Origin of the sequence: Bizionia myxarmorum, assembly GCF_008086205.1 — a bacterium.
GTDB lineage: Bacteria > Bacteroidota > Bacteroidia > Flavobacteriales > Flavobacteriaceae > Algorimicrobium > Algorimicrobium myxarmorum.
In genome coordinates this window covers 980,413-1,038,083 of the sequence record NZ_VSKK01000001.1, presented here as the reverse complement: position 1 = coordinate 1,038,083, position 57,671 = coordinate 980,413, and the positions used below count along the sequence as shown (strand labels likewise).

The following is a 57,671-nucleotide window of genomic DNA, read 5'->3' as shown; positions in this document are numbered from 1 at the left end:
AATAATTTGGATATTCTGCGTCAAGCAAAAATTAACATAGCCCTAAACTAAAAAAGGTTTGCCATAACAGCAAACCTTTTCTATTTTATCTTTTTGAATCGAAACTAGAGTCAATTTTCTAGCTTCTAAAAAAATCTATAAAAGTGCGTCAATAGCATCTGTGTAAGCACTTTTTTGTGCAACACCAACTTGACGACCAACTACTTCACCGTTTTGAAAAACCAATACTGTAGGAATGTTACGTACACCGTATTTAGCAGCAAATTCTTGATTTGCATCAACATCTACCTTACCAACAACGGCTTTACCTTCGTATTCTTTGCCAATTTCATCAATGATTGGTCCAACCATACGACATGGTCCACACCAAGCAGCCCAAAAATCAACCATTACAGGTTTGTCACTCTTTAATACTGTTTCTTCAAACGTTGCATCTGTAATTTCTAATGCCATAATATTCTAGTTTAATGTGTTATACTTCAAATTCAACTGCCTGTTACCAGACATCTATGCAATATTAGTCAAAAATTTTGCCAAAGCTTACAACCTGACAATTTGTTTTGTTTATTGCCACATTGCCTGTCACTATACTAAGTAATTGTAAATAACACTTTTCAAAATAAAACCAATACATCAAGCTTTCAAAGGTATCCAAAGTTGTACTAATAGTTTGCAGTGACGTAATTATAGAAACGTTGTTTTGGTACTTTCTATTATATATTAAAAAAAAGAAAACGCTTTCAATGATGGCGTTTTCTTAAAACGTGACTGAATTATAAATTTATCTATTATTAGATTTCTCTAATTTCTTAATTGCAGATGGTGATAATGAAATTGACTCCATTTTTCTTCCAGTTCTGGAAGCGCGAGATCCATCCTCTAAAATTTCAAAAGAGAAAACAGGCGCTATGTCATTTGCAATATCAGATCCACCGCTATTGCTAGGAAAACCTACGGGAAAATTACCTGCAAATGGATTTTGCGTTGACGTTGGAATTTCTACACCATTTAAATAAACCGATGCTACGAAGTTAGTGGCTACGTCAGCATTACAATTTTCATACATATCTACATATACATAATAGATACCGGCTTCTAAAGTAGCATCGTCTGAGTAAAATATATTCTCATTGTTAATCCCATCAATAGAACAAGCTGGGTTTGAGTCTAAATCTAAAAAGCCACCATTGGCACTATTCATATTACCGTAGTAAATATGATCGCCATTGGGTTCAATAAGGTGTAAATCCACATCTTTATCATTATCAAATGAGAGACTCACTTGCAAGGCTCCTGTGCCAACTGTGGTTACAAGCAAATCGGCATAGACTGGTTGACTTACATGGTTGTTGTCATCCAAATAAGCCAGAATAACAGAAAAACGATTCTCTGTAATTAACTGATTTATTTTTAAAATAAAATTTTGATTTAGATCGGCATTATTTTCAGGTAGCATTTCATAATAACCCATTCTATCTATAGCACCAATTAATAATTTGCGCGCTGGCGTGCTCGTTTGAATGGTGGCATAAGAAGTTCCTCCAGGAATAACATTGGCGTTTATACTTAAAATTTCCAAACTCATATCTGAATTGGCTGCTGGAAACGGATTGGTTTGTAATGTGGCGTCTTGCACATTAAATAAGCCGTTAACAGATGGAATAACAACTTCTACCTGATCATCATCGCTGCTACAAGAGAAAATTACTACGGATACTAAAGCTAATGATAAGCTTCTTAAAAAATTTAGTTTCATGTTTATATGTTTTAAATTAAACTGTGGTTATTTCTTTTAATAGAAATTAATTCAAAAGGTTAACATTGAGGATATAAAAATTTTATTATTTTTTTCGAAATAAAACTATAAAGCGAAACAAAATGGCTGCGGATTAAAAATAAAAAAACCTATCAAAAATTGATAGGCCTTGCCTTTATGGGATCAGCTTTGAGGAATCGTCGCTTTCCTTAATTAATTAAAAATGGATTAGTTCAACTTATAAAAAACATCATTTTCCTCCAGCTCCAACAATAACTCCTGTGAAATTTGCACTTTTTGTTTTCTACTTGGCATGCTTAATTTAATCTGTTCTTCATTATCATAAACAATAAAATTCAGCATATGATCGCCAGCATGAAGTTTTAATAACTGTTGCAATTCTGTTATTTTCGATTCTTCCAAATCGGCAATATTCAATTGAATAGATAATTTTTTGGCATAGGTTTCCATCACGTCATGCAACAACTGAAAACTATTAAATTGAATCCGTGGATCACTCCGAACGCCGGTTTCTTTATTAATCCAACCTTCACGAACAAATACCTTTATATGAACAAAGGAATTCTTTAACAAGAAGTGTCTGAACTTTAAATATTCTTCGCCAAAAATTCGAAATTCAAAACTATTGGTATAATCATCAACAGTGAAAATAGCCCAGCCTTTTCCTTGTTTACTCACACGATGTTGCACATCGGTAACCACACATCCAAAAGTCATTTCCCGATTTACATAAGGCTCTAAATTCTCTAATAAGGCTAAATGCGAATTACAGAACGTTTTCATTTCAATTCTAAAATCATCCAACGGGTGACCAGAAATATAAATACCCACTACTTCTTTCTCTTGAGCAAGTTTCTCCATGGTTCCCCATTCTTCACATGGTGGTACTTCAGGCTCCGCAATTTGAACATCACTGGCTTCACCAAACAGACTTACCTGTGCGGAATTTTCATTTTCTTGATGCTTGGCGCCATATTTTATGGCTTTTTCTAAAAAGGTAATCCCGTCACCATCATCATGGAAATATTGTGCGCGGTGTGTGCTTGAAAAACCATCAAAACCACCGGCTAAAGCTAAATTTTCAAAAGCTCGTTTATTGGCTGCGCGTAAATCAATCCGTTTAGCAAAATCGAAAATAGATTTAAACGGTCCGCCTTCATCTCTGTTTTCCACAATGGTCATAACCGCACCATGGCCAACACCTTTAATGGCGCCCATTCCAAAACGAACGGCATAATCTTGGTTAACGGAAAACTTATAATAACTTTCATTAATATCCGGACCTAAAACAGGCAACTTCATACGTTTGCATTCTTCCATAAAAAAGGAAACCTGCTTGATATCATTCATATTATTTGAAAGTACAGCCGCCATATATTCCGCTGGATAATGCGCTTTTAAATAGGCCGTTTGGTAAGCAATCCAAGCATAACAAGTGGAATGCGACTTGTTAAACGCATAACTAGCAAACGCTTCCCAATCCTTCCAAATCTTCTCTAATTTTTTGGCATCATGTCCATTAGCTTCGGCTTGCTCGATAAATTTTGGTTTCATTTTATCCAAAACGGCAATTTGCTTTTTACCCATGGCTTTACGCAACACATCGGCTTCACCTTTTGTAAAGTTGGCAAGTTTTTGCGAAAGCAACATTACCTGCTCTTGATATACCGTAATGCCATACGTTTCCTTCAAGTACTCTTCCATGGCTGGCAAATCATACTCAATATCTTCTTTTCCATGTTTACGTCTGGTAAAACTAGGAATATACTCCATAGGACCCGGACGATACAAGGCGTTCATAGCAATTAAATCTTCAAAAACAGTTGGTTTTAATTCCTTTAAGTGCTTTTGCATGCCAGGCGATTCATACTGGAAAACCCCAACAGTTTCCCCACGCTGAAATAATTCATAGGTCTTTTCATCATCCAATGGAAAGGTATCGGGATCTAATAAAATATCGTGCTTGGCTTTTACAATTTTAACGGTATCCTTAATTAAGGTTAGCGTTTTTAGGCCCAAGAAATCCATTTTTAATAAACCAGCATCTTCTACAACCGAGTTATCAAATTGGGTGACATATAAATATGAATCTTTAGCCGTGGCAACGGGAACGAATTTGGTAATATCATCTGGTGTAATAATAACGCCACAAGCGTGAATTCCTGTATTTCTAACCGAACCTTCCAAAGTTCGCGCTAAATTTACCGTTTCGGCTTGTAAATCCGAACCTTCTGAAATATTTAAAAGCTCGTTTACTTTTTCTAAATCTTCTGATCGGAATTTAGAACTCAACTCCTTTTCACTCATGCCAAAAATCTTCCCTAACTTAGACATAGTTGGGATTAATTTGGCAATCCTATCCGCATCAAACAACGGTAAATCTAATACACGTGCTGTATCACGAATAGACGACTTGGCCGCCATGGTACCATAAGTAATAATTTGAGCTACTTGATTGCTTCCATATTTATTGATAACATAATCCATCACACGACTTCGGCCTTCATCATCAAAATCGATATCAATATCGGGCATACTCACACGATCTGGATTTAAGAAACGCTCAAAAAGCAAGTCATACTTTAAAGGATCAATATTAGTAATCCACAAGCAATACGCTACTACAGAACCCGCCGCAGATCCACGACCTGGCCCAACGGAAACATCCATGTTTCTGGCTTCGCGAATAAAATCTTCAACAATCAGGAAATAACCTGGATATCCTGTATTTTCAATAACACTTAATTCGAAATCTAAGCGTTCGACAATTTCGTCCGTTAATTCTTCACCATAGCGTTTTTTGGCACCCACATAGGTTAAATGCCGCAAAAATGCATTCTCACCACGCTTGCCTTTATCAGCAACATCGGCCGCTTCTTTAAATTCTTCAGGAATATCAAAAGCGGGCAATAATACATTACGCGCTAACTCATAAGCTTCCACTTTATCAACGACTTCTTGAATGTTGCTAATGGCTTCCGGAACATCTTTAAAAAGTTCCTTCATGGCATCCGAAGACTTGAAATAGTATTCTTGATTGGGCATTCCAAAACGATAACCACGACCACGACCAATAGGCGTTGCTTGCTTTTCACCATCTTTTACACAGAGTAAAATATCGTGTGCATTGGCGTCTTCTTTTTTAGCGTAATAGGTATTGTTAGAAGCGACTAATTTTATATTATGCTTTCTAGAAAATTCGATTAACACTGGGTTCACGCGGTTTTCATCTTCCTGATTATGACGCATAATTTCAATATACAGATCATCACCAAACTCCTGTTTCCACCATAACAAGGCTTCTTCCGCTTGGTTTTCACCCATATTTAAAACTTTACTAGGCACTTCGCCGTATAAGTTTCCGGTGAGAACGATTAAATCTTCCTTATACTGTTGAATCAATTTTTTATCAATTCTAGGTAAGTAGTAAAAACCATCCACAAACGCATGAGATGATAATTTGGCCAAATTGTGATAGCCTTTTTTAGTTTTAGCTAGAAAAACAATTTGATAGCCATTGTCTTTTCTAGATTTATCGGTGTGATCTTCACAAACAAAAAACTCACATCCTAAAATGGGTTTTATAATCTGTAAAGTCGGCGTTTCACCGCGTTCTGTGGCTTCTTTATTTTTAGCCTGAACATTTCTATTGTGACTTCCAACAGCATTAACAAAATGGAAAGCACCCATCATGTTGGCATGATCGGTTAAGGCTACGGCTGGCATATTATGCTCGGCTGCAGAAGCCACTAATTTGGGAATGCTGATGGTAGATTGTAAAATAGAAAACTGCGAATGGTTGTGTAAATGCACAAAATCCGCCGCTTTCAATTCCGAAATATTCTCTTTTATTTCTTGAGCTGAAAGTCCATCATCTTGCGTTTTTAAAATGCGCTCTCGGATTTTTGCACTCGCCTGCTTTAAATTGATATGCTTTAAGCCAATCAGTTTAATTTCCTGCGGATTTGCTTTGGAGAATCTTTCGAAATAATCCGGTTCTACATCTAATTGTTCTAGGCTATATTCTTCACGCCTTAACAATTCTAAAAAACAACGCGTAGTTGCTTCCACATCGGCTGTGGCATTATGTGCTTCGGAAAATGGCTTGTTAAATAAAAACTGGTGTAATTCTGTTAGTGTTGGCAATTTAAACTTTCCGTAACGACCGCCAGGTAGCTGGCATAAACTAGCCGTATGTTCGGTACAGGTATCTAAAACCGGTAATTCTTGCAAATTATTGGCCATGTTGCCACGAACAAATTCAGCACCCATAATATTCAAGTCGAATTTTACATTCTGACCCACCACAAATTTGGTTTTATTTAAAGCGTCATTAAATTTTTCTAAAACGTCTTGCAAAGGAATGCCTTGTTCTTGCGCTAAATCTGTAGAAATACCGTGAATTTTCTCGGCATCATAAGGAATGTTAAAACCTTCAGGTTTTACTAAATAATCCTGATGCTCGATACAGTTTCCCATATCGTCATGCAATTGCCATGCAATTTGAATACATCTTGGCCAATTATCGGTATCGGTAATAGGTGCATCCCAACGTTTTGGTAAGCCGGTTGTTTCTGTATCGAAAATTAAGTACATCTGCTATGGGGTTGAATTCTGTTTGTCGCTTAATTGAACTAAAACTAGCTCAAATACCGAAATAATTTATGAATTTGTTCAAAAAAACAAGACTATAAAATTACGGAGAATTAATGCTTTATTAAAATGAAGTTATAAACATTTAAATATAAAAAGCGCAACTGTTTCCAGTTGCGCTTTTCTAATGTAATTTAGATATTTTTCTAGGAGACTAGTTCTTCATGAACTTTCTCCGTGTTAATGGCGCCTTGAATCGCATTTTTGTGCTTAATCAACAAGGCATCAATACTTGGCGGTAAGGTTCTATCTTTTAGGAAGTCTTTATACTCCTCTAAACTCGCTTTTTCACCACGAATGGCTTCTTCTAAAATAGCTTCCGTATCGTTGGATGAAAAGGTTGATTTCAGTGACATCCAATTTCTATGCAGCGTGCCTTTAAAACTACCAGAATCCTCTGGAATTTCTCCGTATTGCAATATTTCTGTTCGCAATTCTTTGGCAAACTGACTACGCTCGGAAGCGCGGCGTTTGAAAAACATTTTTAATTCGGAGTCATCTACGTTATTCATGGCATTTATGTAGCCTTTTTCAGCGTCATAATTTTTTACTAATAATTCGTTTAATTTGTTTGAAATTTCTTCTGTGAACTTCATCATAATATCGCTTTCATTTAAATTTCAATAGGTTCTTTATAGATGCGTATTGTTTCACATCTACTTTTAAGATACAGCTTTTAAGCCCTAATGCCAGGTATAGCGGCATAAACCTGAAAAACTTTGGCTCTTTTTAACACCAAACGCAGCCTTTTAGCTGCGTTTGTTAATTTTTTTGTGAGTATTGGCTAGTTATTATCCAAATAGTCTGGAATACCGTCTCCATCTGTATCGTCATTGGTAACATCACCATCACTATTGGCGTCTTCATTGATAGTAAGAATGCCGTCTCCGTCATCATCATTATCTAAATAGTTTGGAACGCCATCGCCATCTGTGTCATCATCCGTAACATCGCCGTTGGCATTTACATCTTCATTTACAGTTAATAAAGAATCGTTGTCGTCATCATCATCTAAATAATTTGCAAAACCATCTCCATCTGTATTATCATTGGTAGGATCGCCATCTTCATCTAAATCTTCATTTATAGAAAGTATTCCATCGCCATCATCATCATTACAGAATAAGGTATCTATAATAGCTTGAATGCTTCCATCTGTATCAACACAGGCATTCTGCTTATTTATAAGGGCCTGTTTGTAAGCATTACAATTGGCTGAATAGTCCAAAGATGTTGTGGGTGTGCTTGCATAAAGTGCTTCTGCAATAACCTCTTGGGCTTCCGCATCATCACAGGACATAACATTTGGACCAGCGCCAATAGGCAAAGGAATATCAAAAAAGACGCCTTCACTAAAATTAACCGTTTTTAAACCATCATTAGAATAGGCGCTATAATAAAATTCACCTGAAACCGTATTATTTCCCGTATCATATCTAGAAATAGTAATTAAACCATTGGGCGGATAGAAATTAAAATCGGGGTCAGGTTCATTATTTGTTGAATAGCTAATATCTTGGGTATCTAAAAATTCAGCATAACTGTTTTTTCCAATTCCTAAAGGATAATCGCCAATTGCTAAGGCGGAAATATGCAAGGAAACAGTTTCAAAATTATCACCTCCCGTAATCACCAATTTACCAACCTCATTATAGGTTGCTCGGAAAACTACAGCTTTCCAACGATTCCCATCTTTTTTCCCTTGCAGTGCAGGAGAATTAAATTCAATTTCATCGCCACAACTAAAAAGAGTAACAAAAGCTAGGGCTATAACAAATAATTTTTTCATGATTTTGTGTTTATTCGACTATAAAGTAGTCTCAAAAATAGAATAAAAAAAACAAGTAATAGAATTTTACATAACTATTTAAGTTTCAAAAAAATATAGTATCTTTGCGGACTTATTAATAATAGAGGTCGCGAACCTCACAAATTAATTTTTTATGGCAGTTAAAATTAGATTACAAAGACACGGTAAAAAAGGAAAACCTTATTACTGGATCGTAGCAGCCGATGCACGAGCAAAAAGAGATGGTAAATACCTAGAAAAAATAGGTTCTTACAATCCAAACACAAACCCAGCAACTATTGAATTAGATATTGATGGTGCCGTTAAATGGTTACAGAATGGTGCACAACCAACTGAAACTGCTAAAGGTATTTTATCTTACAAAGGTGCTATGTTAAAAAATCACCTTGCAGGTGGTGTTAGAAAAGGTGCTTTAACAGAAGAGCAAGCTGAAGCGAAATTCACAGCTTGGTTAGATGAAAAAGCTGGTAAGGTAGATGCTAAATCGCAAGGTTTAACAGTTGCTCAAGCCGAAGCAAAAGCAAAAGCATTAGAAGCTGAAAAAGCAACTAATGAAGCGCGTATTGCAGCCAACACACCAGTAGTAGAAGAAGTTGCGGAAGAAGTAGCGGAAGATGCTCCTGTAGATGAAGCAGATGCTTCAAAAGAAGAAGAATAAAAAACAAAATTTTTTATACTTTTGAACCCAGACTGATTCAGTCTGGGTTTTTTATATCTAGAAATGTCACATCGAGCGCCGTCAAGATGTATGTAACTTGACATTTTAAAGTTCTCGACTGCGCTCGAACAGACAACAATAGCATGAAAAAGGAAGATTGTTTTTATTTAGGAAAAATAGTGTCAAAATACAGTTTTAAGGGTGAATTACTAATAAAACTGGATACGGACGAACCGGATTTATATGAAAATCTAGATGCCATGTTTGTAGATTTACGTAATAATTTGGTGCCTTTCTTCATAGAATCGTCCCAACTGCATAAATCAGATTTGTTGCGTGTGCGTTTTGAAGATGTTGAAACGGAGGCTGATGCGGACTCCCTTATAAAATGTGATGTCTATTTACCTTTGGACCTTTTACCTAAATTAGAGGGCGATAAGTTCTACTTCCATGAAATAATTGGCTATAAAGTAACGGATGTGAATTTCGGACATGTGGGCATTTTAGCATCCATAAATGATTCGACACCTCAAGCGCTTTTTGAAATAGACCGCGATGGAACTGAAATATTAATTCCCATGAATGATGCATTCATTGTGAAAGTTGACAAAACCAACAACGAAATTATTTTAGATACACCAGAAGGTTTAATTGATTTGTATTTGGATTAATTATCCGATCGTTTTAGATTAAAAGCGAAGATACTTCCACCATTTTCTGGAGCGGTTACTTGAATCTTTCCTCCCATACTTTCAACTAGTTTTTTAACGGTGGTTAAGCCTATTCCGGTACCTTTATTTTTGTGTTTATCTTCCCCTAAAACCGCAAACAAGTCGAAGATAAATTCCAATTTATCAGCAGGAATACCAGGACCATTGTCGCTTACCTCAAAGAAATAATCGGTTTCATCTTGAGAAAAATTAACCGAAATATGCGTTTCCTCTTTGTCATTATACTTAATAGCATTGGTAATGAGATTTACCAAAATCTGTGATAAAGCCGATTTATTTACAAACACCTCACCTACTTCTGGTGTAAAGGTAAAAACAACATCTTCGGTGTTTTTGAAACATAAATTCTCAATATGTTCCATAAAATCATCAAACTGCAAATGCTCTTTATTGCTTTCTATCAATTCCACATTACTATAAAACACCAATAAGCCATCAATATAATCGCGTAATGAATTAGAAGAACTCTTTAAATATTGTAAATATTCTAAAGATTCTGGAGAGGTTTTACCATCCTCATCTTGCTCCACTAAATCAATTAAAGCCGTAATATTTGCTAAAGGCGATTTTAAATCGTGACTCACGACATTCGCAAATTTCTTTAAATTTTCATTTCGAAGTAGTAACTCTTCTTTAAGTTTTTCCAATTTTAAATTTACTAAACGTTGCTCAAATAAAACTACCACTTGATTGGCTAAAACCTTTAAAATGCTAATTTGTTTTTCATTTAAAGAATTGGGTTTGGTATCAAAAATGCACAGCGTTCCCAATCTTAATCCTTGAGGATTTACTAATGGGACACCCGCATAAAAAATGGCATTTTGCTCAAGTACTAATGGATTATCGTGAAAACGTTCATCTGCTCGAGCATCTGGAATAATAGTAATAGGATCATTTGAAACAATGGCGTGACCACAAAAAGACAAATCTCTAGGTGCTTCATTAAAAGGAATGCCAAAGTGCGATTTGAAAAAGTTTCTATCTTTATCCAAAAGCGTTATTAAAGAAATTGGGGCATCCGTAATATAAGAAGCTAAAGCCGTTATTTCATTATAACTGGCTTCTGGCAGCGAGTCTAATAATTGGTATTGCTCAACAGCAAGCTGTCTTTGCTTTTCATTTTCCGGGGTAGATGGGGCTATCATAAGTGAAAATATTCTGCTTCAAATTTACACATTAATATTCCTCTTATTGGGTAATTAAGAATAATTTAGCAACCGCAAAACCTTATAAAATATAAATATGTCCGCATTTAAATTCAAACAATTTACTATTAAGCAGGATCGTTGTGCCATGAAAATTGGAACAGACGGTGTGTTGCTTGGTGCTTGGACTTCTGTGGCGCAGCAGCCCTTTTCTATTTTAGATATTGGCGCTGGAACAGGCGTTCTATCTTTAATGTTAGCGCAACGAAGCACAGCAGAGGTAATCGACGCTCTTGAAATTGACGATGCTGCTTATGAGCAATGTGTGGATAATTTCGAGCATTCAGTTTGGGCAGATAGACTATTTTGTTACCACGCCTCTTTAGAAGAATTTACAGATGAAATTGAAGACCAGTACGACCTGATTGTTTCCAATCCGCCTTTTTATAACGCCGTGTCTTCTATCACTTCCTCTGAAGACAAAAAAGAATCAGCGTCTTCAAGAGAAACAGCACGCTTTCAGGATGCCATGCCTTTCGGGCAATTGCTTGATAGCGTTTCTAAATTACTTTCGGAAACAGGAGAATTTTCGGTTATTATTCCGTTTCTAGAAGAAGCTACTTTTATCAGCTTAGCTGAAACTTTTAATTTGTTTCCTTTCAGACTCACCCATGTTCAAGGGAATCCGCAAACCGAAATCAAGCGCAGTTTAATCGCTTTTAAACGCACAAAAGAAGTTGTAGAAAAATCCCATCTGATTATAGAAACCGATAGGCATCAATACACCGATGCTTACGTGGCACTTACTAAAGATTTTTACCTTAAAATGTAATTTATAATTGCTAACTGAAACGAATTTCGTTATTTTTACACATTACTTAAAAAAAAATACATGAAGCCAGATTTATTTGAAGCTCCAGATTATTATAACCTTGATGAGCTATTAACAGACGAACATAAATTAGTACGTGATGCAGCCCGTGAATGGGTAAAACGTGACGTATCCCCTATTATTGAAGACTATGCACAGCGTGCTGAATTTCCGGAGCAAATTATTGGCGGTTTAGCTGAAATTGGTGCTTTCGGACCTTATATACCGGAAGAATATGGTGGTGCGGGATTAGATCAAATTTCTTATGGTTTAATTATGCAAGAAATAGAACGTGGCGATTCTGGCGTTCGTAGCACCGCTTCTGTACAATCGTCTTTAGTTATGTATCCCATTTGGAAATACGGGAACGAAGAACAACGTAAAAAATACTTACCTAAATTAGCTTCAGGTGAATGGATGGGTTCTTTTGGTTTAACAGAACCAGATCATGGTTCTAATCCAGGAGGCATGACCACTAACTTTAAAGATATGGGCGACCATTATCTTTTAAACGGTGCTAAAATGTGGATTTCTAATGCGCCTTTCTGTCAAATTGCGGTGGTTTGGGCTAAAAATGAAGAAGGTCGTATTCACGGATTAATTGTGGAACGCGGTATGGAAGGGTTTACAACACCCGAAACTCATAATAAATGGTCTTTACGCGCATCTTCTACAGGTGAGCTTATTTTTGATAATGTGAAAGTTCCCAAAGAAAACTTATTACCTAACAAATCTGGATTAGGCGCGCCATTAGGCTGCTTGGATTCGGCGCGTTTTGGTATTGCTTGGGGCGCTATTGGTGCTGCTATGGATTGCTATGATACGGCTTTACGTTACAGTAAAGAGCGTATGCAATTTGGCAAGCCAATTGGACAGTTTCAATTGCAACAAAAGAAATTAGCTGAAATGATTACAGAAATCACCAAAGCACAATTATTAGCATGGAGATTAGGCGTAATGCGTGAAAACGGTACAGCTACGTCTGCACAGATTTCTATGGCTAAACGTAATAATGTGGATATGGCTATTAATATAGCCCGTGAAGCCCGCCAAATGTTAGGTGGAATGGGTATTACTGGAGAATATTCTATTATGCGTCATTCCATGAACTTGGAAAGCGTAATTACTTATGAAGGAACTCACGATATTCACTTGTTAATTACTGGAATGGATGTTACAGGTTTAAATGCTTTTAAATAGTATATTATTTAATAAGTAAACTCCCACTATAAAAAACAAAATGCTCTTCTAAATGGAAGAGCATTTTTTTATGATTAAAAGTTGTTATAGAAGTCTAAAAACCCTGACTTCGCAGGAATTGTATATACAAGGGTTTAGAAACGCTGTGTTGGTCTCCAAATAAGACCTAAAGAGTATTTATAGAAATTGCCAACTTCAGATACGTTCGACGTTAAATCGAAATTAGCTTTTGCCGTTAGGTTAACACCAAAATTATCGGCAAACCAATAGTTAAATCCTAAACCTGGGTTAACGGTAATGCCTGTGCCGCCAAAAGCTTTATAAGCGCCACCTCCTACAATACCGTAAAAGTCAATAAAACTTCTAGCCGTATTAGAAACTATATAATAATTAACGTCCGCATTCACACCAAAGAAATTGGATTCCACACCTAACTCTTTTAATTTATTGAAAGACGCATTGGCACCAAAACTCCAGGAACTATTTATCTGATAATCTGCACCCACATAAAGCGGTGTATTAAAAGCAACATCATCAATTCCCCATGGAGCTTGAGAAGTGCTGTTACTATTATCAATAGCGTTTAGACCGAGAACGATTTTAAAATGAGGTTCTTCTTGTGCTGATATTTGTAAAGCAAAAAGACTTAAAAAGGCAACAAGGATAAAGGATTTTCTAAAATTCATTGATTAATTGTTTTTAAAGTAAGAATAAGTAGGTATCTATTAATTAATTACTTTTTATGAATAGCGTGCACACCGCAGTATTTTTCATCCGCAATGTTCTTATGTACTATATGAATTAGCACCACAGGAAACACCGTAAAAGATTTTATAAAAGTATAAAACGAATTGATTACCTATTTATTTTAAAATTGAGGAGTTTTTTAGGCCGTTACCTCCAAAATTGATACCAAGCCTTATTAGGCATTTCAGCTGAATAACCATAACCATAACCGTAGTTATAACCATAACCATAAGAGCCTCTGTAATCAATATCGTTTACCACATAGCCCATATCACCTAATTTATTCTCATCCACTAGTTTTTTAGAGTAATCAACAAGTTGTTTTTTAGTAACGCCCGAACGCAATACGTAAAGGGTGAAATCTAGTTTATTCGCAAACGTCAGTGTATCCGATACGAGCAAGGTTGGCGCCGTATCAATAATTATGTAATCATATTTGGTTCTAGCTTCTTTAATAAACTTCTCAAAACGCGGGTTTGATAACAAAACAGTAGGCATAGGTGGTATGGCGCCAGAAAGCAGCACATCAAAACGGTTTGCACCTTCATTGATATTTAGTACGTAATCCTCCCAATTGGAATCCGATTCACTTAAATAATTAGATAGTCCAGCCTTATCTTTAGTTTCATTAATATAAGGATGCAACTGTGGATTTCTTAAATCTGCGCCTACTATCAACACATTCTTTTTCAACTGAAAATACGTTTGTGCCACCTTAAAGGATACCGTTGTTTTACCTTCACCTTTTACTGAAGATGTAATGCCAATAACATGACCACCAACGTGGGAATTTTTAACCTGCATAAAATTTAAATTATGCGCTAAAGTTCTAAAGGCTTCTTCAGCTTGTGGATTATCTGAAGAGTTTTGCATGAGGTCTTTGGGATTGGTAATAACTGGGATTTCGCCTAAAATAGGTGCATTTGGATTAATAGCCTCAACATCTTTACCCGTGTATATTTTATTATTTAGTAAAAACTTCAAGTAAATAATCCCTACAGGAATTAAAATTCCCATAAGAAGGGCTCCTAAATATATTATTTTGCGTTTGGGTGCAACCGGAATAGAGTTTGTTATGGCGTAATCAATAATCTTAATATTGGCAGACGTTATGGCCATATTAATAGCGGCCTCTTCCCGTTTCTGAAGTAATAACAGGTATAAGTTTTCCTTTAAAAGCTGTTGGCGTTCAATACTACGCAAAATCTTTTCCTTGTTAGGTAAGGTGCTAAAAGATTGTTGTACCTGGTTTTGAGCGCGTTGGTTTTTCTTTAAAGATTCTTCCAACTGACTTTTGTAGCCCGATAAAGAGCTGCTTATATTGGCGTTTAAATCTAGAATAGTTTGTTTTAGTATTTTAACTTTAGGATTGCTATCACCAGCTCCAGTTTTCCATTTATTATATTCTAAAACGGCTAAATTATAATCGCTTATTAAATCATTGATAGCACCACTACTCAAACCAATATTAGCTGGCAAGAGTTGCAGATCCTTTGTGTTACTCATGCTTTTTTCCAAAACATTAGCAAGCATCAATTGGGTTTCTGCTTCAAAAAGTTGTTCATCTTTAACCGTACGTTTTTGAATGACGGTGGCGGCATCCACTTCAAAAACACTTAAATTGTTGTTTTGCTTGTAGTTCCCTTTGGCTAATTCAATAGAATCTAACTCGACAGAAAGAAAAAGAAACCGCTCATCGATGAACGAAATAGTTCGTTTAGAAACTTGTTGCCGGTCTAATATACCGTCTTCCGAATAGACTTCAATTAAGGTATTTAAAATGTCTTGCGACTGATCTTTGTTAGTCCCATCTAAACTTAATATGAGAATATCACTATTTTTTCCATCGGGTGTTATTTTAATACTTTGCAGTAAGCTTTGAGTAGCCCGGCTTTCGCTGGCAATTGTTACTGTATACACAGGGTTTTCACCTGGTACAATTGTTCCTGCCTCACGCGGTTCCAAAGTAAATGGGAATTGATCTGTTGGGGTATTATAGTAGTAATTATCAACATCCAAAGTCGTTCCAGTGTTTACATTACGTAAATTGTAACCTCTAGGTAAAATAGTAATCTCAAATTCTAAACCTGTATTAGTAACATCTGCTTCGGGAGCATATTTCGCCATAAATGGTGCCGAATAAACTTTTCTTTGGTTTACACGTCCTGTTTGAAAATAGGTAGTCTGTAAATTAAGTTGTCCTACTACTTGGCGGTTTAGGCGGAAGGAGTTTAAAACAGCACGTTCATTTTCCAGATTCACATTACTCTTCCCTAATATCTTGTCTAAATCCAAAGAAATGTCCGTAGCCTCTTTATCACTAAGAATCTTAACTTTGGCAACCGTATTATAACTATCTGGTGTATATCTTAAATATAAAACAGCACATAGAATGGCTATAATAATACTGACAATGATCCACGGCCAATAATTAAGGTAACGAAATAATATTCCTTGAATATCGACCTGGTCGTTTTCAGGTTCTTTTTCCATTTGGTTATACATACTTATTTATATCTTATCGTGTAATTAATATAGTGGCACTTAATACTAAAGAAGCAATAGCAACTATAGTAGATACATTACCCACATAGCCCGCGGTTTTCACTTTAGCCTTATTAGGTTGAACAACTAAAACATCGTTTGGTTTAATGGTGTATTTAGGATTAGACATCCAGTCGGCAGTGGTAAGATCAATATGTGTTATACTACGTACACCATCTAACTCACGAATCAATAAAACATCATCTCTACGGCCATTGATTGTTAGGTCACCAGCATACCCTAAAGCTTGAGGTACGGTTAAATATTGCTCTGTAAAATTAAAAGTTCCAGACTGTTTAACTTCTCCCAAAACAGTCACTTTCGCATTCAGCAATCGCACCGTTACAGTCGGATCAACTAAATGCCCTCCTGTTTCTAAAAGGTTGGAAATTTCGGTTTCTAAATCCGAACTTGTTCGTTTTTTAACCAATACTTTTCCTAAAACCGGAATGGAAATAAAGCCTTCTGGATTCACCAAATACCCTTGTAATTTCATCACCTCTAAATTATTGTTATTTACAACGGCATTGGAACCTGTATTCCGGTTGTATGGAATAGCAGTTTCTGGAATAGCAGCACTAATAGTTACCGATAAGATATCGTTTGGTTGGATACTATTTTCTCTGTAGCTTATAGCTGTTTCCTTGAAAGCATCCGCATCTTGGAAGTATAAAATTTCCTTATTGCTAACGCAACTGCTAATAAGCAAACTAGCTATAGCAATTATAAAAAGTTGAATCGTTTGTTTTTTAATCATGAATTATGTTTCTTTATCACACTTTTAAAATAGTTTGCAAGAAATTTATAATCCCCATTTGGTCGTATGGATTTCTTTGATACTATTTATTTCTATATCCACTATTATAATTATCTTTAGCCCGAAAATCATTCTTATAATACCTTTATAAGAATAGAATGCAGACCCCTAATATTAAAACTTGGGCAAAAATAATAACAAAATAGTAGATTACAACCGTAAATGCTATTAAATGTTGGTTTTTAGGTGTTGATTGGAGGAATTTAAGCTATCTCGGCATTATTTTATTAACCCACTTATCTTTTCATTTTCGAGTAAAAACAAGCTTACTATATACAGGAAATCTCTATAATAGGAGTCATCGCTGCGAAGCCGTTATTTCTTTTTGGAGAGTCTACATAAATTGCAAATGGACAATAACTCTTCGTAGCTACCTCATTTATTTTCTAATAAAAATAAAAAAAAAGACCAAAACAGAGGATAAACCTTGTATTTCTTTCTTTACCGCTTTATGAATTCCTTTTACAACACTAATTAGATTAATTTGAGAAATGTAGATATCTGGTAATTTAGGCCTAGTTAAGGATTTGAATTGTTTTCTATTTTCTTAAAAATGAATAATATAATCCGGGATTTAGAGGTGTCTGCGCTTTTTCCATCGGTTATGGGTGTCCAATCTTAAAATTATTCCATCCAAAAACAGTCTAACCCATGAAAAAAATAAAAATACAAACCCCTAAAAGACTCAAAACAAGACATATAGATCTTTCCATTTTGAATCCGTATAATTTAAAATAACTTGTAATTTAGGTTTTATTTTTAACATTAAGTGACGTATCTTTGCAAAAGAATTTAAAAAATAAATATTCGAGTATGAAAAGGATAACATTACTTTCGCTGAGCTTGCTTTTTACAACAGCTATTATAGCTCAAGAAAATTACAACCGTTGGTCTGTAGAGGCTGGAGCTAATATGACTAGAGCTTTTAAAGGCTACAGCAATTCATCTTATAATAACGCTATGGCCGAATCTATTGGAGGTGAGTTCACGGCACGTTATATGATTAACAACAAGTTTGGTTTTCAAGTAGGCGGATTTTTTGGTGAATTAAACACAACAAGTAGATCATTGCCATTTAAAACGGAATATTACGGTGGTCAAATTGAGGCCGTAGCCAATTTAGGAAACCTTTTAGGTTTTAGAGAATGGACACAACGTTTAAATGTATTAGCTCACGCTGGTGGAGGTATTAGCATTCTTAATCCAGTAAGTGACCCAAACGAAATGCCTATGCCTTTTTACGGAAATGGTAGCGCAGATCACACTCCAACTTTAGTGGCTGGTCTTACACCACAATTGCGTTTAAGCGATCGTGTATCTTTATTTGGAGATGTGAGTTTCCATGCTAACTGGAAGCAGGATTATGCTTGGGATACAAACTCTAAAATAGGTGGTCGTTTTATTGAATCTGGATTGGCTACGGTTTCTGCAGGTATTCAAGTGTATTTAGGGAAAAACAAGAAACATGCTGACTGGGTAGATACGAATGTATACCAAGAAGATCTTGTAGCATTAGATAGCCGTATTATGGTTGTTGAATCTCAAATAAAAGATCTTCAAGACGAGTTAATAGAAACGCAAACGACTATTGCTGAATCACAAACTACAAACTTTGTTGATAAAAACAACAATGGTATTGATGATGCTATTGAGAATTACGTAGATACACGTATGGCAGATAACGCAACAGCTGCCGCAACAGCTAAAAGCTTATTAAATAACGGTTATGTAAACGTTTACTTTAAATTTAATAGCGCCGAACCAGAAACCTATTCTTTAGAGTCTATAAACTATTTAGTTAAGTATATGCAAAACAATCCTTCATCTACAGCTGAATTAATTGGCTATAGCGATGAAATTGGTAATGCTGCTTACAATAAAGCCTTATCAGAAAAGCGTGCTAAAAAAGTATATGATGTTATTGTAGCTACTGGTATATCAGCAGACCGTTTATCTTACGAAGGTGGTGGTGTAGATGATTCAGTAGATAAAGCATCTCCAAATGCACGTCAGTTAGTACGTCGTGTTACTTTTAAATTGAAATAAAACAAATACTGTAGGTCATTTTTAAATAACCTATGTTCATATTAAAAAAGGGTCGTCTTTATATAAAGACGACCCTTTTTTTGTTTGGGATATATTCGTGTTTTATGTGGTAACTAGTCGCAGTTTTCAGTCGCAGACAGAGTCGCAGTCGCAGTTTTCAGTCGCAGTAGCAGACTAATTAACGATTGGGTAATTGATGATTAATGATTGGAGATTAACGCTTGCTGATTTTTGATAAACGATTGGAGATTAACGCTTGCTGATTTTTGATTCATAATTTAAAGTTCGATTTCCATATGCTTTGAGTTTAATTAAAGCTTAAAAACAGGACAGCAATCAAAAGTTACTTTATAAATCGTTATGATTTTCCTTAAGTTCCCATTTCTGGATGAATCTTCCACTTACTTCCCCTATGTTCCCTTTTTGTCCACTTTAGGATAAAAACTTCCACTTTTTTCCTGTTTAAGGCTAAAAGTTCCTGTTTGTTACTCTTTTTTCACCTTTCTGTTTTTCATAGGTCTACCATAGGGTATCCATAGGGTATCCATAGGATTACTATAGAGTAAGGATTTGTGATTAGGCCTATTTAGTGAAAAGTGAGTAACGGAAAATGATTAATGATTGGGGATTAAAGATTAACGATTGGAGATTTTTGATTAACGATTTTTGAACACTGAATTTTGAATATGGAATATGGAATATGGAATATAAAATACCAAACCTCAACTCTAAACCTCACTTGTTAACACGGCAACAATGCGCTGTGCCGTTTTCCCATCCCACATAGGAATAGAACTTCCCGTCTTCCAGTCGCCAGCAAATAGGCGTTGTAAATACGGTTTGATATTTTCGGGATTGGTGCCTACTAATTCGTTTGTCCCCAAAGAAATGGTTTCTGGTCGTTCGGTATTATCACGTAGTGTTAAACACGGTACGTTCATTATCGACGCTTCTTCAGTTATGCCTCCGGAATCGGTTATGACAGCTTTGGCATTTTCTACTAAATAATTAAATTCTAAATAACTTAAAGGTTCAATCATATGTAAGCGTTCGTCACGCACTTGTAAACCTTCCAATATTTTCGCAGTTCGTGGATGCACCGGGAAAACTAAAGGTAAATTTTCCGTATTAGTTATAATTTCATCTAACATGGCTTTTAGCTGCGACGCTTCATCCACATTGGCTGGGCGATGTAAGGTTAAAACGATGTAGTTTTGTTTGGATAAATTTAAATCGGTCCAAATTGGTGGTGCTTTAAAATTAGGACGCTGTTTTAATAAGGTATCAATCATGGTATTTCCTACGAAGTGAATGCGTGCGTTAGGAATACCCACTTGACGTAAATTTTCGTTCGCCAATTCAGACGTTGTAAAAAACAAATCCGTAATCGCATCGGTTACCATGCGGTTAATTTCTTCAGGCATGGATAGATCGCCAGAGCGAATTCCCGCTTCCACATGAGCCACCGTAATATTCATTTTCTTGGCTGTTATACTGCAGGCCATTGTCGAGTTCACATCGCCCACTACCAGAACTAAATCTGCAGGATTAACTATTAACTCTTGCTCAAAGCGCACCATAATATTCCCCGTTTGCTCGGCTTGCGTGCCACCGCCCGCTTCTAAATTCACATGAGGCTCGGGAATTTCTAATTGCTCGAAAAAGCTTCCCGACATTTTCTTGTCGTAATGCTGTCCCGTGTGGACTAATCGGTATGAGATATCAGCGCCTTGATTTTGAGCTTCGTGAATAGCGTGGATAATGGGTGCTATTTTCATGAAGTTTGGTCTGGCGCCTGCTATTAGGGTTATTTTTTTCATGTTTTGTAGTGATTTAGGTAGTATTTACGTCCTAGATGTTAATTATAGACTTACGTCCTCGTTATGTTAATCCAGGACTTACGTCCTAGATTATTATGTCTCGTCCTTTCAGGACTTGATTAGATAATCGTGAAAATAATATATATTCCTGCTAAGTCCCGAAAGGACGACACCTATTAATCCCATATATACCGCTCGTCATAATCCATATTATAGGTCTTTAGAAATGTCAAATATTCCTCTTTAAAAGTTTTTTGTGCATGGTGTTCGTGTTGGTTTTTGATGTAATTAAACACGACATCTGTTTCACTAGGCTTTACCGAAAAGGCACCATAACCATTCTGCCAACAGAAATCGCCTAAACTTGTATCCTGATCTTTCATCCATCGTGATGCATTTGCTTTCACTTTTTGAACTAATGTCATTAATGCTATCTTTTTAGAGAGCATGCATAAAATATGAATATGATCGGTATAACCACCTACTATTAACACATGGCATTCCAGGTTATTACATACTCCTGCTATATAGGCATGAAGTTTTTCCTCATGCGGTGGGTGAATCCATTTACTTCTATACTTCGTACTGAATATGATATGTACATAGTTTTTAACTAGTGACTGGCTCATGTTTATGTTTTATAAACATGAAGTTACATATAAAACACGACATGCACATATATGTATCGTCCTTTCAGGACTCGGTTACGTACGTGTACTATTAGTTTAGGACTCACGTCCTCATCAATGTTTATTAGCGTCCTTTCAGGACTTGATTAGCTCGTCGTGAAAATAATAGATATTCCTATTAAGTCCCAACGGGACGGAACATATAAGAACCGAAGGCGATAGCCTTTGGTTAAAACACGTCTTACATATAAAAGTCCCAACGGGACGGAACATCTCCTAGCTAAAAACGTAAGTTTTTAGCGAAACGCGTCCTACATATAAGAGTCCTGAAGGGACGGCATAATACTCCATAATTCATGTGTTTATGTATCATCCTTTCAGGATTCGATTAGATAGTTTTAATAATTATAGATATTCCCATTAAGTCCCATTGGGACTTAACATATAAGAACCGAAGGCGTTAGCCTTTGGTTAAAAGCACGTCTTAAATATAAAAGTCCCGAAGGGACGGAACATCTACTAGCTAAAAACGTAAGTTTTTAGCGAAACACGTCATATAGATAAGAGTCCTGAAGGGACGGTATAACTTCATAACATATATGTATCGTCCTTTCAGGACTCGGTTTCATATGCTTTAACTATTAGTTAAGGACTCACGCACTTGCCTATGTAATCTAGGACTTACGTCCTAAATTATTATGTATCGTCCTTTCAGGACTTGTTTAGATTGTTCTGTAAGGCCGGCATCGGAGGTTCTAAAAAGGGCGTTTGGGTAAATCTCTAAACCAACTGTAAACGATTTCGCTGGTAGGGTTTAGGATAACCCATGCCGTGATGATGATTATTTTAATATCTACTAAAAATGATTCATGGGCTTGATACCATTTTTCCACTTCCCCTTTAAAGGGATAAATTTTATTGGCGTAAAATTCCCAAGGGTCTTGACCGCTATTTTTTACTTGTGTTATAAGCTCTTCTTCATCTCTAAAAATAATAGAACCAATTCCCGTAAGTCCAGGTTTGACATTATAAATTACGGCTTGAACATCTTGTGGATAGGCTTCAAAACTCTTCTGCATCACCGGTCGAGGTCCCACCACACTCATATCGCCCTTAAAAATATTAATTAACTGCGGTAATTCGTTGATCTTGCTCTTTCGTAAAAAACCACCCATAGGTGTAATTCGCGGATCTTTTTTGGTGGTCATAATACCGCCTTTCATATTGGGACTGTTAAGAAGCATAGTAGCAAATTTCCATATTAAAAAGGGCTGATTCTTATAGCCCACACGTTCTTGCTTATACCAGATATAACCTTCGCCTGTCAGTTTTAAGCCAATCATGATCGGAATTAATAAGGGCGCTAAAATCAATAAGGCCATACCAGACACCATAATATCGGCCAGTCTTTTAAATACTAAATACATAGGTTACATTTTTTGGTCTAAACTTTTTCCGGTTTCAATATGTTCGAAATCGGGAAGATGTTTTTTTAATAAATTAACGATGGCTGTTTTATCATAATCGCCTGAATCCATTAAGGCTTTTAATTCTAAAATAGTTTTATTAATGGCTTCTTGCGATAGTTTTCTAGCATTTTTAATAACCCCCAAGCTTGAATAGGTTTCTTGATCTACCACATCGGTAGCGGTGAAAAACTCTTCATACAATTTTTCACCCGAGGTATCGGTATCAAAAAAATACACCGGATATGGATCGCCTTCTTTGGTGGTTAATGCTTTTTGCTTGGCCTCCTCTTCTGACGCACATTCGAAAATTGGTCGGTTGGATGCTTTAAAGAAATCGATGGTAATAGCTTTAAAATAGGCCATTTGTTCCGCTGCTAGTTTCGGAAAGAAAATTTCTCCTGAATTTCCTAGCATACATGCCAACATACAAATCTGACCACTTTCTTCGGGCGATACAAAAAAGCGTTGCACATCAGACGGACATGAAATCGGCTGATTTTGAAACAAGCGCTCAATATAGCCCGCCAATAGCGAACCGTTTGAAAAAGCCACATTGGCAAAACGTGCCGTGGTAATTTGCAAATCGCTGCTATACGCCATAATCACTTCTTCCATCAGTTTCTTACTGGCGCCCATAACATTCACCGGATTCGCTGCTTTATCGGTAGACACACAAAAGAAATGTTCTGGCTTTTTGGTGACTAATAAATCTAAAAACGCTTGGGCTTTAAACACGTTATTATCAATCATGGCTTCGATGGAATACTTATCCTTTTCACTACGCACATGTTTATGCGCGGCAAAATTCGCTACAATATGAAAGGTGTCTTCTGCCAAAAACATTTTCTTAAATACTGGATCGCCAAAATTCATGGGATAGGTTTTAAAATCGTCCGGCACATACATATTCGCATCCGATCGCAATTGACGTGTTAACTCCGTTAATCCGTTTTCATTGGTATCGACCACATATAATTTTCTAGGCTTAAATTTCAAAATGGCTTTGATATAGGACGAACCAATGGTTCCAGCACCCCCAATAACCAAAACCGATTTGCCTGCAATTTTTTGAGATAGGGTTTCTTTATGGGCTTCAATATCGTTTTCAAAGAGACTCGTTTCTCGTTTGGTTATGTAGTTGTTAATGAAATTTGGTATGTCTATTAGGTTCATAGTATTAGTTGTATCGTCCTTTCAGGACTAGATTGTTTTTACGTTTAACGTTTAGGACTCACGTCTTAATTTATAATAATTTTAGAACTCACGTTCTATACTTTGGTTATACGTTCCTTTCAGGATTCGAATTTCAGGATTCACGTCCTAAATTATAATAATGGCTTCCTTTCAGGACTAGATTACGTCGGTTTTAGTTTTAATAATTATAGATATTATCTTTAAGCACTCGCCATATCTAAAAGCGTAAGCCTTTGGTAAAAGTCATAAAGGGACGGCACACATTAGCATGGAGCGTTAGTTCCATTCTAATATTGTATTATGTTATCCTAGTCCTGAAGGGACGACACCTATTAACTATGGTGTGATTTTTATTAATAATGTACCGTCCTTTCAGGACTTGATTTTATATAATTACACGTTTATCGTTAAGACTCACGTCCTTTCCTATTCTTGGTGTCGTCCTTTCAGGACTCGTTACGTGTGATTACGCATTCATGGATCAAGGACTACATCCTTGATTAATATATACCGTGCTTTCTGTCTAGCACTCACGTCCTAAACGATGGTAATACCGTCCTATCAGGATTCGAATTTCAGGACTCACGTCCTAAATTATAATAATGGCGTCCTTTCAGGACTAAGTTACGTCGGTTTTAGTTTTAATAATTTTAGATATTCTCCGCACACGCCATATCTAAAAGCGCAAGCCTTTGATAAAAGTCCCAACGGGACTAAACATACGAGAACCGAAGACGTAAGTCTTTAGGTTAAAACACGTCACACCTATAATAGTCCCAACGGGACGAAACATATAAGAACCGAAAACGTAAGTTTTAGGTTAAAATACATCCCTTATATAAGAGTCCTTAAAGGACGACACATTTAGTCCTTTCTATCCTCTATCCTATATTTTCAAAAACGCCCCTCTCAACTCTCACTCCTCATAAAACGCCTTAATCGTCCGCACCACCGTCTCCAACTGCTCCTGCGTTATCCCCGCTGAACTCGGAATACTAATACTCGTTTCGTAAACTGAAGCAGATACATCATTTTTTGTGATATAGATATCGTGTTTGAACATCTCCAACTGATTCATGGGCATCCAAAAAGGACGCGACTGTACGCCGTTTTCATTGAGGTAGGCTAATAATTCACGCATACGCGACGTACTAAAGGTAAACAACCAGCCGTTGGGTTGGGCGCCTTCTGGAATGGCTTGAAACGCAATATCGCCTACACCCTGTAAATGCTCACGGTAATAGACGTCCATAGCGCGTTTATCTTTTAAAATGCCAGGGAACTGCTCCATTTGTGCCACGCCAATCGCGGCCAATACATTTACGAGGCGGTAATTAAAACCGATTTCGTCATGAATGTAATCCATCGCGCTGACTTTGGCTTGCGTGGTTAAGTGTCGTGCTTTATTGGCGAGTGCTTCATCATCGGTCACGATAACACCTCCACCACCGGTAGAAATAATTTTATTTCCATTAAAACTAAAAACACCTATACTACCAAAAGTTCCCGCATGTTTGTTTTTAAAGGTACTGCCAAGCGCTTCGGTGCTATCTTCAATAATATCTAAATGATAGGTTTTGGCTAGTTGAACCATACGTTCCATATCGCCAATATTCCCTAATACATGCACGGGCATAATGGCACGCACACGTTTGTTGGTGGATTTATCCACCCGACATGTTTCAGTATCTCGAGTTTGGGTTTCGGTTTGCGTTTCTAAATACTGCTCTAGCAAATCTAAATCCATTTGCCAATTATTGGCATCCACATCTATTAAAATGGGTTGTGCTCCCGTATATTTTATGGCATTTAAGGTAGCAATAAAGGTAATATTAGGCGCAATAACATGATCGTTCTCTGTTACGCCCAATAAAATTTGGGCTATATGCAATCCTGCCGTACCATTCATACATGCCACGCCATATTTAGCTCCCGCATATTTGGCAACCATGTCTTCAAATTGGTTGACATAACTTCCGGCCGAAGAAATCCAACCTGTGTTTAAACAGTCTTGGACATATTTCCACTCGTTACCGTTTAGTTTTGGAATTGATAAAGGAATCATAAATTTTGTTTTATTTTTTAAGGGGTTTTGCTGGAATACCAATATAAACACCTGGTTCGGTGATATCTCTTGTTACAATGGCGCCCATTCCAATGGTAACATTTTCTATTATGGAAACGCCTTGTTTAATACTAGACGCTGTTCCAAAATAAACATGATTACCAAACGTACAATTCCCACTAATATTAACATTTGGCGCTGTCGTGAAAAAGTCTCCTATTACACAATCATGACCAATGGTTGTATTCAGATTTAATTGAACGTGTTTACCTATCTTAATATCACAAGTAATAATAGTCCCGGCACATACAACTGAACCTTCTCCTAGTGTTACCCATTCAGAAACTACGGCAGTAGGGTGAATTAACGTAATGAACTCGACACCTTTTGGAAGTTGCGTAATGGCTCGTTCTCTAATAATCGAGTCGCCAATAGCTATGGAAACCAGATGTTTTTCAGGATCTACTTGCGAATACGGCAAAATAGGTTTTCCCATAATTTGATCTGGTAAATCCCCTTTTTCAATTATAAAGTCTGGTTCTATAAAACCAAGAACATCATCATACCTACCTAAATCTGTAATTAAGCATAATACTTCTTTTGAAAAGCCTCCTGTACCAGCGATAAGAATTTGTTTTTTCATTTTGATTGTTTTATTGCTAAATTATTTTTTTCCAACTTCTAACAAATAACCTAAATAGGTTTTAGCTAACGTTTCTCTATCAAAATGTTGCTTCGCATAGTGGTAACCACTTTCTCCCATTTCAATAAGCTTTTCAGGTTGATTATAAATCGCTTTAAGTTTTTCTGCTATATCTTTTGCGTTTTCAGGCTCTACATAAACCCCACATTGTGCCTCTTCAACTAAATCTCGTGAAACACCATCAATTGCCAATAGAATTGGTATTCTACATGACATATAGTCGAATGTTTTATTACTATATATGGTTTTAAAAGTATCTACGCGTTTCAAAACAGACGCGCCCATATCTGAAGCCATAATATATTTAAACACTTCTTCTTTAGCCACAGGATCTCTAAATATAATATGCTGTTCTAATCCGCGCTTTTTAGTTTCCTCTTGAAGCATTTGTTTTTGCATACCACTTCCAATTAACTGGAAAACGATATTCGTATCTTTAAGATATTCCGAAGCATCCAGCAATTGAATTAAATGATTGGCAACGCCATGTGCACCCACATAAGTAATTACAAATTTATGCTCTAGTCCCAGTTCTTTTTTAAATGCTTCGCCATCAAAATCAGTAAGCTTTTCCGAAAGTGTGAAGTCTGCTGCATTTGGAATAAATCGAATTTTTTCTGCAGGAATTCCTTTTTCAATCAGTTTATCGCGAAAAGCTGGTGTCAACACATTGATAAATTGGGCGCGTTTATACAAGAATTTCTCAAACCAATATGCTAATTTTATTATGGTCTTATTTTTTAATACACCTGTATCAATTGCTGATTCCGGCCATAGATCTCGTACTTCAAACACAAAAGGTATGCCTTTAAGTTTAGATAACACATACGCTGTCATTCCAACAAATAACGGTGGAGAGGTTACCAAAATAACATCATATTCCCCTTTCGTTTTTCTTAAGCCACCCCAAATAGCCGAAAACATAAATGAGAAATAACCCCATAAACGTCCTAGAAAATTTACGTTATAACTTTCGGAGACATGACAACGTAATACATCTACATTCGGATAGAAGTCATGGTCTTTATAGTAATGTTTACCTTTATAACGCTCTGGTTTTTTACCTGATGTATAATTCACCATTCCTGCCAATACCGTTACAGAGTGACCTAATTTACTCCATACTTGCGTCATTTCATTAAAACGGGAACCGCCACCTTCGCCCTTTTCTAAAAAATATTGGTGTATTAATAATATTCTCACTTGTCGTCTTTTATCTTTATTGTAAGTTCAAGTTCTATTTTAGATTTAAAAGAATTTCTATTATTCTTTCAGCACAATGTCCATCCCACATGGGGATTTCTTGGTTTTGCTTCCAATTACCTTCAAATAATTTTTTCATGGCAGGTTGGATTGCTTTTGGATCGGTTCCTAATAATTCATTGGTTCCTAAACTCATAGTTTCAGGACGCTCTGTATTATCTCTTAAAGTCATGCAAGGCACATTCATAATCGAAGCTTCTTCGGTAATGCCACCAGAATCTGTAACAACAGCTTTTGCTCTTTCCACCAAATAGTTAAACTCTAAATAACTCAATGGTTCAACCATATGTAATCTTGGATGAGAGACGCCCAAGCCTTCTAATATTTTTGCGGTACGGGGATGTACCGGGAATATTAAGGGTAAGTTTTGAGAATTATTTATTATCTCATCCATAAGTTCTTTTAGTTTAGACTCTTCATCCACATTGGCTGGACGGTGAAGCGTCATCACGATGTATTCTTTTTCTTTAAGCCTTAACGCATCCCAAACTTCTGGTTTTTTAAAATTAGGGCGTTGTTTTAATAAGGTATCAATCATGGTGTTACCCACAAAGAAAATTTGGTTCTCTTCCACACCAGTTTTTCTTAAGTTTTCATTAGCCAATTCGGACGTAGTAAAAAAGTAATTGGTAATAGCATCTGTTATCAAGCGATTAATCTCTTCAGGCATGGTCCAATCTCCTGAACGAATTCCCGCTTCCACGTGCGCCACTTTAATTTGCATTTTTTGCGCTGTTATAGCACAAGCCATGGTTGATGTGACATCTCCAACTACTAGTACTAAATTTGTAGGATTATCCATAAGCTCCTTTTCAAACCGCATCATGATGGCTGCTGTTTGTTCTGCTTGCGTACCACCACCTGCTTCTAAATTAGCATGCGGTTCTGGAATTTCTAATTGTTCAAAGAAATTACCAGACATTTTTTCATCATAATGTTGTCCAGTATGAATTAGCCTAAAATCTATATCCTTTCCTTTACTTTTTGCGTTTTGTATGGCATGAACGATAGGGGCTATCTTCATAAAATTCGGCCGAGCACCTGCGACTAACGTAATTTTCATAATGTATATTTTTTTAATTTCTTACAAATTGTTGTTAATTCGTTAAATTGAATGACCCAATTTAGATTTATTTTAATATTAGGGTTTTGTCGATTATCTCTTATTTTCACTATTTGAGAACTTTTTTCTATAGTATTGATTGCTGAACTTAATATTTCTAACAAAATAACTATATAAGACAAATCCTTTAGCTAAATTGATTAATTACATTTCGAATTTTCCCGCCTAATGTGGTCAGGTTTTCAACATAAGTAATCGTAAGAGTCATACCTTTTCCTAATACATCTTGAAGCATTTTAATAACTTCTTCTGTTTTAATCTTTTTATTTAAATCTATCAGATTAAGATTAAAGGCGTTGTGGCCAGTTTGAATTAGTTGATAATTAGTATTATCGACAAGAAAAGGTTTCATACTCATTCTTATCGTTACCGGTAGAATTTTATTGCCCTTACCATCCATTAAAACATCATCAATTCTACCAATTACTTCTTTAAAAATTATAGGTAAACCGAATTCTTTTGAATGTGTCTTTTCTATGGGTAGTACAAAGTCTCCAATTTTATATCTAACAAAGGGCATCACATCATTTAAGAGTGAGGTTACATATACTTCTTTATATTGCTCATTACCTATCATTTCAACATAACCATGTTCATAATTTAAAAGATAACCAATTTCGTCTGGAGCTTCTTGAGCTGAAAAAGAATTTTCACCTGATCCATATTGTTGATAAACATGGGTTATAAATGCTTTTTCTATGATATGTTTATCATCGGCGATTAAGGTTTCTCCTGTCGTGAAAATGGCCTTTAAAGAAACTTCAAGTTGGATGTTATTAGTTTGAATATATTTTGCCATAACCAGAATTGCGCTTGGATGGCCTTGAATAAAAACTGGTTTATATGAATTTATTTTTTTTATATATTCTGAAATATTCTTGTCAGAAAGATGATGTGCAGAAAGTAATAATTGGTTTTCAAAATAGTTAATGGCATAAAATGGCTTTCTATTTGTAAATCTACGACCGCCAATAGTCACGCGTTTATCTTTTGGTTTTATGCCTGCCATGGCGTAGAACCGATACATCAATGCCGTATTCTTTTTATTTATTAACTCCTTTGGCAGCAAAAAACGCAGTTTTTCACCCGTAGATCCACTTGTAAAATGTTCTTTATAATTAGCTTTAGGGATTTCCTTATTATACAGATTTTCAAACTCTTTTTTTATAATATCTTTCGTTAAATACGGTATTTTTTTCAGCTCTTCCGCAGAAACCATTTTATAGGGGTCAAAGTTGTTTTCTTTAAAAACCCGCTTGTAATAGGCAATGTTTTCAAAACAATAAATAAGGTTTTTCTTTAATAAGTCGAACTGTTCCTTTTCTATTTGTTTCGGTGGTTTAGATAAGTTATTTTGAAACTCTTTAAAATAAAACTTAAAACTTCCTGAAAAGCGTTTTCTTGAAAGCATAAAGCCATAAGTATTTATAGCAATCTGTCGAATCCAATAAGGACTATTACATATTAATGTTTGGATACTCATTATTTTACTTTTCCTTTTATAATGCGAACGGCATAAAACCCTACTAAATTTATTTTTTTAAACATAAACTTAAGAGTAGATCCTAATCCTTCATTTTTTAGAAGATATTGTATTCTGTCTGTTTGATAACTTAACATTTCATACAAATAAAGCTTCTTATACGTTTTATTATAGTTTTTTGACATTAATTTATCCGACACAGAATTCCATCTTTCAAGAATAGATTCAGAAGTGGTTTGATTTGCAAAATCCACTTGTAACGAATTACTAATTTGCGTTGGAAGTAGTTTAAAATCTATTTTGTTATTTATAATAGACATATCTAAAATTGCCCCTCGTCTCCTTTTGTTGCTTTGACCATCAAAAATAAAATCGCCCAAGCTATAAATTACAGGTTTGTTGTTATAAACTTCGTGACCACCTAAAACATGAGGATGATGCGTAATTACAGATGAAGCACCAGCATCAATAAAACTGTGGCACAAATTTCTAAAGCTCGGTTCTGGATATGAAATCATTTCATTCCCGCCATGTATTAAAAGAAATAGAAAATCGACTTCTTTACTAAAATTAGTTACTTCTTTTAAAAAATCGACGTCTTCCGCTTGTGTAATATGCGGTAATAAATGGTTTTCATTTTTTATACAAGCATTCACTGCTGCTGAAATGAAACCAAAAGATTTCCCTTTAATATTAGTAGTAAACTTCGAGATGTCATCTTTCTTGTTAGTTAAACCACAAGTTTCATAACCTTTTGCTTTCAAATATTTTAAAGTTTCGGCTGCACCTAATTTTCCACAATCAAAAATATGATTGTTAGCTAAAGTTAATAAGTCGAAATCTGATACAACCTTTAAATTTGAGTGATTAGCTTTAAAAGAATGATCGTTAGTTTTTAATGCATTAACGGCAACAGGACATTCTAAATTACCTACAACAAAATCAAAAGTCTGTAGCTTATCTTTTATTGCTTCAGAAAGTACACTCCAATCTTCAGGCTTTTGTTTCAACGCTTCCCCTATGCCTCGAGAAAGCATGATATCTCCAGTAAAAGCAAGTTTAATCATTAAAAAAAGGTGGTATCTCTTGTTCTTGATATGGTTTATTTTCCATTCTTAATTTATAGAATTCTAGAAACTTAATTTGTTGCGCTTCAGAGTTCCATTCTTCTTCGGTTTTCATTTTGGCATTAGCGCCTAGTACTTTAATGTTTTCAGGCTGTTCTAAAAAATAGCTCATCTGTTTCATCAAACCTTTAACATCACCTGGCCTATAATGAAGGCCATTAAAATAGTCTTGAATAAATATATTTTGAGGCGGTAAATTAGTAGCAATCACAGGCATTTCAGAAGCCATATATTCAAATTGTTTCGTAGCAATATTGTTTTGAAATTTCGGCAAATCTAGAAGCGGAATGATCCCTACTTTACAATCAGCAAGTGCATGCGGTATTTCAAAATACGGAATGCGCCCCGTTACCAAAATTTGATCTTTGGTATTGTAGGTTTCCATACTTTCTTGAATTTGTTTGAAAAGAGTTTGATCGATTTCGATACTGCCTATAAGTTTTAAAGAAACAATAATACCTTTCTTTTTAAATTCGCCAATGGCATTAACAACATCCAAAACTCCGGTTCTAACACTCATAGATCCCAAAACGGTAAAATCGTATTTTTTATCAAGCGTTCTATGCACTTCGTTGAACTGACTTTTTAAAGCCATGTTATAAAAAATCATTTTCTTCTTGGCTGGCATAGCTGTATGAAACTTATAAATAGCAGGGTCGGAATCAATAAAGCCGGTAAACGTTTTTGATGCAAAAAACTCTAAAGTCTTCACTCCAAACCCGAGACAGTAACGTATCCATTTTGGAAACCAAACTTTACTATGCAACATCGCATGATAATGGTCTTCACGACAATCATAAAAAATTTTCTTTTTAGAAAACAGTCCTAGAAGTACACCAACAGGTAGTAATTCAATATTACAAAGCTGTATGGCGTCCTGTTTTGAATTAAATAACGTAAAAAACAAATTAAGGCCGCCCGTCATGCGCGTCCATTTTGCTTTTTTAGGACTAATGGTAATCAGCTTAAACGGCACATCTTTAATAGTTGGATCTTCAGGTATTAAATACGTGATGTCTGCATAATCTTCTTGAAGCGCAGGCATTTGCTTAAAATAATAGCGATGATCCCACCATGAACCTGTGGTATGAACAAACATGATTCGTTTTCTCATTTAAATATTCTTGAAATTTATTAATTGAATGTTATTGTCTATTGTATACTGACGTACTTCTACCGAATTAGCAATTTTTAAATCGCGCATTCGGAGCTCCGCGGTTTTTTTTGAGTCATTAGGGTCTGCGTTTAAATACCCAGGATGAAAGCTAATTTCAGTTACTCCTGCTTTGAGCATACTTAAAGTTCTAATAAATTGTTCTATTGGATCGTTCAATACAGGTAACACTCTATTGGGTAATGTTTTTGTATCGGGCGTATGGAATCCTTGTTTCCGTAACTGTGTTTTATTTCTTTTATGTATAAATGCTTTGGGAGCATTTTTAAAAATGTGTTTTACTTTAGATAAAGAAGACCCCTGATAAAATGATGAATATAAAAAATCAATATTTGTAACGCGTGCTTTATTAATTTGGTATTGTTTAGCAATATTGGCAGATGCTTTAAAAGCTAAAGGCACACCTGTAATATGGTGATGACTATCAAAATGTGTTGGAATAATCTGGTTATCCAATAAATTTTCCAATTGGTTTTGCAACTCCAGTTCTATTTGAGTCAATTTATGTTTTCCAAATAAAAAGTTTTTTCGCTGAACAGCATTGGATCTAAAATTACCCTGTGCATCAATTAAATCCGGGATTTTAGAAACTTCAGTTATGGGTTTTCCTTCGGTTAAATTAAAATGAATGCCGACACCTAAATTCGGGTTTTCTTTGGCCATTTTAGCTGCGTATTCAAATCCTGCCATGTTAGACATCATAGTTGTACTTGTCATGATTCCGTTAAGATGGGTATCGATGATAGCATTGGTAATTGAATCTGTTAAACCGAAATCGTCGGAGTTTGTGATTAGTTTTATCATATATTTTTTTTAACAAATTCAGAAGATTTTCTCAATATATTCCATTCTAAATTTTAATAGCTAAAGGTGAGAAATTTCTACTTTGAAATCCAAATAAATCCTCTTTAGATACAGCAGTTGGAGTGAAAACGAAATAAGTAAAGAAATAATAGCTTTTATTTTTTATATTCTTCTATTATTTCATTTATGGAAGCTGCTCGTGCATTTAAAGAGTATCCGCCTCGATCCAATCGCAAGTTGTTAGACATTTTTTTTCTCAATTCAGGATTTTTAAACAATATTAGAATATGCTCTTTTATTTCGTTAATATCTAGTGGGTTAATCAAAAATCCATTATAACCGTTTTCTATTTGTGTTTCAACCGTTGTTCCTTTTGAACTAATAATAGGCACACAACAAGCTTTTGCCTCTTCAATCACATTACAATGTCCTTCACTTAAGGTAGGTAATACAAAAACATCAAAAGCATTAATAATATCAGGAAGCTTTTGATTAGGAACTGGAGGAATTATCTGTGTGAAATTATTTTCTATTAAAGCGCCACCATTTCCAACACATACCAAAGTTATCTTATCGTCATTTAAAAGTGAAATAGCCTTGATAATTCTATTTGGTCCTTTACGTTCAATAAAATGACCAATAAAGCCTACAACAAATTTATCTGTATCAATTCCTAAAGCTTTTTTTGCATTATCTTTAGCTTTAGGTTGAAACATTGTAAAATCCACAGTATTTGGAAGTACTTTCATTTTTCTTGGATCATAACCCAATTTCTCCAACTGTTTTTGATTAGAAGCTGACACACATATAATAAAATCAGTTACATCAAAAAAATCAACAATTTCTTGTTTAGAATAGTAACTATGAATATGAGAATAAGACGATTCACCAGAAGCGATAATCATCGGAATTTTATTTTTTTTAACGTATGGTGTCACACTTATTCCTGTAGACAAAAAATGACAATATATTAAACTAGGCTTATTCACTATAGAATTCAAAGCTCTATTCCTAGCCCAATTATGAGACCAAGTAGTTAATTTATGTAAATTTAAACCCAGAAATCTCCGATTACCCAACGACAAATATAGCGGACGGATAACTTTACAAGATTCAGGACCGTAATCCTTACCTTTTCTTTTAAAAACATCTGTTATCTTAAAAGGTGCAATCACGACAATGTTTTGGATTTTGCCTAATTCCTGAACCAGATTATAAACAAATGCACCATTCTGTGGCATTGATCTTGAAGGATAATTATGAGAAATTACTGCTATACTTTTCATGAAGTAGATTAATTTTTGTTTTTTGTGGCGAGCAAATAAGGTAATAATAACATTTGAGAATAGCCAAATGAAGATCCATACCATCTGGAAGTTAGAGAAGTGACTAATCCTATGCCCATCAAACACATAAACGCAACCTTTTTATTAAGTATCCAATTTCCTGAAATAATTTCTTTTAAACTACTATAGAAAAGGGTTGCATATAGACCAAAGCCTAATAGTCCAAAACTAGCTAATAAATCTAACCAATCATTATGTGAAACGTTAATAGTTACATCACCCGAGGTTGCAAAACCGTTTCCAAATAACAATGTTATATAATTATTACTTTCATACCATGCCGCAAAAACTATTTCATTCAATCTATCTCTTCCAGAAGAGCTACCTTCATACATATACTCTAGGCGAAGTAATATATAGTCATTAGTCATTAAGTAATTATAGCCTAAATAGCTTAATCCAAAAATCACGGAAATTGTAAAAATATAATTGAGTAATTGGTGTTTTTTATTTACAGTTTTTAACTGGTAGTAATAAAAGAGTAAAACTCCATAAGCACCACATATAATTGCAGCACGTTTAGAACTTTGAACTATAATAATCCAAAGAACTAGAAGAGTTATTAAAGAAAATAATTTTCGTTTAAAAAGAAAAGCAAAAGGTATCAATCCTAAAAACATATAAATCGTATTATCTACAACATCTTCTCGGTTTTTAAGTGCCTGCAGTTCAATATTACTTTGAATAAATTTATATATAAAGATCGGAAGTAAAAGAACTAGAAGTGTAATTAGATTGTTTTTAGTTAAAACATCTTTTCTCGAAAAATAATGAAAGGTATAAAAAGGTAACATATTGAGAAGAATACTTTGAAGAGCTCCAAAACTTTCAAATTTTCCCTTTAAAAAAAAACCAATTACATTTAATAATAATAATGCAGTCCAGGCTTTAACAAAAAGACTAATCTTTAGTTTCTCCAAAAAGAGTTCTTTAATAAAGTACACTATACTAGCTAACATTAATATTAAAAGACTAGCTTGAGATAATACACTACCCATAGGATATACTATACCTTGTCCATAATATAATAACACTAATATTAGTAAAAAGTTACAGATGTATTTATCTTTTAGCATAATTGTATTTAATAGATAATTTTCTCAATTACAATTCCTCCTTTTCAAATATCAAACAAGTAAAATACAAACTTATCATGTCAATCGTATTATATAAAATCACTTTAGAGGGTTATCCGTATATGAAATAATTTTAATTAATCTGAAAAGTATCTAAAAACTTATAAACTATATTCTTATTATTCATAGCCTCTTCATGTAAAACGTTATCAGTTTCATCTAATTCATCAAATTTATCACACAATAACTTGGTGTTTATTTCACTTAATGGAATACAAAATTCCTCTCGTTTAATTTGTTCATAAAAACGAATGGTTTTAGTATGAAGAGGAATAGAAAGTGTTGGTTTTCCTAGCGCATATCCTACAATACCTACATGTAATTTTGAAGTTATTATTTTATCCATTCCTTGAAGTTCTGTAATTAATTTGGAAGGATTCTTATATCGAATAATAGGCAATTCAATGCCGTGTTTACTTAATATGTTTTTCAAATTATCTTCTCTATCATTAGAAAATTGTCCTTCTGCATCTTCTAATAAATAAACGTCATACTTAACAGTTATTTTTTCAATAAATTGAATAAATTCATTAAATTTCCCTGACTTTATTAATTTATTATTTGGATAATGAAGTGCTACTTTTGGTGTTTTATTTTCACTTTTGATATTTGCTTTACTTAATGTCAAGGCAACATCCGGAGCAATCGAAATTTTTTGTGCACTGACTCCCCAATCAACTAAATATTGTTTTGAATATTTATCTCTAACTGATATAAATTCCGCTTTTTCAAAAAGTTTAATGATTTTTCTTTTTAAAAAGTTAAAAGAAATTGGTCCGACGCCAACTCCGACAATCATGTACGGAACTTTGTACTTAAAAAGTTCTTTATTCCATGAAATATGTCGTCTATAATTTCGTATTGACCATAACAATCTTCTAACAAAACTCCCTGGTTGTTCACCAAAATATCCGCCTGGACCAAAAATCAACCCGTCTAATTCCCGAATTTCTTTAATCTTATTTTCACAATTAAGAATCTCAAAGGCCTCTTTTTCCGATGTGACAAATGGAAGGCTTATGTCTATATCTTGGGAGTACTCTTTAACCCAATTTTTAATAATATAAAGTATAAGTGTATCTCCAAAATTACGGACATAATATGAACCATGTATTCCTATTTTTTTCATTATATTAAAATTTAAATTATTACAATTATTTATAATTTCTTAACATTTTTTTAAAAACCCCTTTAATTGGCAATAATTTTATAAAGCTCAATTTCTCCCAAAAGAAATAAAGTAAAATCAAACAAATAACTCCATAAACTCCGTAAGCCGCTAATAGTATCAAAATATCAGATGTTATTATTAAACGTGCAAGAAAGATAATCGCGATAAAAATTACTGCTAATAAAAGCGTTATAGGAAGTTCTATAAAAGTTCTTTTTAAAAAGTAAAGCCAGTTTATTTTTAGAATAGAAAGACTTAAATGAATCATTAAAATATAATTTACCATAATTGCCAATAACGTTCCCAGAGAAACACCTAGAATACCCCAATGAGTACCAATATAACAACCGATTAACACACAAATTGCATAGAATACATTTCGTTTTGCTCTACTATAAACATTTCCTGTCGCTTTACTTAAGATATCTCCCATTTTATAGCCCATTCTAAAAATCAGACCTGCTGTTAATATTTGGAGAGGCACTATTGCTTCAACCCACTCTTCTCCTAATAACACATGAATTATCTCGTTTGAACTAAAAATTATAACAAAAGTTATTGGTATACATAAAAAAGCAATCAATTTAGAACCATTTATAAAAGCCTCAATTAACTTATCAGGTTGATTTTGTCGAGAAGCCATAGCTGGAAACAAAACTTTATCTAATGCTGTTCCTATTAAACTAACAGGCTTAACCATTATAGTATATGCCCTACTATATATACCCAGTGCATCAGCTCCCAAATATCTCCCAGCAATAATGTTATCTCCTTGATTTGCCAAATAATTAAAGAAACGAGCAATTGTAAATCCGCCACCAAAATAGAGTAATTCTTTAATTTCTCTTTGGCCAAAGAAAGGTATTAAAGAATGTGGTTTCATAATAAGTACCACAATATTTTTGACAACTGCTTGTGCAATAACTCCCCAGATTAAAGCCCAAACTCCATATCCATAAAGCCCTAATACAATAGCAACAAGTCCATATCCTACAGAATAGGAAATTAAATCCGCTATTACTAACGCTTTTAATTTCATCTCCCTTTGCAACAAAGATTGAGAGATAATTGTTATACTTTCCAGTACGAATATGACGGAAACCAATTGAAGAACTGGAAAAAGATTTGGCATCTTAAAAAACAAAGAAATAAGTGATGCACCAAAATATACAGCTAAACCAAGGGTAATTCCCAAAATCAAAGATAAAGTTGATCCTGCTCGTATATGATTTTCCGTCAATTCACTTCTTTGAACAATAGCAGGACCAACTCCCATTTGACTTAAAAGGTTAGCAAAACCTACAACTATTAGAGCAGACTGTGCCACACCAAATTCATCGGGAGCTATCAGTCTAGCTAATAAAACTAACACCCCTATTTGAATAACGGATTGAAATCCACTACCTATAGCTTGCCAAAAGAAACCGCGATAAGCTTGTTTAGTTAATCCCTCTTTCATCTTAAATTTTATTAAGACACATAATAAATTCGGTACCACTTAACAAACGCATCCACTCCCTTTTTTATGGCCGTATGAGGCCGATACTTAAAATCTACTTGCAACGATTTAGTATCTGCCCAAGTCCTTTCCACATCTCCAGGCTGCATAGCACACATTTGTTTTACAGCTGTTTTACCAGTTGCTTTTTCTATGGCTTCAATAAAATCCATAAGTTTAACGGGTTTGCTATTTCCTATATTATAAAGTGAGTAGTTTTTCTTTTCTTTTCGTTCAGCAAGAAGTGTTGCAACCACACCATCCACAATATCATCTATATAGGTAAAGTCTCTGGATAAGTTTCCTTCATTAAAAACTTTAATCGGTTTGTCATTTAAAATAGCATCTGTAAATAAAAACATTGCCATATCCGGTCTGCCCCATGGGCCATACACCGTAAAAAACCGTAAGCCAATGGTTTCAATATTAAATAAGTGGCTATAGGTATGCGCCATGAGTTCATTGCTTTTTTTAGTAGCGGCATACATGCTGATGGGATAATCTACATTATCATCCGTGGAAAATGGAATCTTTTCATTCATTCCGTAAACGCTGGAACTACTTGCGTAAACCAGTTTAGCTACTTTAGCATGTCGGGTACATTCTAGTAAATTAACGAAGCCCACTATATTGCTTTCCACATATTTCATAGGTTTTTCAATACTGTAGCGAACGCCTGCTTGAGCAGCAAGATTGCAGACTATATCAAAACCATTTTCATTAAAAAGTAGCGGTAGATTTTCTTGATCTTCTAAATTCATTTTTATGAATTTGAGTTGCTCTCCATGTAAATCACTTTTAACAAGTTTATTATATTGGATGTCATTTCCTGAAACACCTAATTGCTTAAGACGCGCCAACTTTAAATTAACATCGTAATAATCATTAAGGTTATCAAGGCCAATAATATCATGCCCTAATTTTACTAGTCTCTCACATAAGTGATAGCCTATAAATCCAGCGGCGCCTGTAACTAATATCTTCATTTATTACTTTGTGTTTTCGAAACCCCAATAGAGGTATAATCAAAGCCAATGGTCTCCATCATTTCAGCATCCAATATCTTCCGTCCATCAAATACAAAAGCAGGTTTTATTACGGCTTCATATATTTTTCCCCAATCGTAGGTTATAAATTCATCCCATTCTGTTAATATAGCAATGGCATGTGCATCTTTGCAAGCTTGATACGGATCATTGACCACTTTTAATAAACGTCTATTTTCTTCAGGACTTCGGGTGCCTAAATAGTCTAAATCTTCATAAATGCGACTTTCACTTACTTTGGGGTCGTAAACCGTTATTTCGGCTTGTTCATTTAATAAAGCATCGGCCACGTAAATAGCGGCAGATTCTCTGGTATCGTTGGTATCTTTCTTAAACGCCCAGCCTAAAAAGGTGATTTTCTTTCCAGAAACCGTATTGTAAAGGGTACTGACAATCTTATCTGCAAAACGCCTTTTTTGATAATCATTCATAATAATCACCTGCTCCCAATAGTCGGCAACTTCATTTAACCCATAAGATTTGGCAATATACACGAGGTTTAAGATATCCTTTTGAAAACAAGATCCTCCAAAACCTACAGAAGCTTTTAGAAATTTAGGACCTATTCTGCTATCCATACCAATGGCTCGACTTACTTCGCCCACATTAGCGCCTGTAACTTCACATAATTCTGAAATGGCATTAATAGACGACACCCGTTGGGCTAAAAAAGCATTGGCAACGAGTTTAGACAATTCTGAAGACCACACATTGGTAGTCAATATTCTTTCTCTTGGAATCCAGGATTCATATATAGCCACTAAAGCTTCCATGGCTTCTTTTCCTTCTTCACTTTCTTCGCCACCAATTAAAACACGGTCTGGATTCAATAAATCTTGAACGGCCGTACCTTCAGCTAAAAACTCGGGGTTTGATAAAATTTGAAAGGTTACACCATTTCCTGTATAGTCTAATATATCTTTTATGGCTTGCGCGGTACGCACTGGAAGCGTGGATTTTTCGACTACTATTTTATCAGATTTCGCTACTTTGGCTATTTGTCGGGCGCAAAGTTCGATATATTTTAAATCGGCTGCCATGCCTTTTCCTTTTCCATAGGTTTTGGTAGGCGTGTTTACGGATATAAAAATCATTTCTGCTTCGTCAATGGCTTTTTTTACTTCTGTACTAAAGAATAAATTACGCCCTCTGGCTTCTTGCACCACTTCTTTGAGTCCTGGTTCATAAATGGGCAGATTGCTTAAATCGGTATCATTCCATGCGGCAATACGCTCTTGATTAATATCAACAACGGTTACTTTTATATGTGGATTCTTTTGTGCAAGGACAGACATGGTGGGTCCGCCAACGTATCCGGCGCCAATGCAACAAATATTTTTAATGATCATGTATTTAATTTTCTCTTGTAATATAATTTATTTCAAATTCCCCCAATACCATTCCACAGCCTCTTGAATCCCAGTATCAATAGTATGGCTCGGCTGATAATCCAATAAACGTTTGGCCTTCTCTACAGATGCCAAGGAATGTGGAATATCGCCTTGGCGGTTTGGGCCGTGTACGATATTGACATCCGCTATTTTAGAGTCGTGTTTGGATAGGTGTTTTTTTAGTAAGTCGGTTAATTGTACCAAATTGGTACGGTCGCCCACCGCGGTATTGTACACTTGGTTAAGGGCGGCTTTATTTTCGGTGGTAATGGCGCGTAAATTCATTTGCACCACGTTATCGATATAGGTGAAATCTCTGGAATAGGTTCCATCCCCATTAATGATTGGGTTTTCATGTTTCATAAATTGTTTTACGAATAAGGGAATCACCGCTGCATAAGCACCATTTGGATCTTGGCGTCTGCCAAACACATTAAAATACCGCAGTCCGATGGTGTTTAGTCCGTAAGTCGTGAAAAAGTTTTCGGCATATAACTCGTTAACATATTTGGTAATGGCATATGGTGATAACGGTTTGCCTATAGTGTCTTCTACTTTTGGCAAGGCTTCAGAATCGCCGTAGGTTGATGAACTGGCTGCGTAAATGAATCGCTGTACGTTGTTATCACGTGCTGCAACGAGCATATTTAAAAAACCGCCTACATTAACGTCATTTGTGGTAATAGGATCGGCAATAGAACGTGGTACGGAACCTAATGCGGCTTGGTGTAATACGAAATCTTGGTTTGCACAGGCGTTATTGCAGGTTTCTAGGTTGCGGATATCGCCTTCGATAAGTGTGAAGTTTTTGTTTTCTAGAAATGGGGTGATGTTGTGGTGGTGACCTGTAGCGAAGTTATCGAGACAGGTTACATTTGCGCCTATTTGAAGTAATGCTTCGCATAGGTTGGAGCCTATGAAGCCTGCGCCGCCTGTTACGAGTACTTTCTTGTTTTTTAATGTTTTGAATGGGTCTAAATTCATTTGTTGTGTTTTAATAGTATTCTATTTAACCCCTAAATCCCCTAAAGGGGACTTTAAATTCGGCTTGATATTAATTTATTTCATGCTCCCTTTAGGGCCGGGGTAACTCCCAAGTTCATGCTCCCTTTAGGGCCGGGATAACTCCCAAGTTCATGCTCCCTTTAGGGCCGGGGTAACTCCCAAGTTCATGCTCCCTTTAGGGCCGGGGGAACTCCCAAGTTCATACTCCCTTTAGGGTTGGGGTAACTCCCAAGTTCATGCGCCCTTTAGGGCCGGGGGAACTCCCAAGTTCATGCGCCCTTTAGGGTTGGGGTAACTCCCAAGTTCATGCGCCCTTTAGGGCCGGGGTAACTCCCAAGTTCATGCGCCCTTTAGGGTTGGGGTAACTCAATCTCCATGCTCCCTTTATGGCTGGGATAAAAAATTATAATTGAAGTAATGCATCAACCTTAACTTCAATGGATTCTATTACTTTATTTAAATTATCATAAACTTCGTTATTCGTAAATCGGATAACGTGAATATCCTGAAAATTTAATAGTTCCGTTCTTTCTTTATCAAGTGCTTTCTGTTCTTCACTGTTATGATATTCACCATCTATTTCAATGACCAAAGCTATTTTATGACAATAAAAATCAACTATAAAGAGATGTAAAGGATGTTGTCTTCTAAATTTTAAACCTGTACAGCCATTATTTTTTAGGCGTGACCATAACATTACTTCTGCCTTCGTCATATTCGACCTTAACTGCTTCGCTTTTCCAAAACTACTCGAAGGTGCCCCTTTATGCATACCCTCATTATGATGTGGTTTTTCTTTAGACATTTATATAGCTTGTTTCACTATAACTCTTACCCCTAAATCTCCTAAAGGGGACTTTACATTCGGCTTGATATAAACTTATTCCTTGCTCCCTTTAGGGTCGGGGTAACGCTCTAACTCTTTAACCCCTAAATCCCCTAAAGGGGCCTTTACATTCGGCTTGATATAAACTTATTCCTTGCTCCCTTTAGGGTCAGGGAAAATCCTATACTCGCTTGCTTTCCCAAGCCCCGTGCTCCCTTTAGGGTCAGGGAAAATCCTATACTCGCTTGCTTTCCCAAGCCCCGTGCTCTCTTTAGGGCTGGGGAAAATCCTATACTCGCTTGCTTTCCCAAGCCCCGTGCTCCCTTTAGGGCTGGGGAAAATCCTATACTCGCTTGCTTTCCCCTAACCCCGTGCTCCCTTTAGGGTCGGGGTAACGCTCTAACTCTTTAACCCCTAAATCTCCTAAAGGGGACTTTACATTCGGCTTGATATAAACTTCTTGCCTATTTAACACTGTGACTGCGACTAAACATTACGACGCCACAACAAACAACTTTACATCTCCTCACTAAAAAATAGGACTTCTACTAAAAATATAATTCATAATTATAGATACTGCATAGATGGTGTATGGATGGTGTATGGATGGTGTATGGATAGTGTATGGTTAATGTATGAAAAAGCAATAATGAATTTTACTGTGACTAAAAACTGCGACTGTGACTGAAAACTAACTTTCCCTTTCTGGAACAGATTGCCGCGATCGTACCTCTTGTCTATTCCAACGGTTTCGACTGCGCTCAACCTGACAGATTGCTACAGCGTGCCGCAGGCATTTGGCAAAATACCTTTTACGTCGTAAACGATGGCCTTTTCTGATTTTAAAGCATCAAAATCTAAATTTAAAAACTGGTCGTGCGCTACTGTTAATACAATAGCATCAAAAGTGCCTGATGGTAATTCTTGGGCCGTTTTCAAATTATATTCGTGAGCCACTTGAGCCGGATTAGCCAATGGGTCATAAATACAAATATCAGCGCCATATTGTTTGAGTTCGCGCACCACATCTACGACCTTGGTATTACGAACATCGGGGCAGTTTTCTTTAAAAGTAATTCCTAAAATTAAAATCTTGGAACCTTTCACTTTTAAATCGCTTTGCAACATGAGTTTCACCACTTCCGAAGCGACATAAGCACCCATGGAATCATTCATACGACGACCCGCTAGTATAATTTCCGGGTGGTAACCTAATTCTTGTGCTTTTTGCGCTAAATAGTATGGGTCCACACCAATACAATGTCCACCAACTAGTCCCGGTTTAAAGGGTAGAAAGTTCCACTTGGTTCCCGCCGCTTCTAAAACAGCTTTGGTATCAATATCCATACGGTTAAAAATCTTGGCCAATTCATTAACAAAAGCAATATTAATATCACGTTGAGAATTTTCAATAACTTTTGCCGCCTCTGCCACCTTAATGCTTGGTGCTAAATGGGTACCAGCCGTAATAACACTTTTATATAGATCATCTACTTTTTTACCAGCTTCTGGCGTAGAGCCTGAAGTTACTTTTAAAATTTTCTCTACCGTATGTTCTTTATCACCCGGATTAATACGTTCTGGAGAATAGCCTACGAAGAAATCGACATTAAATTTCAAGCCGCTGTGTTTTTCTAAAACAGGTACACATTCATCTTCCGTAACACCTGGATAAACAGTAGATTCGTAAATTACGGTATCACCTGCTTTTAAAACTTTAGCAACCGTTTCGCTACTTTTATATAAGGGCGTTAAATCGGGGCGATTATTTTTATCTACCGGCGTGGGTACCGTTACCACATAATAGTTGCAATCCGCAATCGCTTCCAATTCATTAGTACAAAATAGACCATTGCTAGTATTGGTTTCGTTGGCACTTTTTAATAGAACACGTTTAAGCACAGCGTCAGTCACCTCTAAAGTGCTATCGTGTCCACTCTGCAATTCTGCAATACGCTGTTGGTTAATATCAAATCCTACAACAGGGTATTTGGTTGCAAATAATCGTGCTAAAGGTAATCCTACGTATCCTAATCCGATGACCGCTATTTTCATATGCTATTTCTAATTTAAATTGGTGTTTTATAATTTTTTTCGAAACCTTAATTCTTCAACTAAACAGTTTCTATTTATATGTGTCGATTTAGTTCTTTTTAGGAAAAACCAAATCGTATTTATTCCGTTTTCGGTGAACTACAAAAGGAAGTAGCATAATACCGGCAGCTACTGGTAATATTATAGCAAAGACTAAATTGATGGGGAAATCATTTAATAAAAACGTTAACACCGTAATAAACATGGTATAGATGGCAATAATCACCGTGGCATATTTATGAGCTAAACCCAAGTCTATTAACCGGTGGTGAATATGATTTCGATCCGCTGAAAATGGACTACGTCCATTTTTAATTCTGATAAAAAATACGCGCAAAGTATCTAATAAAGGGTATGACAACAGCGCTAAAACAAATATGGGTGCATTTTTAAAGACCTCCAGCTCTGGCTTTAAATCACTTAAATGCAAATACAAAACAACCTGAACGGCTAGAACAAAACCAACAACCATGGAGCCTGTATCACCTAAAAATATTTTAAGGCGGCGCGAAAAGTTGAAAACTAAAAACGCCATTAAGGATCCAACAAGTGATAAGGAAATGAGACTTAAAAAGTAGTAATCACTTAAGTAAAAAACAATGGCCAGAAACCCAGAGATCACAGTACCTAGCATTCCCGCTAATCCATCAATACCATCAATTAAATTATAGGCGTTAATAATGAGCACAATAACAAAAACAGAGAAAATCATTCCTATTCCTGTAGGGATATGAGTCATACCAAAGAGTCCCGAAAATGAACTAATAAAAATATTGGTGCTGATTATAAAAGCGAATGCAATAATGAGTTGATAGAGAAATTTCTTTCTAGCTGTTATAGTCATAATATCATCTAAAACACCCACTAATAGCAGCATTAAAACCAGGATATTAAAAATCATAAGGTCTATTAATTGACCATAACTAGCGAATAAAACAGCTGATATATTAGCCGATAACAGTAGGCCCGTAAAAACGCCAATACCACCAAGTGTGGGTACAATACCTCTGTGCGATGTACGCGCATTGGTTGTAGCCGTTAGATTTTTCTTCTTACTAATAAGTATTATCTTAGGCATGACAATAAGTGTCGTGACTATAGAAAATAATAAAACCATAAGGGCAGAGAGTTCCTTATAGCGCATTAAAAATGCTGAAATGTCTGCGTGACTAATAGGTGTAAAGTCCAAAATTATTCATTTTTAAATTGATATTTTCACAATTGCTATTTAGTGAGTATTTAAAAATATGATTATGTACGTATGGGATTTCATTTTGACACTTTTATTTTTTGGAGCAATATAACCACATAAAATAAAACACTGAAATACACTAAATTACATAAGGGACTCATGACTTATAATCATGGCTTCGCCGCTACCTGTCACAAAAACAAGTGTTATTTTTAATACCAAAAACTCATGCATGACCAAAAAGGAAATGCGTCTTAACTGTTATTAAAAACGTTTGCCAACTGAAATATTATTTAATACTTCCGTTAGAAACGTTCCATTAAGGTAAAACTAAAATGAGTTTGTAAATCACTATCTGATTAACATAAATTACGCTAAATCTGATCGAGATTTACACAAGGGTTTTTTATAAAAATTATTCATAATAAAGGCCATTATACCTTTATTAGGCGTGCTATTAATTAATTTGCAATTTTACGACAAATCCTAAAGATTCCAAAACAACCCAAATGTTATTTTTAGTTGATTTTTGAATAATACCATCCTCATTTTCAAATCCAAAACGATCTAAACTTATTAAATCGCCAGGCGCCATTTCTTCAATCTCATGACCTATTATGTTTAGGTTTTCAGAAATATGTTTTAAATGGGTTATCTCGTTTTCCTTCACCAAACCAGGTTCACCATTATCATATAAATAATTAACGGTTCCTGGAAAATCAAAAACCTGCGCTCTATCCGCCTCGAAACACTGAATAAAAACGATTCGTGACAATAAGGGAATCTCAACCTTTTTCTTTCTATCACTCCAAACGCGCATTTCTGTTCTGGTTGGACAAAATGCCACTATATCTACGTTTGAGTCATTAATACGCTTTTCCACTTTCTTCTCATGATTGCTTTTTACATATAAAACATACCACTTTTTCTCTAGCATTTGGAATCAGAAATTAAGGTTCTTAACGACTGCAAAAATACTAACTCTAAGGCAAATTGACTAATTATCAATCTGCTATTTTTAACTCATATGAATTCTTAAGTGCTCTGATATGCAAACAAATAACCCATATCATTACTTTCATTAGTTGAAATATATAAGTTCAAAATCACTATTTTTAAGAGGTTATGATTATCGCAAACGCCCCTTGTTGGTTATATACCATGTACGCACGAAATACCCAAATAGATTTTACAAATTTTAAATCTTTTCAAACATAAGCCCAGTTTACAGGCTAAAAAGTTGTGGAAGCAGGGCGTTTAAAAACAGGAGGACCTTATGAAAAGTGCCTTCCAAACGAATTAATTTTTAGGTTTTTTGTTTACATTTACACCATGTTATCCAGCAAAAAACGTTTAGACCGCGCGTATAAAGAAGCCCAGATTATCAACTTTGATGATACGAGTAAGTTTATTTTATTTAGTGATTGTCATCGTGGAGATAATAGTTTTGCCGACGATTTCGCCAATAATGCAAACGCCTATTTTCACGCCTTAAAACATTATTATGCCGAAGGTTTTACCTATCTGGAATTAGGTGATGGTGATGAACTTTGGGAACACCGGACCTTTAAAACTATTTTTGAGGCCCACAAACACGTCTATCTATTATTACGGGAATTTCATAAAAATAAGCGATTTCATATGCTTTTTGGGAACCATGATATGGTGTATCAGAATCCGGATTATGTAAAAAAGCATCTTTACACCTATTTTGAACCTATTACAGGCAAGGAAGAACCCTTATTTACAGATATCACAATTCATGAAGCCTTAATATTAAAACATAGCACCACCCAACAAGAGCTTTTTTTAACCCATGGCCATCAAGCGGATTGGTGGAATTATAGTTTTTGGAAGTGGAGTCGGTTTTTAGTGCGCGTTTTATGGAAACCTTTAAACGTCATGGGTATTTCAAACCCAACAAGTCCGGCAAAAAACCGTTTGGAATTAATGCGCATTGAAAAACTGATAAAACACTGGATTATTAGTAAAAACAATATGCTCACTATTGTAGGACATACCCACAGGCCACGCTTTCCGGAAGCTAATGATATTGCCTTTTTCAATGATGGATGCTGTGTGTTTCCTAGAAGTATTACGGGTATTGAAATTGAAAACGGCGAAATTGCGCTTATAAAATGGCAAATTGCCACTACAGATGATGGTACTTTGAAAGTCGTACGCGTTTTGTTAGAAGGCCCACGAAAACTTGCGGATTATAAAACGAACTTATAAATAACGAAGACAGCGGATAATAAAAGCAACTAGGCTTCTGCAGAATCATAACAGCTAAAAAAAAAAGCTTTTAGAGTGCCGTTTAAAAGTTTTGAAACCTAGCGTTCTTCTTGTAGCAAAAAACACTAATTTCTACTTAATCTTAAAAATACAACGCTTCTGGAATGGATATGAAAAAGAGTCATTTTAGGTGCGTCCTGACTCCGACCTAACTCCGAGGGTAGTCCGAGTGTAGTTTGAGTGCTTATTTTAGCCTTAGTAATTAGAACCTATAGCATAAAAAATACCGCTCTGAACAGCATAAAATGAGAAGATGTATTTAGTACCGATTACGAAATAGTAAAGCTTCACGGTTAAAACGCCTTACTTTTTTCTGATAATCTTGAGACCCCAGAACTTTTGGATTTGCCCCCAATTTATTCAGCAGGTGCCAATTGTACTTTCAAGCCTTCCATTTGAGGGGTCATTTGAATTTGACAACCTAATCGTGAATTCTCTTTCACAAAAAATGCTTCCGAAAGCATGGCTTCTTCGTCATCCTGTTTTTCTGGTAAAGGCGTTTCACTCAACACATAACATTGACAACTAGCACACATAGCCATGCCACCGCAAATACCAATGGTACCTTCGGGTGCGAGTTCATAACTACGAACCACTTCCATAAGATTCATAGCCATATCTGTTGGTGCTTCAATAGTATGCGAAACACCTTCACGATCTATAATGGTAATATTTATGTCTTGTTCCATATCACTTCCCGTGAAAACGGGAATCTTCTTTTTAAATTATACTAGATTTCTTCAGTTCTAAATAATTACAAAAAATATATTTATTCAGAAAATATTGCCTTTTCTTTTTTACTCACTTCGCTTTTATTTTATTTTTGGTGTTTGTGAATCTTCGATTTGCATTGCCCAAAAAAGAAACAAAAAAGTCTAGGCTTACGAACCTTTATCTAAATTTATCATTCGATACCTAAATTTTAGGAACTCGCTTAAAAAAGGTTTTGACTCCTTTAACATTTTGCGAGCTCAAACAGCCTAAAATTTCACGGTAACTTCATTTCAAATTTATCGATAAATTTTCGATAGGCCGAATAGGATATTTTACCGACAATCAATAATACTTTTAAATTAAGGAATCTCCAATTTATAAGCAATTAAGCAAAAAGTCGCATAAGATGTCTTTTTTAATTAAACTCTCTAATCAAATGCTTTTACAACGGCTTTTTCTGCTTCTTTTCTGGTTCCATCAAAACCATCTACGCCTGCAACTGTCGTATACTTTAATACATAGCGTTTGCCTGGATTAATAATTTGATAGGCAGATTGACACATCAGCGTTGCTTCATGAAAACCACATAAAATCAATTTCAATTTACCTGGGTAAATATTGACATCGCCTATTGCAAAAATACCCGGAATATTGGTTTGATAATCCAAACAGTTGTCCACTTTAATAGCGTTCTTTTCAATTTCTAATCCCCAGTTGGCAATGGGTCCCAATTTAGGTGATAAACCAAAAAGCGGAATAAAATGATCACATTCTAACTCAAATTCCTTTTCAATATGCGCTGCTTGTGAAACAACTACAGCAGCCACTTTTTCATGGCCAACAATACCCGTTACTTCAGCCGGCGTAATCAGATTTATTTTACCTAAATTTTTAAGTTCTTGAACTTTATCAACAGAATCCAAATGTCCTCTAAACTCATTACGTCTATGAATAAGCGTGACTTCACTTGCAATATCACTTAAAAAGATACTCCAATCTAAAGCAGAATCGCCACCACCGGCAATAACCACTCTTTTACCCCGATACATTTCAGGATCTTTAATCATGTATTCCACACCGTTATCTTCATAATCCGTAATATTATGAATGAGTGGTTTACGCGGTTCAAAACTCCCTAAACCACCAGCTATAGCTACAACAGGTGCTTGATGTTGGGTGCCTTTATTGGTAGTCACTATAAAGCTACCGTCCTCTTGTTTTTCTATAGTTTCAGCGCGCTCACCAAGCGTAAAACCTGGTTGAAATTGTTTGCACTGCTCCAGTAATTTCAAAGTCAAATCGCCCGCCATAATTTCTGGATAGGCTGGAATATCATAAATAGGTTTTTTAGGATATAGTTCGGTACATTGCCCACCTGCTTGTGGTAATGCATCAATAAGGTGACATTTTAATTTGAGTAATCCAGCTTCAAAAACGGTGAATAATCCGGTTGGCCCTGCGCCAATAATAAGTATATCTGTCTTTATCATAGTCATGCCCAAAGTGTTGGGTACTTCTTTTATTCGACTTTTGTTTCAGATGCAAATTTCAGATAAAAATCAGGCATTTTTTATGATAATTATCAGTTTGCGTGAACGTTGAAACTATTTAATTGAGCGCTTCCTACTTTTATATTAGGAAGCGCTTAAAGAAAATCTGGCGATTAAGCCTCTACATTAATAACTTGTTCAATTTGTGGGGCGTATTTTTTAATAGTCATTTCCACACCCGTTTTTAAAGTCATTTGGTTAACACTACAACCAACGCACGCGCCTTGCAACTGCACTTTAACCACCTTACCATCTTCAACAGATAGCAAGGAAATATCGCCGCCATCGCTTTGTAAAAAAGGACGGATTTCATCTAGCGCTTTTTCAATATTTAATGTGAGTTCTTCTGCAGTCATAACCTATTTTTTAACGGCTGAACATCCAGCCATGGTTGTAATTTTAATGGCTTCAGTTGGCGGTAACCCATCATTTCGTCTTACCACTTCTTCTACCACATTTTGTGTGAGTTTTTCAAAAGACTTCTCCAACAGTGTTCCGGTTTGCATAGCTGCTGGACGACCTAAATCCCCAGCTTCACGGATACTTTGCACTAATGGAATTTCGCCTAGAAAACGCACGTCTAAATCGGCCGCTAAATTTTTAGCACCCTCTTTTCCAAATATATAATATTTATTATCGGGTAATTCTTCTGGTGTGAAATAAGCCATATTTTCAATGATTCCTAAAACAGGGACATTGATACTGTCTTGTTGAAACATAGCCACCCCTTTTCTAGCATCTGCTAAAGCCACGTTTTGTGGTGTGCTTACTACAACCGCACCTGTAATGGGTAAAGCCTGCATGATACTTAAGTGAATATCGCCTGTTCCTGGCGGTAAATCTATTAACATGAAATCTAATTCGCCCCAATGTGCATCAAAAATCATTTGATTTAAAGCTTTGGAAGCCATGGGGCCACGCCAAACCACCGCTTGACCCGGTTGGGTGAAAAATCCGATAGATAATATTTTAACGCCGTAATTTTCTACAGGTTTCATTTTAGATTTCCCGTCGATAGTTGTCGCTAAAGGACGTTCATTTTCCACATCGAACATAATCGGCATGGAAGGTCCGTAAATATCGGCATCTAAAATTCCGACTTTGAAGCCCATTTTAGATAAGGTTACTGCTAAATTAGCTGTTACAGTTGATTTACCAACACCACCTTTTCCAGAAGCTACAGCAATAATATTTTGAATACCCGGAATTGATTTCCCTTTAATCTCGTTTTTAGGTTTTGCAGGAGGCGCTTCTACCTTCACATTAATAGTAATTTTAGCTTTTTCATAAACCAGATCATGAATGGCTTTTAAAATTTCTACTTCTGTTTTCTTTTTAGCTTGAAGACTTGGATTGGCTATGGTAATATCTACAATAACCTCATCACCAAAGGTCATAATATTTTTAACGGCGCCACTTGCTACCATGTTTTCGCCTTCACCTGGAACCGTTATGGTTTCAAGTGCTTTTAATATATCTTGTTTATCTAATTTCATTTTTACTACTATTTATACACAGAATACACAGCTTTTAGGTCTGATTAGAACACCAAATGCTGATTGATTATTCAGAATTATTCTAAACAACAAATATACAGTGAATTGTTTAGAATTTGAAATGGTTTAATTGAAATGATTTATGCGAAGATTTGCTTTGATTATCATGAGCTAATTTTTCTTAATATTTCAGAAAAAAAGTAGCTAGAATCATTACAAAAAAACATAAGTAATGACTAATTACTTATTAAAACTTCAATTCTTTACTGGGGTCCCAAAATACGGCATCAAAATCTTGAACTTGGAGGTCTATTACTTTAACACCTTCACTTTCTAAAAGCTGTTCCATTAAGTGGGTGCCATCAAAATGATGTTTGCCTGTTAATAAGCCCTTTCGGTTTACAACCCGATGCGCAGGAACCTCTTTATCATGAGACCCATTCATGGCATAACCTACCATTCTAGCACTTTTAGCAGCACCTAAAAAGTTAGCAATAGCGCCATAACTGGTGACACGACCGTAGGGGATTTGCCGAGCGACTTGATAAACCTTATCGAAAAAATTTATCGTTTCAGGTTTCATTATAAGTCTTTTAAAATAGTGAAAAGCGTATAAATAGCAACCACACCCGTAATAATACCTATTAAATAATTCATGCTTTTTTTAGAAGCCAATTTGTGGTCTTTTATCTTTTCAAAAAAATGCATGTAGAGGTACAAAGAAATAAAAGCACCTAAACTAGAGCTAATTACAAAAGCGGCAATCCCAATGTTTTCGAATTTAAGAATGCCATATGATGCCATAGTAATGGCCACATAGGCTTGAAATGGAATGGGGAAAAAGTTGATAAATGATAAAAAAATACCCTGGAAAAACCGTTTAGTCTTACTTTCTGAATCTATTTCTTTCTTTTTCTTTTCATCGCCTTTAGCTATAAATAAAAAGTAAATACTTAAAAGCGCAAAAATTATTAGGGCTACCAAGCGCAAATTGTCCACAAAGTCTGGGTTGTTACTCAAGTAACGTGCAAAAACAACTGCTATAAGGGCTTGAAAAACAATGACCAAACAGGCACCTAATGAGAACATAATACCTCGGGTATGACCTTCGTCTAAACTAATTTTTGCGGCGGTTATATTTAATAAACCTGGAGGTAAAGTGGCAATAAGCGTGGCCAAAAAACCGAATAAAAACACAAGAGCTACATCCACTAATCTTTAATTTTAAATTTAATATAGGTAATTGGTTTGTTTTGTTCTAAATACTGACTTTCGTAAAAGGTTTGAATACTCGTTACTTCCTCGGGGCTACCTTCTTGCTTATACACATTATGATTAGCATATAAAACCTCATGCCCAGCGCCATGTAATAAACCAAGCGTATAACCGTGCATAAATTCACTATCCGTTTTTAAGTTAACAACACCTTCACGCTTAAGAATAGTTTTATAGCGTGCTAAAAATTCCATATTCGTCATACGGTGCTTGGTGCGCTTATACTTAATTTGCGGATCTGGAAAGGTTATCCAAATTTCGTCTACTTCTTGAGCGGCAAAAGCATGATCAATTAATTCAATTTGGGTTCTTAAAAACCCGACATTGGTAATATTTTCTTCTATAGACGATTTAGCACCACGCCAAAAACGGGCACCCTTAATATCAATACCTATAAAATTTTTATGAGGATACTTCTTGGCTAATGCCATGGAATACTCCCCTTTTCCACAACCCAATTCTAAAACTAAAGGGTTATCATTTTTGAAAAAATCACGATTCCAATGGCCCTTTAATGAAAACTCTTGGTTTACTAACTCCTCTCGCGTGGGCTGAACCACATTCTGAAAGGTTTCGTTTTCCTTAAAACGCTTTAATTTATTTTTACTTCCCACGTAACTAATAGACTTTTAAACTTTCGGCAAAATTACATAAATATGTGGAAGCATAGATATGCTTATCTTTGTTTTTCATGTTAGAAGCGAAACACATTTTAGTAGCGCCATTAAATTGGGGGCTTGGGCATGCCACCCGATGCATTCCTATTATAAATGCGTTGATAGAACATAATTTAACGCCTATACTCGCTAGTGATGGTGCTGCTCTAGCATTACTTAAAAATGAATTCCCTGAACTTATAGCTTTAGAATTACCATCATACGCTATAACCTATGCCAAAAAAGCAGCTTTTCTTAAGTATAAACTGCTTAAAGATACCCCCAGAATCTTAAAAACGATGGCTGCCGAAAAAGTGGCAACGGCTAAAATACTAGCCAACTATCCTATTATAGGCATTATTTCAGATAATCGTTTTGGGGTTTATGCAGCTGAAGTGCCTTCCGTTTACATCACGCATCAATTGCAGGTTTTAAGTGGAAATACGACTTGGTTAAGTACTAAAATTCATGCTGCCGTGATGGAAAAATTTGATCAATGTTGGGTGCCTGATACTTCTGAAAGCATCAATTTAAGCGGGAAATTAGGACATTTAAAGAAATTCAAATCACAGATAAAATATATAGGTGCTTTAAGCCGATTTGAAAAAAAAGATTTACCAATAGTTTATGATATTATGGTGCTACTGTCTGGACCAGAACCACAGCGGCAGTATTTAGAAATCAATCTTTTAGAGGAATTAAAAAACTTTAAAGGGTCAGTCGTTTTTGTGAAAGGCGTTGTGGAAACAAAAATAACTAAAGAAGTTACGGGGAATATGACGCTTTATAATTTTTTAACCAGCGACTTATTAGAAACGGCTATAAACCAAAGTCAGTTAATTATTTCCCGATCAGGTTATACAACCATTATGGATTTGGCAAAATTAGAAAAGCAGGCCTTTTTTATTCCAACACCTGGTCAATTAGAACAGCAGTATTTAGCGAAACGTTTACAAGATCAAGGTTTGGTTCCCTTTTGTGAACAGGATGATTTCACTTTAGAAAAATTAAAACGCGTTTCAGACTATAAAGGATTAAGTCACACCAAAGCATCTATAAATTATGATGATTTATTTAGCCTTTTCCATACTGAATGAAAATTCGCTTCCTACTTCAGCTTCACTTTCAATATAGATGCGCTCATCATGCGCTTCAATAATATGTTTTACAATAGACAAACCTAATCCGGAGCCGCCTTCCTTTCTAGACCCACTTTTGTCTACACGATAAAAGCGTTCAAAAATACGCGGTAAATTTTCTTCTGTAATACCTTCACCATTGTCAGTAACCCGCACAATAACTTTATTTTTAATTAAGTTTTCAATACTAATTTCCGTTGTTCCTTTTTCCATGCCGTATTTAATGGAATTCACCACTAAATTCGTAATAACTTGTTCTATCCGTTCCTTATCCGCGTAAACCAAAATAGCATCCGAGTAATCTCTGTCAAAAGTTAGGGTTATTTTCTTTCGAGCCGCTTTCATTTCCAGTAACTCGAAGACATTTTCAATAAGATGAACCACATCAAAAACCTCTTTATTTAGACTTAAATCGCCTACTTCCAATTTGGTAATCATATCCAAATCTTTAACAATATAAATAAGGCGTTCCACACCTTTACTGGCCCGATTTAAATAGCGTTTCCGAATACGTTTATCATCAATGGCGCCATCCAGCAGCGTTAAAATATAACCTTGAACTGTGAATAATGGGGTTTTTAATTCATGTGAAACATTCCCTAAAAATTCTTTTCGATATTCCTCACGAACTTTTAGCGTTTCTATTTCTAGCTTTTTGTCTTTAGCATACTTATCAATTTCCTTGGTAAGCGTTGCCATGTCTGTAGTGATAGGTTGGGATGTTAACGAAGCAGACTCCAGGAGCGTTAAATCGTCGTATATTTTTTTTACGCGGCGATAAATGAATCGCTCCACGCGGAATTGCATGATTATAAATGAAATGAGGCCAAAAAGCATAACAAAGGGAAATATCCACCAAGTCCATGCTTTTAATAGCAACAAAAAAATACTCAATAAGAGGATTAATAGGAGCGATGTAAAAAGCGCTGTTTTTACTGCGAACTTATAGGTTTTTTTTAGCTTTTGCATTAATCTACAAACTTATACCCAACACCTTTAACGGTTTTAAAAGAATGATCTCCAATTTTTTCACGAAGCTTCCGGATATGAACATCAATAGTTCTACCGCCTACAACCACTTCATTACCCCAAACCTTGTCTAGAATATCCTCTCTTTTAAAAACTTTACCTGGTTTTGATGCCAATAAAGATAATAATTCAAATTCTTTTCGTGGCAAAATCAGTTCGTTCCCATCTAAAATAATTTTATACTCATCTCTATTAATCACCAAGTTTCCAATTTGCACAATAGCATCAGCAGCTTCCTCTTCTTTAAAACGTCTTAAAAGCGATTTCACTTTGCTCACTAAAACTTTGGGCTTAATGGGCTTAGTAATATAATCATCTGCTCCAGCCTCAAAACCGGCCACTTGCGAATAGTCCTCACCACGTGCGGTTAGAAATGTGATGATCGTTTCGCTTAAATCGGGTTCTTTCCGGATTAATTCACAGGCTTCAATACCATCCATTTCTGGCATCATCACATCCATTATAATAAGATGTGGTTTTATTTTTTTTGCTTTTTTTAAGGCTTTCAAACCATTTTCGGCTGTAAAAATCTCATAGCCTTCAGCGGCTAAATTGTAGCCCACAATTTCTAAAATATCCGGCTCATCGTCCACTAGTAATATTTTAATATCACGTTTTTTCATAGGAATTTCATCATTCAAAAGGTAAAGATAAATTATATAAGCTTTAGGAAACCTCAAAACCTTTTTAATAACATTATAGTAACGTTATGGTTAATACTTCTTAATATTAGATTACGGATTCAGAAGCCATGAATTTGGCAAACTATTTGATATAATATTTCGTATATTTACTAACAACTCATTTTGAGACCTATGAAAACCAATACATATTTAGTTTTTCTTATTATAGCTTTTTTCTCGGTCAGCGTTGGTTTTTCGCAGTCCATAGAAAAGGAAGCTATGACGGCTTCTGAAAACATGGAAAACCTATCTGTTTACCCGAATCCGGTGAGTAAC

General features: G+C 35.5%; 49 protein-coding genes (1 of these 49 running past the window's edge). 8 read left to right on the top strand and 41 right to left on the bottom strand.

The window, feature by feature from the left end; all coding sequences use genetic code 11:
* Window positions 1–135 precede the first annotated feature (135 nt).
* From trxA to ES674_RS04610, 5 genes are all read right to left on the bottom strand, one after another.
* Window positions 136–453 (bottom strand): thioredoxin, encoded by a 318-nt coding sequence (gene trxA, locus ES674_RS04630; RefSeq protein ID WP_148402804.1) that lies wholly within the window; start codon window positions 451–453, stop codon window positions 136–138.
* Between the two features lie 328 nt (window positions 454–781).
* On the bottom strand, window positions 782–1,756 hold the full coding sequence (locus ES674_RS04625; protein WP_148402803.1) for a YfaP family protein: 975 nt from the start codon (window positions 1,754–1,756) through the stop codon (window positions 782–784).
* 228 nt (window positions 1,757–1,984) lie between these two features.
* Window positions 1,985–6,373, bottom strand: coding sequence for a DNA polymerase III subunit alpha (dnaE, locus tag ES674_RS04620; RefSeq protein WP_148402802.1), 4,389 nt, complete (start codon window positions 6,371–6,373; stop codon window positions 1,985–1,987).
* Between the two features lie 203 nt (window positions 6,374–6,576).
* Window positions 6,577–7,026, bottom strand: coding sequence for a ferritin-like domain-containing protein (locus ES674_RS04615; protein ID WP_148403639.1), 450 nt, complete (start codon window positions 7,024–7,026; stop codon window positions 6,577–6,579).
* A gap of 188 nt (window positions 7,027–7,214) precedes the next feature.
* On the bottom strand, window positions 7,215–8,219 hold the full coding sequence (locus ES674_RS04610) for a DUF6252 family protein (protein ID WP_148402801.1): 1,005 nt from the start codon (window positions 8,217–8,219) through the stop codon (window positions 7,215–7,217).
* A 154-nt stretch (window positions 8,220–8,373) separates the two neighbouring features.
* On the opposite strand from ES674_RS04610, the gene ES674_RS04605 reads away from it, so the two are divergent.
* Together ES674_RS04605 and rimM are read left to right on the top strand one after the other, a co-directional pair.
* On the top strand, window positions 8,374–8,898 hold the full coding sequence (locus tag ES674_RS04605) for a 30S ribosomal protein S16 (protein ID WP_148402800.1): 525 nt from the start codon (window positions 8,374–8,376) through the stop codon (window positions 8,896–8,898).
* Window positions 8,899–9,041: 143 nt separating this feature from the next.
* The gene (gene rimM, locus ES674_RS04600) at window positions 9,042–9,569 is read left to right on the top strand and encodes a ribosome maturation factor RimM (RefSeq protein WP_148402799.1); all 528 of its coding nucleotides are present in this window, start codon (window positions 9,042–9,044) and stop codon (window positions 9,567–9,569) included.
* Here rimM and ES674_RS04595 read toward each other — a convergent pair.
* A complete protein-coding gene (locus ES674_RS04595; protein ID WP_148402798.1) occupies window positions 9,566–10,774 on the bottom strand; it encodes a sensor histidine kinase in 1,209 nt (402 codons plus the stop codon). The genes rimM and ES674_RS04595 overlap by 4 nt on opposite strands.
* 97 nt (window positions 10,775–10,871) lie before the next feature.
* Here ES674_RS04595 and ES674_RS04590 point away from each other — a divergent pair, with 97 nt between their 5' ends.
* Window positions 10,872–11,606 carry a tRNA1(Val) (adenine(37)-N6)-methyltransferase gene (locus ES674_RS04590; RefSeq protein WP_148402797.1) on the top strand — a complete coding sequence of 245 codons (735 nt, stop codon included), beginning with the start codon at window positions 10,872–10,874 and terminating at the stop codon, window positions 11,604–11,606.
* A gap of 60 nt (window positions 11,607–11,666) precedes the next feature.
* Window positions 11,667–12,845, top strand: coding sequence for an acyl-CoA dehydrogenase family protein (locus tag ES674_RS04585; RefSeq protein ID WP_148402796.1), 1,179 nt, complete (start codon window positions 11,667–11,669; stop codon window positions 12,843–12,845).
* 134 nt (window positions 12,846–12,979) lie between these two features.
* Here ES674_RS04585 and ES674_RS04580 read toward each other — a convergent pair whose 3' ends face one another.
* The 3 genes from ES674_RS04580 to ES674_RS04570 all read right to left on the bottom strand — a co-directional run bounded on the left by ES674_RS04580 (window position 12,980) and on the right by ES674_RS04570 (window position 16,893).
* Entirely contained in the window at window positions 12,980–13,531 is a 552-nt protein-coding gene (locus ES674_RS04580) for an outer membrane beta-barrel protein (RefSeq protein WP_148402795.1), read from the bottom strand.
* A 208-nt stretch (window positions 13,532–13,739) separates the two neighbouring features.
* Entirely contained in the window at window positions 13,740–16,085 is a 2,346-nt protein-coding gene (locus ES674_RS04575) for a GumC family protein (RefSeq protein WP_170233962.1), read from the bottom strand.
* A 25-nt stretch (window positions 16,086–16,110) separates the two neighbouring features.
* Window positions 16,111–16,893, bottom strand: coding sequence for a polysaccharide biosynthesis/export family protein (locus ES674_RS04570; RefSeq protein WP_148402793.1), 783 nt, complete (start codon window positions 16,891–16,893; stop codon window positions 16,111–16,113).
* 873 nt (window positions 16,894–17,766) lie between these two features.
* On the opposite strand from ES674_RS04570, the gene ES674_RS04565 reads away from it, so the two are divergent.
* Window positions 17,767–18,999, top strand: a complete 1,233-nt coding sequence (locus tag ES674_RS04565; protein WP_148402792.1) for an OmpA family protein — start codon at window positions 17,767–17,769, stop codon at window positions 18,997–18,999.
* 728 nt (window positions 19,000–19,727) lie between these two features.
* On the opposite strand, the gene wecB (ES674_RS04560) is transcribed toward ES674_RS04565, so the two are convergent.
* From wecB (ES674_RS04560) to ES674_RS04450, 23 genes are all read right to left on the bottom strand, one after another.
* Entirely contained in the window at window positions 19,728–20,819 is a 1,092-nt protein-coding gene (gene wecB / locus ES674_RS04560; RefSeq protein ID WP_148402791.1) for a non-hydrolyzing UDP-N-acetylglucosamine 2-epimerase, read from the bottom strand.
* Between the two features lie 176 nt (window positions 20,820–20,995).
* Window positions 20,996–21,448, bottom strand: coding sequence for an IS200/IS605 family transposase (gene tnpA / locus ES674_RS04555; protein WP_148402790.1), 453 nt, complete (start codon window positions 21,446–21,448; stop codon window positions 20,996–20,998).
* Between the two features lie 755 nt (window positions 21,449–22,203).
* Window positions 22,204–22,875, bottom strand: coding sequence for a sugar transferase (locus ES674_RS04550; RefSeq protein WP_148402789.1), 672 nt, complete (start codon window positions 22,873–22,875; stop codon window positions 22,204–22,206).
* A gap of 3 nt (window positions 22,876–22,878) precedes the next feature.
* A complete protein-coding gene (locus tag ES674_RS04545) occupies window positions 22,879–24,090 on the bottom strand; it encodes a polysaccharide biosynthesis protein (RefSeq protein ID WP_148402788.1) in 1,212 nt (403 codons plus the stop codon).
* Between the two features lie 937 nt (window positions 24,091–25,027).
* Window positions 25,028–26,176, bottom strand: coding sequence for a LegC family aminotransferase (locus ES674_RS04540; RefSeq protein ID WP_148402787.1), 1,149 nt, complete (start codon window positions 26,174–26,176; stop codon window positions 25,028–25,030).
* Window positions 26,177–26,186: 10 nt separating this feature from the next.
* A complete protein-coding gene (locus ES674_RS04535; RefSeq protein WP_148402786.1) occupies window positions 26,187–26,819 on the bottom strand; it encodes an acetyltransferase in 633 nt (210 codons plus the stop codon).
* Between the two features lie 21 nt (window positions 26,820–26,840).
* The gene (locus ES674_RS04530; protein WP_148402785.1) at window positions 26,841–28,082 is read right to left on the bottom strand and encodes a glycosyltransferase family 4 protein; all 1,242 of its coding nucleotides are present in this window, start codon (window positions 28,080–28,082) and stop codon (window positions 26,841–26,843) included.
* 34 nt (window positions 28,083–28,116) lie between these two features.
* Entirely contained in the window at window positions 28,117–29,205 is a 1,089-nt protein-coding gene (gene wecB, locus ES674_RS04525; protein ID WP_148402784.1) for a non-hydrolyzing UDP-N-acetylglucosamine 2-epimerase, read from the bottom strand.
* A 187-nt stretch (window positions 29,206–29,392) separates the two neighbouring features.
* On the bottom strand, window positions 29,393–30,748 hold the full coding sequence (locus tag ES674_RS04520) for an acyl-CoA synthetase family protein (protein ID WP_148402783.1): 1,356 nt from the start codon (window positions 30,746–30,748) through the stop codon (window positions 29,393–29,395).
* Window positions 30,748–31,815, bottom strand: coding sequence for a CapA family protein (locus tag ES674_RS04515; RefSeq protein WP_148402782.1), 1,068 nt, complete (start codon window positions 31,813–31,815; stop codon window positions 30,748–30,750). Before ES674_RS04515 ends, ES674_RS04520 begins: the two co-directional genes overlap by 1 nt.
* Window positions 31,808–32,989: a glycosyltransferase gene (locus ES674_RS04510; protein WP_148402781.1), complete on the bottom strand. Its 1,182-nt coding sequence runs from the start codon at window positions 32,987–32,989 to the stop codon at window positions 31,808–31,810. Before ES674_RS04510 ends, ES674_RS04515 begins: the two co-directional genes overlap by 8 nt.
* Window positions 32,990–33,853: a carbohydrate deacetylase gene (locus tag ES674_RS04505; RefSeq protein WP_148402780.1), complete on the bottom strand. Its 864-nt coding sequence runs from the start codon at window positions 33,851–33,853 to the stop codon at window positions 32,990–32,992.
* A 155-nt stretch (window positions 33,854–34,008) separates the two neighbouring features.
* Entirely contained in the window at window positions 34,009–35,139 is a 1,131-nt protein-coding gene (locus ES674_RS04500) for a glycosyltransferase family 4 protein (RefSeq protein WP_170233961.1), read from the bottom strand.
* Between the two features lie 8 nt (window positions 35,140–35,147).
* Complete coding sequence (locus ES674_RS04495) at window positions 35,148–36,275, bottom strand: O-antigen ligase family protein (RefSeq protein WP_148402778.1); 1,128 nt, start codon at window positions 36,273–36,275, stop codon at window positions 35,148–35,150.
* A 133-nt stretch (window positions 36,276–36,408) separates the two neighbouring features.
* Window positions 36,409–37,464 (bottom strand): polysaccharide pyruvyl transferase family protein, encoded by a 1,056-nt coding sequence (locus ES674_RS04490; protein ID WP_148402777.1) that lies wholly within the window; start codon window positions 37,462–37,464, stop codon window positions 36,409–36,411.
* A gap of 25 nt (window positions 37,465–37,489) precedes the next feature.
* Entirely contained in the window at window positions 37,490–38,965 is a 1,476-nt protein-coding gene (locus ES674_RS04485; RefSeq protein ID WP_148402776.1) for a lipopolysaccharide biosynthesis protein, read from the bottom strand.
* An 11-nt stretch (window positions 38,966–38,976) separates the two neighbouring features.
* Complete coding sequence (locus ES674_RS04480; protein ID WP_148402775.1) at window positions 38,977–39,990, bottom strand: NAD-dependent epimerase; 1,014 nt, start codon at window positions 39,988–39,990, stop codon at window positions 38,977–38,979.
* A complete protein-coding gene (locus ES674_RS04475) occupies window positions 39,987–41,399 on the bottom strand; it encodes a nucleotide sugar dehydrogenase (RefSeq protein WP_148402774.1) in 1,413 nt (470 codons plus the stop codon). Before ES674_RS04475 ends, ES674_RS04480 begins: the two co-directional genes overlap by 4 nt.
* A 27-nt stretch (window positions 41,400–41,426) precedes the next feature.
* A complete protein-coding gene (locus tag ES674_RS04470) occupies window positions 41,427–42,425 on the bottom strand; it encodes an SDR family oxidoreductase (protein ID WP_148402773.1) in 999 nt (332 codons plus the stop codon).
* Window positions 42,426–42,849: 424 nt separating this feature from the next.
* Complete coding sequence (locus ES674_RS04465) at window positions 42,850–43,251, bottom strand: endonuclease domain-containing protein (protein WP_246125972.1); 402 nt, start codon at window positions 43,249–43,251, stop codon at window positions 42,850–42,852.
* Window positions 43,252–44,049: 798 nt separating this feature from the next.
* The gene (locus tag ES674_RS04460; protein WP_148402772.1) at window positions 44,050–45,327 is read right to left on the bottom strand and encodes a nucleotide sugar dehydrogenase; all 1,278 of its coding nucleotides are present in this window, start codon (window positions 45,325–45,327) and stop codon (window positions 44,050–44,052) included.
* Between the two features lie 88 nt (window positions 45,328–45,415).
* Window positions 45,416–46,555: a glycosyltransferase family 4 protein gene (locus ES674_RS04455; RefSeq protein WP_148402771.1), complete on the bottom strand. Its 1,140-nt coding sequence runs from the start codon at window positions 46,553–46,555 to the stop codon at window positions 45,416–45,418.
* Window positions 46,556–47,015: 460 nt separating this feature from the next.
* Window positions 47,016–47,495, bottom strand: a complete 480-nt coding sequence (locus tag ES674_RS04450; RefSeq protein ID WP_148402770.1) for a transcription termination/antitermination NusG family protein — start codon at window positions 47,493–47,495, stop codon at window positions 47,016–47,018.
* A 395-nt stretch (window positions 47,496–47,890) separates the two neighbouring features.
* On the opposite strand from ES674_RS04450, the gene ES674_RS04445 reads away from it, so the two are divergent.
* Window positions 47,891–48,793: a metallophosphoesterase gene (locus ES674_RS04445; RefSeq protein ID WP_148402769.1), complete on the top strand. Its 903-nt coding sequence runs from the start codon at window positions 47,891–47,893 to the stop codon at window positions 48,791–48,793.
* Window positions 48,794–49,209: 416 nt separating this feature from the next.
* Here ES674_RS04445 and ES674_RS04440 read toward each other — a convergent pair whose 3' ends face one another.
* The 7 genes from ES674_RS04440 to trmB all read right to left on the bottom strand — a co-directional run bounded on the left by ES674_RS04440 (window position 49,210) and on the right by trmB (window position 54,502).
* A complete protein-coding gene (locus ES674_RS04440; protein WP_148402768.1) occupies window positions 49,210–49,542 on the bottom strand; it encodes a 2Fe-2S iron-sulfur cluster-binding protein in 333 nt (110 codons plus the stop codon).
* Window positions 49,543–49,995: 453 nt separating this feature from the next.
* Window positions 49,996–51,057 carry an NAD(P)/FAD-dependent oxidoreductase gene (locus ES674_RS04435; RefSeq protein WP_148402767.1) on the bottom strand — a complete coding sequence of 354 codons (1,062 nt, stop codon included), beginning with the start codon at window positions 51,055–51,057 and terminating at the stop codon, window positions 49,996–49,998.
* Window positions 51,058–51,230: 173 nt separating this feature from the next.
* Window positions 51,231–51,473, bottom strand: a complete 243-nt coding sequence (locus tag ES674_RS04430; protein WP_148402766.1) for a NifU family protein — start codon at window positions 51,471–51,473, stop codon at window positions 51,231–51,233.
* A gap of 3 nt (window positions 51,474–51,476) precedes the next feature.
* Entirely contained in the window at window positions 51,477–52,613 is a 1,137-nt protein-coding gene (locus tag ES674_RS04425; RefSeq protein WP_148402765.1) for an Mrp/NBP35 family ATP-binding protein, read from the bottom strand.
* A gap of 247 nt (window positions 52,614–52,860) precedes the next feature.
* Window positions 52,861–53,196, bottom strand: a complete 336-nt coding sequence (locus tag ES674_RS04420; protein ID WP_148402764.1) for an MGMT family protein — start codon at window positions 53,194–53,196, stop codon at window positions 52,861–52,863.
* The gene (locus tag ES674_RS04415; RefSeq protein WP_148402763.1) at window positions 53,196–53,825 is read right to left on the bottom strand and encodes a LysE family transporter; all 630 of its coding nucleotides are present in this window, start codon (window positions 53,823–53,825) and stop codon (window positions 53,196–53,198) included. Before ES674_RS04415 ends, ES674_RS04420 begins: the two co-directional genes overlap by 1 nt.
* The gene (gene trmB, locus ES674_RS04410; protein ID WP_148402762.1) at window positions 53,825–54,502 is read right to left on the bottom strand and encodes a tRNA (guanosine(46)-N7)-methyltransferase TrmB; all 678 of its coding nucleotides are present in this window, start codon (window positions 54,500–54,502) and stop codon (window positions 53,825–53,827) included. The genes ES674_RS04415 and trmB overlap by 1 nt, the downstream gene beginning before the upstream one ends.
* Before the next feature lie 77 nt (window positions 54,503–54,579).
* Between trmB and ES674_RS04405 the strand changes: the two genes are divergently transcribed.
* The gene (locus ES674_RS04405; protein ID WP_148402761.1) at window positions 54,580–55,641 is read left to right on the top strand and encodes a glycosyltransferase; all 1,062 of its coding nucleotides are present in this window, start codon (window positions 54,580–54,582) and stop codon (window positions 55,639–55,641) included.
* Here the strand turns inward: ES674_RS04405 and ES674_RS04400 are convergent.
* Window positions 55,615–56,652 carry a sensor histidine kinase gene (locus ES674_RS04400; protein ID WP_148402760.1) on the bottom strand — a complete coding sequence of 346 codons (1,038 nt, stop codon included), beginning with the start codon at window positions 56,650–56,652 and terminating at the stop codon, window positions 55,615–55,617. The two genes, ES674_RS04405 and ES674_RS04400, sit on opposite strands and share 27 nt — an antisense overlap.
* Window positions 56,652–57,335 carry a response regulator transcription factor gene (locus tag ES674_RS04395; protein WP_148402759.1) on the bottom strand — a complete coding sequence of 228 codons (684 nt, stop codon included), beginning with the start codon at window positions 57,333–57,335 and terminating at the stop codon, window positions 56,652–56,654. Before ES674_RS04395 ends, ES674_RS04400 begins: the two co-directional genes overlap by 1 nt.
* A 192-nt stretch (window positions 57,336–57,527) precedes the next feature.
* Here ES674_RS04395 and ES674_RS04390 point away from each other — a divergent pair, with 192 nt between their 5' ends.
* Window positions 57,528–57,671, top strand: partial view of a T9SS type A sorting domain-containing protein gene (locus ES674_RS04390; RefSeq protein ID WP_246125971.1) — the 5' end (the start) only. It continues 192 nt past the right edge of the window; 144 of the gene's 336 nt are visible here — the first part of the coding sequence; its start codon is at window positions 57,528–57,530; the stop codon falls past the right edge of the window.

What these genes read in the sequence shown, in the direction of transcription:
- trxA (WP_148402804.1), bottom strand. Translation starts at nt 453, where the DNA reads ATGGCATTAGAAATTACAGATGCAACGTTTGAAGAAACAGTATTAAAG.
- ES674_RS04625 (WP_148402803.1), bottom strand. Translation starts at nt 1,756, where the DNA reads ATGAAACTAAATTTTTTAAGAAGCTTATCATTAGCTTTAGTATCCGTA.
- dnaE (WP_148402802.1), bottom strand. Translation starts at nt 6,373, where the DNA reads ATGTACTTAATTTTCGATACAGAAACAACCGGCTTACCAAAACGTTGG.
- ES674_RS04615 (WP_148403639.1), bottom strand. Translation starts at nt 7,026, where the DNA reads ATGAAGTTCACAGAAGAAATTTCAAACAAATTAAACGAATTATTAGTA.
- ES674_RS04610 (WP_148402801.1), bottom strand. Translation starts at nt 8,219, where the DNA reads ATGAAAAAATTATTTGTTATAGCCCTAGCTTTTGTTACTCTTTTTAGT.
- ES674_RS04605 (WP_148402800.1), top strand. Translation starts at nt 8,374, where the DNA reads ATGGCAGTTAAAATTAGATTACAAAGACACGGTAAAAAAGGAAAACCT.
- rimM (WP_148402799.1), top strand. Translation starts at nt 9,042, where the DNA reads ATGAAAAAGGAAGATTGTTTTTATTTAGGAAAAATAGTGTCAAAATAC.
- ES674_RS04595 (WP_148402798.1), bottom strand. Translation starts at nt 10,774, where the DNA reads ATGATAGCCCCATCTACCCCGGAAAATGAAAAGCAAAGACAGCTTGCT.
- ES674_RS04590 (WP_148402797.1), top strand. Translation starts at nt 10,872, where the DNA reads ATGTCCGCATTTAAATTCAAACAATTTACTATTAAGCAGGATCGTTGT.
- ES674_RS04585 (WP_148402796.1), top strand. Translation starts at nt 11,667, where the DNA reads ATGAAGCCAGATTTATTTGAAGCTCCAGATTATTATAACCTTGATGAG.
- ES674_RS04580 (WP_148402795.1), bottom strand. Translation starts at nt 13,531, where the DNA reads ATGAATTTTAGAAAATCCTTTATCCTTGTTGCCTTTTTAAGTCTTTTT.
- ES674_RS04575 (WP_170233962.1), bottom strand. Translation starts at nt 16,085, where the DNA reads ATGGAAAAAGAACCTGAAAACGACCAGGTCGATATTCAAGGAATATTA.
- ES674_RS04570 (WP_148402793.1), bottom strand. Translation starts at nt 16,893, where the DNA reads ATGATTAAAAAACAAACGATTCAACTTTTTATAATTGCTATAGCTAGT.
- ES674_RS04565 (WP_148402792.1), top strand. Translation starts at nt 17,767, where the DNA reads ATGAAAAGGATAACATTACTTTCGCTGAGCTTGCTTTTTACAACAGCT.
- wecB (WP_148402791.1), bottom strand. Translation starts at nt 20,819, where the DNA reads ATGAAAAAAATAACCCTAATAGCAGGCGCCAGACCAAACTTCATGAAA.
- tnpA (WP_148402790.1), bottom strand. Translation starts at nt 21,448, where the DNA reads ATGAGCCAGTCACTAGTTAAAAACTATGTACATATCATATTCAGTACG.
- ES674_RS04550 (WP_148402789.1), bottom strand. Translation starts at nt 22,875, where the DNA reads ATGTATTTAGTATTTAAAAGACTGGCCGATATTATGGTGTCTGGTATG.
- ES674_RS04545 (WP_148402788.1), bottom strand. Translation starts at nt 24,090, where the DNA reads ATGAACCTAATAGACATACCAAATTTCATTAACAACTACATAACCAAA.
- ES674_RS04540 (WP_148402787.1), bottom strand. Translation starts at nt 26,176, where the DNA reads ATGATTCCTTTATCAATTCCAAAACTAAACGGTAACGAGTGGAAATAT.
- ES674_RS04535 (WP_148402786.1), bottom strand. Translation starts at nt 26,819, where the DNA reads ATGAAAAAACAAATTCTTATCGCTGGTACAGGAGGCTTTTCAAAAGAA.
- wecB (WP_148402784.1), bottom strand. Translation starts at nt 29,205, where the DNA reads ATGAAAATTACGTTAGTCGCAGGTGCTCGGCCGAATTTTATGAAGATA.
- ES674_RS04520 (WP_148402783.1), bottom strand. Translation starts at nt 30,748, where the DNA reads ATGAGTATCCAAACATTAATATGTAATAGTCCTTATTGGATTCGACAG.
- ES674_RS04515 (WP_148402782.1), bottom strand. Translation starts at nt 31,815, where the DNA reads ATGATTAAACTTGCTTTTACTGGAGATATCATGCTTTCTCGAGGCATA.
- ES674_RS04510 (WP_148402781.1), bottom strand. Translation starts at nt 32,989, where the DNA reads ATGAGAAAACGAATCATGTTTGTTCATACCACAGGTTCATGGTGGGAT.
- ES674_RS04505 (WP_148402780.1), bottom strand. Translation starts at nt 33,853, where the DNA reads ATGATAAAACTAATCACAAACTCCGACGATTTCGGTTTAACAGATTCA.
- ES674_RS04500 (WP_170233961.1), bottom strand. Translation starts at nt 35,139, where the DNA reads ATGAAAAGTATAGCAGTAATTTCTCATAATTATCCTTCAAGATCAATG.
- ES674_RS04495 (WP_148402778.1), bottom strand. Translation starts at nt 36,275, where the DNA reads ATGCTAAAAGATAAATACATCTGTAACTTTTTACTAATATTAGTGTTA.
- ES674_RS04490 (WP_148402777.1), bottom strand. Translation starts at nt 37,464, where the DNA reads ATGAAAAAAATAGGAATACATGGTTCATATTATGTCCGTAATTTTGGA.
- ES674_RS04485 (WP_148402776.1), bottom strand. Translation starts at nt 38,965, where the DNA reads ATGAAAGAGGGATTAACTAAACAAGCTTATCGCGGTTTCTTTTGGCAA.
- ES674_RS04480 (WP_148402775.1), bottom strand. Translation starts at nt 39,990, where the DNA reads ATGAAGATATTAGTTACAGGCGCCGCTGGATTTATAGGCTATCACTTA.
- ES674_RS04475 (WP_148402774.1), bottom strand. Translation starts at nt 41,399, where the DNA reads ATGATCATTAAAAATATTTGTTGCATTGGCGCCGGATACGTTGGCGGA.
- ES674_RS04470 (WP_148402773.1), bottom strand. Translation starts at nt 42,425, where the DNA reads ATGAATTTAGACCCATTCAAAACATTAAAAAACAAGAAAGTACTCGTA.
- ES674_RS04465 (WP_246125972.1), bottom strand. Translation starts at nt 43,251, where the DNA reads ATGTCTAAAGAAAAACCACATCATAATGAGGGTATGCATAAAGGGGCA.
- ES674_RS04460 (WP_148402772.1), bottom strand. Translation starts at nt 45,327, where the DNA reads ATGAAAATAGCGGTCATCGGATTAGGATACGTAGGATTACCTTTAGCA.
- ES674_RS04450 (WP_148402770.1), bottom strand. Translation starts at nt 47,495, where the DNA reads ATGCTAGAGAAAAAGTGGTATGTTTTATATGTAAAAAGCAATCATGAG.
- ES674_RS04445 (WP_148402769.1), top strand. Translation starts at nt 47,891, where the DNA reads ATGTTATCCAGCAAAAAACGTTTAGACCGCGCGTATAAAGAAGCCCAG.
- ES674_RS04440 (WP_148402768.1), bottom strand. Translation starts at nt 49,542, where the DNA reads ATGGAACAAGACATAAATATTACCATTATAGATCGTGAAGGTGTTTCG.
- ES674_RS04435 (WP_148402767.1), bottom strand. Translation starts at nt 51,057, where the DNA reads ATGATAAAGACAGATATACTTATTATTGGCGCAGGGCCAACCGGATTA.
- ES674_RS04430 (WP_148402766.1), bottom strand. Translation starts at nt 51,473, where the DNA reads ATGACTGCAGAAGAACTCACATTAAATATTGAAAAAGCGCTAGATGAA.
- ES674_RS04425 (WP_148402765.1), bottom strand. Translation starts at nt 52,613, where the DNA reads ATGAAATTAGATAAACAAGATATATTAAAAGCACTTGAAACCATAACG.
- ES674_RS04420 (WP_148402764.1), bottom strand. Translation starts at nt 53,196, where the DNA reads ATGAAACCTGAAACGATAAATTTTTTCGATAAGGTTTATCAAGTCGCT.
- ES674_RS04405 (WP_148402761.1), top strand. Translation starts at nt 54,580, where the DNA reads ATGTTAGAAGCGAAACACATTTTAGTAGCGCCATTAAATTGGGGGCTT.
- ES674_RS04400 (WP_148402760.1), bottom strand. Translation starts at nt 56,652, where the DNA reads ATGCAAAAGCTAAAAAAAACCTATAAGTTCGCAGTAAAAACAGCGCTT.
- ES674_RS04395 (WP_148402759.1), bottom strand. Translation starts at nt 57,335, where the DNA reads ATGAAAAAACGTGATATTAAAATATTACTAGTGGACGATGAGCCGGAT.